We start from the raw sequence: 50,664 nt of genomic DNA on the forward strand, positions 1-50,664 counted from the left end.
CGAGCCCACGAATTTTTTTTGATTTGCCGTGGTAATGAACCATCTCCTTATCCGTTAGACGCACCCGTCGACGAATCCCCTAAACCCGTCGATGAATCCACTAATATAGCGCCCCCGGATTCCGCACCCGAATCGGTTGAGGATTCCGAACCCAAGATTCTCGTTCCCCGTCTGTACACTTATGCCGAGGATTCCTCCATGGTGGCCCAGAAGGCCGCTCAGGAAAAGGCTAGTGCCGCAAGGAAGGTGGCACCTGCCATGGCTGAATCCAATGTGCGAACCACCTTGATTGTCGTTTCGGCGGTAACCACCGTGATTGGTGTCGTGGGGGCATTTTTTGCCGACTATTACGCTGCCGATGCTTACGACAAGATTCCCGATAACAAGTACCAATATCGAGACAACTTGAACGACATCCGTCTGGCACAGAACCTGCGTACGGTGGGAATCATCATGGGTGCCGTTGGCGCTGTTGGCTTGGGTTTCAGTATTTTCTTTTAGGCGGTAAAGATGAACGTTAAATTTTTTGTTTTGTGCTGCCTACTTGTTTTGCCTTTTGTCGCCTGCACGGATTATGTGGGTGATTATGAAGATTTGTACGGCCACCTGGAAAACGAGTCGTCCTCTAGCTTCGATAAAAAAAGCTTTGTGGCCGAGGGGTACAGTAGTTCCAGTTCCAGCTACAGGTATAGCTCTGGAGCGAGCAGTTCTTCCTGGTACAGCAGTTCCTCCTGGAGGTATTCTCAGGAGTCATCCGTAAGTTCCTCTTCTAGTATTTCCATACCTTCGTCCTCCAGTTTCGTTTCTGGGTTCAAGGGCTCCTATGGAGTCATGGTGGATTCTCGAGACGACAAGGTTTATAGGACCGTTTCTATTGGCGACCAAGAGTGGATGGCCGAAAATTTAAGGTATACCGGGGTGGAGCACGAGTGCCGTGATGATAAACCGTCAAATTGCGATATTTATGGGGCTTACTATTGGACAACTTCTGTACAAATTTATAAGGTATGCCCGGAAGGGTGGGATGTGCCTACTTTGGGGCAGTGGGAACTTTTGGTGAATTATGCCAAGGCGAAGAAAGGTTCAATCTATTATGATGACGCCCTGAAGAGTGATACGTTGTGGTCTTTGAAACGGCAGGCCGACGTATATAATTCCCTGGGATTTGCCGCTCTCCCGTTGGGGATGGCTGATGATTGGGGTTCCCCGATGGGTATGAAAGCTCATTTTTGGACATCTTCGGCTGTTGGGACCTACGATTTAGATGATATGGATGTCTGGATCTATACCATCGAAAATACGGTTGAAGCCATGCTTTACCGGACCAAGGATATTAGGATGCCGGTTCGTTGCATTAAGAATGATATGCGGATGGGGCAAATGTTAGACGAACGAGACAGCACCATATATAAGACCGTAAAGATAGGAAGTCAAACTTGGATGGCCGAGAATCTGAATTACGAAGATCCCGATGGGGAAAGCTACTGCCGTGATTTCAACCTTGATTCTTGCCTCGTGTATGGTCGTCTATATAGCTGGAATGCTGCCCAGAAAGCCTGCCCGACAGGCTGGCGTCTTCCCGAGAAAATGGATTTTGAATCTCTTCTCGATACCGTCAAGGCTCATGCTGGCGATTTCGGGGTAGGCGAGGGTTTGATGGCTGTTGGCAAGTGGGGACGTCTGAATGCCCGTGATTTCTACGGCTTTAACGCCATACCCGCTGGGTTCCGTAGGCACGACATTTTCAGTAAGACGGATTATGCCCTGTTCTGGGGTTCTACGAATTCTGTTGCCGACGACGGAGAGACCAGTGCCCACGTTGGCCTGTATCTGAGCAATCAAAACAAGGACGTGAATTTGGACCCGTTTGCAGATGACCTGTATGAAGCCAGTGTCCGCTGCATAATGGAATAACTGTTTTTTTTCAAAAAATCCATAAGTATTTGTTTGTGGAGGGGTGATTGAGGCTGGCGAAATTATAAAATTTCGTCACGTTTCTGTATAAAATGAAAACCCCAGCTATGCTGGGGTGTTCAAGTAAAGCCTTCTGGCGATCATGAAAAAAGAAATCCTTTGGCTAAATTGATGGTGCGGTCTGCCAACTGCATCACAATAAAACCAAAGGATTAATATGAATAATAGAAATACAACTGCACATACAACGTGGAATTGCAAATATCACATTGTGTTTGCCCCAAAATTTAGAAGGAAGGTTTTCTACGGGGAACAGTTAGGCCTATTCGGAAAGAAATAACCCGTTTACGGGTAGCCGGGTAAGGACCATCGCAGGTGGCAGACTGCGTACGCGTGTTAGCGCGTGCCGTAACATAGGGCTTTGCCCGTCTATGAAGAACCACCGGCCGGTGGGTTCCTTTTTTCTGGTTTGATTTTTTATATTTGCGTCAACCAAAATATAGGGGTTAAAATATGAAAATCAAATTGTTCTGCTGCATGGCCGCTGTGGCCATGGCATTTACAGGCTGTGCCAAGAAACCCACATTCTTCGTTGATCCGGAATGGACCGAAAAGCCCACATCCGTAACCGTTGAATTCACCAAGCCCATGGTCGAAAATCAGGATGACGTGAAGGACGACCTGGAAGAATACGCCGACAATTTCAGCGCCTGGTTCAAGGCTGAATTGACCAAGGACTTGAATCTGGTCACCAAGAACTCTGTGCCTCTTGAAGTTCGCGAAGTGGGTGCCGACGAACTGGTCCACGAAAAGGATAGCATCCAGACCGTTGAATTCAATATGATGAAGCCCATGGCCATGGATGGTGACGGCTACTATCTGGTTTTCTCCAATGTGAACTTCAGCCGTCGCGAAGATTCCTACGAAAACTGGGCATACATCCAGAATGTCTCTCAAAATGGTTACGGTGCTCCTGCTAACAACAGCATGGCAACCGCAGGCCCCACCATCGCGGATAACGGTCTGTGGCTTTACGCCGACTACGCTTATTATAGCGCCAAGACTGGTAACCGTGTCGCCTTTGGACATTGGAATATCAAGAGCAAGTTTGCCTACGCCATGACCAGGGGTGATTGGGAAAAATGCGTGTTGGCTCTCGTGAAAAAGACTCTTGCAAGAACTCCGGTGCTGAAGAAGTAATAGAATTTGCGGCGCAGTTTTAGTACTGCACGTGTTATTGAAAAAGACTTGTTCTGTATTGAACAAGTCTTTTCCTTACTTTGCGGCGGGATAAGTTAGCGGCGTGTTTTCAAGGATTTCTTCTATAGAAGTCTGGATTAATCGTTTCCAGCTGTCGCGCCCTAAGTTGCGGACATATTCTTCGTTGGTGTTGAATTCGCCGTAGCCAAGGATCTTTTGGGTTCCCGTGTCGTAGAAGGCGTATCGGCCTGACATGGATATGAAGTAATTGGTGGACGATGTTGTTGGGGTGCCCGCCGCCATATTATGGGTATAGTACGAGGTCCTTTGAGTTCGTCCAAACCAGAGATTGTTCAGAACGACGTAGATTTCGGCGTCGCTGTTAAATGTCTTGGGCTTGCCGACCGTGACGGGATTTTTCCCTAAGGTCACTTTTTCTTCTAGCATTTCTTCCTTAGAAATTCTTTCGGCAGTGAAGTCAACATGGTTGGAATAGAACTTCACATTTTCTTCGAGCTGCCTTGCAAACCATACCGTGAAGTTTTCATCTTCCACAAGGACATCATCTAGATCCTCTTGATTTTCTACAACTCCGGTAGAAAAAATAAATTTTGCTTTTGCCGGTTTATTGGTCCATTGGGAATCAACAAAAAAACGGGGGCCGGAACAGCCAACGAATAAAAATGCAGCTATGGCTGCACCCAGTAAAATCTTTAAGTTCATCTTCTTAACCCTTAAAAATGAAGCTCACATGAGCGGCGAGAAAGGTAGTAAATGCTTATGCATGTGAAGGTTGGGACAGATTTACATTAGCAATGATTTTGTCATTTGCTCTACGTAAGGGATGTTCAGGGGAAGATCTGTCGTCTCGGTGGTGGCGATAAAGTTTATTCCTGGAATGTAGCCAGCGGCAGCGTAGCTTCGTTGTTTTTCTATAGCGTTTCTGGCGTAATTGGGATTGTCCATCATGCCAAAATGTTCCCAGATGAATTCCTGACGGGTGCGCTTGTTTAAGCAAGTGAAGTCGGGATAGAATGTGACTGCCTTGCTTTGCATGAGGTCGGCGTCTTGATTGAGGGTGCGTCGGCGAATGTTGTTCGTCGGTGTTTCGGCGGTTATGCTTGACGTATCCCCGATGATTAATTCCAGCGGGGCTTCGTAACGAAACGGAATGTTGTGGCGGGCGAGGCATTCGGCGATAATCACCTCAGATTTGGAACGGACCCGTAATCCGCTATTAGTGAAATGTTCTGGAGTATCCTTTGCGAAAAATTTTCCACTGTATGGCTTGGCTTGCCATTGCGCTGCAAATTCCTCGTCGGTTAGGAGCAAAGGCGTTACGAATCTCCTTTTGGCTTCCGTAAGGTTTGTATGAACCGCAATGATGTCTTCGGGATGAAAATCCTTTAGGAATCGGGCTAGCGCCTTTTGTTGCCTTTCAATAATACGGTTGCATTTTTCGAGGTACTCTTTTTGCGCAAGTGATGAAATCAGCTTGGAGTCAGACTTTGGAATGTATTTTCCGTTAGTATCTCCTTTCGTTGTGATGTGATAGTATTGAGGAGTGCCCTTGTTGATGGCGATGCGTAAGGATCCTTGCTGTTTTTTGGCCTTGCTTCGGAAAATTCGCTGAGAAAGAGCGGATAGTTGAACAACGACATCTTCCAGGATGTTGCGAATTTGGGTAATTGGTGTTTTGACAAGATGATTTTGCATTTTTTACCTATAAATTGGAATGTATTTGGTGTATTATGGGTATAATTTGGGTCGGAACCTGGTTATTTGTAAAGATGTTTTTTTTGAATTACCTATAACAGACTTGAATACTGGTTTTGTTATAGGTAGTGTAGGGCTTTTTTTCCTGATTTGGTTAAATTTTGTGTTAGTTTGTTTATAATTTTACCTATAAGAATTGAAAAGGATCATTTTTTATGGGTATAAATTCTGTTTAGTATCTTTTTTTCGTTGTAGAGAACCTCCTGAAACAAAAAAGGATCCACCCCGAGGGGCGAATCCTTAATAAATTATGTGTACTGCGCTTTTTAGAGGGGGCGACCCATGCAGGCTCACTTTGCAAGCTTTTGACGCCTTTGGCGTCCGCTGCTGCGTTCGGTCATGCCGACAAATTTGCTTGTCGGCGCGACTCTCACTTTGCAAGCTTCTCAGTTGCAGCAGCGACGCTGAGCAGGTCGGCTTCCTGGAAGGGCTTGCCGATCCACTGCAGGCCAACGGGCAGGCCGCCAGCCATACCGCAAGGAACGCTTACGCCGGGGAGACCGGCCAGGTTCAGGCTAACGGTGTAGATGTCGCTCAAGTAAACTGCCATGGGGTCGCTTTCGTTCATGCCACACTTCAGCGGGAGACCCGGCATGGTGGGGCTGGCGATTACGTCGCATTCTTCGAAAGCCTTGTTGAAGTCGTCGGTAATGAGGCGACGGACCTTCTGAGCCTGAACGTAGTAGGCATCGTAGAAGCCTGCGGAAAGCACATAGCTACCCAGGAGGATACGGCGCTGCACTTCCTTACCGAAAGCTTCGCTGCGGCTCATGGAGTACAGGTCGATCAGCTTGCGGGCATCCTTGCTGCGGTAACCGTAGCGAACGCCGTCGTAGCGGGAAAGGTTGGAGCTAGCTTCTGCAGTTGCAATGATGTAGTAACTGGAAACTGCGTTGCCGATGTTGGGGAGGCTTACTTCCTTGATGGTGGCACCTTCGGCTTCCAGCTTCTTCAGCATGGCTTCGATGGCTGCCTTGCATTCAGGATCAAGACCTTCGGCGAAGTATTCCTTAGGAACGCCAATGACCTTGCCTTTCACGCCAGCGTCCAGCTTTGCTGTAAAGTCTTCTGCGGGGCGGGTGCTGGTGGTGTTGTCATGGGGGTCAACGCCAACAATAGCGTTCATCAAGATTGCTGCGTCCTTGACAGTAGAACCGAAGGGGCCGATCTGGTCCAGGGAGCTGGCGTAGGCCAACAGACCGTAACGGGAAACGCGGCCGTAGGTGGGCTTCAGACCCACGACGCCAGTGCAGGCGGCGGGCTGACGGATAGATCCACCAGTGTCGGAACCAAGTGCGCAGGCGACGGTACCGCTGGCAACAGCTACGGCAGAACCACCGGAGGAACCACCCGGAACGCGGGTTTCATCCAGAGGGTTCTTAACAGGACCGAAATAAGAGGTTTCATTGGAAGAACCCATGGCGAATTCGTCCATGTTGGTCTTACCGATGATGATGGCGCCTGCAGCTTCCAGCTTTTCGACAGCGGTAGCGGTGTAGGGGGCCACGAAATTTTCAAGAATTTTGGAAGCGGCGGTGGTGCGGGTTCCGACCAGGCACATATTGTCCTTGATGGCGACGGGGATGCCGTCAAGAGCACCCAGGGTCTTGCCTTCGGCGCGACGCTTGTCGGATTCAGCAGCCTTTTCCAAAGCACGTTCGTTGAGAACGGAAATGTAGGCGTTCAAATTCTTAGTAGCTTCGACCTTAGCCAGAGCTTCTTCAGTGAGCTTCACAGAAGTTGTGGCGCCGCTAGCCAATTGAGCTTGCAATTCTTCAATAGTAATCATTACCTTTCTCCGGACCATTTCATAATGTAGATGCCGACAACCATGCCGATGATGCTGGCGAAGTTAATCTTGAAGCCAACGCCAAAGGCAATCTTGATCATGTACAAGTCAAGAACCACGGGTTCCGGCTTGTCGGGAAAACCGATATTAAAGGGAAAAGCTGTAACAAACACGTTGTGAACGATATTGTTGTAACCACCCGCATTCATCAATTCACCGAGTTGACCGAACAGCACTCCCAGGCATTCTCCCAGGACACCGCCGATAATCAAGCCCAGTACAATAAAAAGCACGAGACGTGCAAATGTATTCTTATGACTCATGAGCTCAAATATAAAAAAAGGGGAGAGATAAGGGCAGCGAACAATGAAGAGTGAACAGTGAATAATTACGAATTACAAGATATGATATAACGTTAGGCGTCGTTGGCACGATAAAAAAACTCCCATCTACCTACTGTCTACTTCCTACTACTCAATCGACCAGTCAATGGGCTCCAGCCCTTTACTTTGCAGGTAGGCGTTTGCCTTGCTGAAGTGCTTACAACCAAAGAAACCGCGGTAGGCCGAAAGGGGGCTGGGGTGGGGTGCGGTCAAGATCAGATGCCCGCGGCCGGGAGCCACCAACTCCTGCTTCTTGATGGCGAAACTGCCCCACAAAAGGAACACCAGGTTTTCGCGGGTGGCCGAAAGCCTCTTGATGATGGTGTCAGTAAATTGCTGCCAACCGATTCCCGCGTGGCTTGCGGCCTGGTGGGCGCGAACTGTCAGGGATGCATTCAAAAGCAAGATCCCCTGCTGAGCCCAGGATTCCAGATTGCCATGGGGCGGCGGGTTGATTCCCAGGTCGTCGTGCAGTTCCTTGAAAATGTTGATCAGCGAAGGGGGCGGCTCGATTCCCATGGGTACAGAAAAGCAGAGGCCATGGGCCTGACCCGGGTTGTGGTACGGGTCCTGTCCGATGATAACGGCCTTGACCTTGTCTACAGGGCAGAAGTCCAGCGCTGCGAAAATTTTAGAGGCCGGCGGATACACCACATGCTGTTTGGCGCGTTCGTCTAAAAGCGTATTCTTAATTTGTTTGAAATAATCCTGCTCAAATTGGTCGCTGAGCAGGTTCAGCCAGGATTCTTCGAGTTTTACAGCCATAACTACTTGTGGAAATTAACGTTAAACCAGCCGGTCTTTCCGTCTGAGGATTTTGCGATGCCGCAGGCGACGGAACTGTACTTGGTACTGCTCATGTTGAGATAATGACCGATGTAGGAGTAGTCTTCCGATTTGTTGGGGTCGCGCTGGCCGCTTTCCACCAACTTCTTTTCGTTCCACATCATTTCTAGGTAGTAGTCCACGATTTTCTCTTCGGTTCCCATCCAGGAAAGTGAGATGTTGGGGCCGGAGTTCTGGGCAAATTCACCGCAGTCCCCGAAATGACCATGGGCCGAGTTTGCCTTAAGGTCGGCTGCGGCCTGTTCTTCGACACAAGTCTGCTTTGCTTCGGGGGCAAGAACTAGGGACGTCAGACCTTCTGTGGCGCGGTACTTGTTAATTACGTCTAGGCAGTAACTGCGCCAATCCGATGCTTCTGCAGTTTCACTGCTTGCCGGAACGGTCGTTGACTCGCTGCTTGCCGGGGTTGCGGAAGATCCGTTGTTGGATGAACTGCTTGCGCTAATATTTCCGTCTTCTTTTGGGGAACTGGAGGATGTTTCCGCAGACTGATAATTAGAACAGGATGAGGTTTCGTCTTGGACAGAAACGCTGGAGGAATCGTCACCGCAGGCAACGAACATCAATGCTGCAGAAACTGTAAAGATAGGGAAAAGCTTGAACATACAAGAAAAAATAATATAAGAACGCCGGAATGTCACAACAAACCTTCTCGCCGTGGGTCGTTCTGAACTTGTTTCAGAATCCCATGGCCGCACGAGACCCTGTGCTCCCTCTGGGTGACATTAGGCGTCATCGGCGCGATAATAAAAACTCATATCTGATATCTCATATCTTGTATCTGATACCTAGCCATGAAAACATGGAAATGTTTTGTATAAAATGTAAAATCGGAGTTTTTTTTTGTGACCATCGATAATTAAATATGGCTTTTCGGCCTATCCGACGGGTTTCTATAAAAGTTATGGAAACATTTTCACGGGGAATGGCGATTCGCTAAAAAATAAGCCTCCGAAGTTCAAAACTCCGGAGGTCTTTTTTAAACTCGTTCTGCCAGGATTGCGATTTTCTCGCCTTTGTGACGGGTGTAGAAAAGTATGGCTTCTTTCTTGCCCTTGGGCTTTAGCCTCTTGATTTCTTCGGTGGGGTCTACCTTTACACCGCGAAGCTTTAGGGTCAGCTTGCCGATGTTATGTCGCTTGAGCATATCGCGGACGGCGCTGGTGGCGATTTCACAGTTGTCAAGAATCTTGAAGTTGGCAAAGGCGGGGGAGGGGAGCGGACTTTCGCTTGCCACGTAGGCGATGCCTTCTGAAATCAGGTGGGCGTCTGAGTTTGCGGCCTGGGCCACGCTTCCAAAAAGGTGGCTGCGGATCAGCAGTGCCGTCGGTTCTGCCAGGTATTCCGAAACTTCGCCGACGGGCAAGTCGCTTTCGCTGGTGGCGTTGCGGAAACTTCTTTCGCAGCCGGGCAGATCGTGTTCGGCGTCCTTGTTGGAGGCTGCCTGTATCTCGGTTAGCGTTCCCTGCCAGATTGCATCCGTACCATCTGCGGCTTTTACAACCTCGCCGTTTTTATCCACCATGATGGCCCGAACTTTTCCGGGGTTCTTTGCCAATGCGCCAAACAGCGCCAGCAATTCGCGGCAGTCGGCGTGGCTTCCTAGGTAAACCAGTTCTGCATCCTGGGGAATTTCGTTGGTGGGGTAGCCGGGAGGAAGTTTTGCCATGCCGCCCTTGTAGTGCCTTGAAATTTCAAGAACCTCTTCGAAGGTGGGGGTGAGATTGCGGAGGTCACGCTGGTTTTCGCCTTCTACGGCACGGCGGGCAGGGTCGATGGTAAAGAAGTCTGCTTTTTCTTGTGCGGGGGAGTCGCCATTTTTGCGGGCGATTTCTCGAACGTCCCCGGAGATCGTCGAACTGGATTCGCCGCGGAAATTTTCTGTGTTGTAGGCGTACATCTGCAGACGGTCGGGGTCCAGGTCTACGCCAGTCACTTTGAAATTCTGGGGAATAAAGAAACTGTCGCCGCCCATGCCGCAGCAGAGGTCGTGTACCCGCGGGCTTTCGCCAATGTTTTCGGCTCCCGCTTGCCACAGGTTTGCCTTGTAACGGCCGATATCCTGGGCGGTACTCTGTTCCAAAGCTAGGCGGTCGCATAGCAAAAAGGCGTCGCTGCCTGATTTCTTGCCGGCTTCGCCAAAAAACTTTTCACGAAATTTGGGGACCAACATCATGTAGTCCATGATGGCGGCCCGTTCTTCATTGCTGTATCCGGCCTTGTTCAGTGCTGTAGAAATTTGCAGGGCATCCATCTTCTTCTTGATGGCGCTGAGGATGAATTCTTGTACGGCAGGGGATATGAGCAGGTCGGAATAAAGCATTGTTGCAAATTTAGCTTTTGTTGAAAGGGATTTGTGCTAGAAAAATGTTTTTAAAAGTAATCTAAAAGTATTGAAAAGTTGTTGATATGTAGTAAAAAAGTAATCGTTGACACCCTCGCAACGAATGTTAAGATTTTTTATCTTTGTCGCCAGATTTGATTCAGTGGGATTGGTGAGTCAAATTTATTGTTTTGGTAGTTGGATTCCCAATCTTAGGTAAGTGTATGAATGTACATGAGAAAATGAAAGCATTTGATGCTTTTCAGTTTTTCGGCCAGTTCACCTTTAACCGATTCTTTAAACAAGATAAGGCTAACAGGTTTAATGATCAATACAAAGCCGTCGTTGCCCCCCAGGGGCGCGATGGAGGTTCCAGTCGGTATCGCTTTGATGCTTTCTGGGGATCTCGCCCTTACGATATGGGCGTTGTCTCTAGGGATATCGATGGAAACCTGGTTGCTCCGACGTGTGTTACTTTGTCGGAAAGTGGCGCCAGCCTAAGATATATGCAGCTTGATAACGGATCTGTAGACGTAAGGCTTTACCCTGCAAGAACGGATACCGATCGGGCCGATTCCGTACAGTTTATCCGATTGGGCTTGTATAAGAATCCCAGAATGCTTTTGAACAGTACAATCCTGCGCAAACATTGGAATGCCATGTACACGGTCATGGAAAACACGTCTATCTTGGGCAGCCCTTCCTTGGTATCTCAGGCAAAGATGTTCTGGTTGCTCCATGGCAAGGTATACTACAAGGATGGTTCCCTCCGTGCGCCCAGGGATCTTGTTTATCTCAAGAAGGTCCTTAACTACGTTTCGACGATTGTGTTTTGCGCCATGACGTTGAAAGTGGTTCTGTAAAACGATAAACTGCTGACTTTTTACCAACAGTTAACGAATGTTGCCCCGTAAAAAGGGTAAATTTAACTGTATGGGAAAGATTAAGGGTATTATTGGGTTTGCTGCACTGGCTTTGATCGGGTGCGGCGGCAGTTCCACTGAGGCGTTGCCTGATGAATTGGGCAATGAACCTTTGCCGGAAAGTTCTTTTGAGGTTCTTCCAGAAAGTTCAGCTGACGATTTTTTGACCAGTAGTTTTGTTGACGTGTCCGTCAGCAGTTCTGCCGACGAAATTCCTCTGAGTTACTCGGATGAACCTTCTGTAAGCAGTTCTTCAGACGGACCCATCTGCAGTTCCGCAGACGAACCTATCAGCAGTTCTTTGGATGAACCTACCAGCAGTTCTTTGGACGAACCGCTTCCCGGTTCTTCTTCCAGTTTGCGTTCTCATCCCGAGTATTCCAAAATCCTTGGTGCCGATGTTTCCCAGATGCAGGAATATGAAGCCAAGGGTATCCGTGTTTTGGATGTGGATGGATCGCCCAAGGATATTTTTGATTTGCTCTGGGATCACGGTTTCAATTATATCCGCCTAAAGACTTTTGTGGGCCCCAGCGCCAGGTATGGCTATGCCGCTCCGGGTTGCAATCAGGGGACTGGTGAATTCCCCCAAAATGTGGAAGCGTTTGGCGACAAGGATCATGTGGTGGCTTACGCAAAGCGGGCCAAGGCGGCGGGTTTCAAGCTGCTGCTGGATTTCCATTATAGCGACAACTGGGCCGATCCGGGCAAGCAGATTATTCCGGAACGTTGGCGTGGTGTAAGAACTTCTGACGCCATGGCCGATTCCGTTTATGCTTACACCAAGGATGTTCTGTTGGCTTTGCAGGCTGCAGGTGCCTTGCCCGAAATGGTGCAGGTGGGTAACGAAATTACCAACGGCATGCTCCGCGAAATTCCCAAGAGCAATACGGATTGCTGGGGCAATAACGTTCAGGCGGCCGATGGGGCCGTTAGCGGTGTCATGAGCAATGCAACAGGAATCGCCAATACGGCGAAATATCTGGCCGCAGGTTCCCGGGCTGTCAAGGAGATTTCGAACAACATAAAAGTTGTATTCCATATCGAAAGTCCCCACAAGACAAATACCGTAGATTGGTGGATGTCTTCGATCATCAAGAATTCCAAGGTGTCGCCGGATGTAATGGCTTTCTCCGCCTACTCCGCTTACGAGCATGGCAATCCCGATTCCTGGAAAAACTTGATGACCAACTTGGGCAAGACTTACACGAATCTGGAATTTCTTATTGCCGAATACAATGGTTCCTCAACGCCTGATAATTACGGCTTTGACGGATCCCGTGTAAAGACCCATCAGGTGATGGAACAGGTGCCCCGCGCTCTGGGCGCATTCATCTGGGAGCCGGAACGTTCCGGTGCCTGGGGCACTGCGTTGTTTGACTGGGTGGGCGGCGATTTGAAGGCCAACAAGCGGGCTTTTGACGAATACGAAGTTCTTTTTTAGAGCGGTCTCCTCTTGATTACACCAAATATTCAAGGGGAGATTTTCTACATTCTTCTATATGAAGATTGAAGATTGGCGTAATCGTATTGATGAATTGAACGGAGAGCTGATTGCTCTTCTGAATAAGCGTGCCACCTATGCAACCGAGATTGGCAAACTGAAAAAGGAATTGGGCTTGCCCGTTCTGGATGCTTCTCGTGAACAGGCCGTTTTGGACCGTGTGGGCTCTATGACCGAAGGCCCCCTTTCTTCTGATTCCATCAAGAGAATCTTCCAGGTGATTATGGAAGAGACCCGCAAGGTTGAGGACTAAAAAATGCAACGCATTACTCTCGTTGGTTTTGGTTTGCTGGCCAGTTCCGTTGCCGCAGCCATTAAGCAGGCGAAGTTGCCCACTATCGTTCGTGCCGTCAGTTCCCCCTCTACTTTGGAACGCGCCCGCGAAGTAAAGTTGGCCGATGAATTTTTCGGTTACGATGATACCGCATCCTGGGCCGAAGGCTCTGACTTGATTTTGCTGTGCAGCCCCATTCTTCACATTCTGAAGACTATCGACGCTCTTTCTAAGGTGCAGTTGCCGGCCGGCCATAAGAAGATTCTGGTCAGCGACATTGGCAGCACCAAGGTTGAAATTTGCAAGGCGGGTGCCAAGCTGCCTGAACCTTTCTGTTTTGTGGGAAGTCACCCCATGGCCGGTTCCGAGAAGCGCACCATGGAATATAATGATCCCAGCATTTTCGAGAACGCATACTGGTTTGTGTGTCCGCCCGATGGTGTCGAAGAATCCGCCTATGCCGACTTGCTTCAGCTGATTTCTTTTGTGGGTGCCCATTCCGTTGTGTTCCCGCCGGAACATCACGACCGTACCATGGCCTGGGTTAGCCATATGCCCCAGATGCTCAGCTCCACATTGGCTGCCAGCATGCCGGAACGTCTGCTCAAGTACAACTACCAGCATTACGCCGGACGCGCCTTTAGGGACATGACCCGCATTGCGGCCAGCGGCTGGAACATGTGGCATGACATCGCCGTTACCAACCGCAACGAAACGGCGCTTGCCCTCCGCGAAGTCCGCGACGGCCTCGACAAGACTATCGCCGCCATGGATAGCTTGCAGGTGGTTTCTGACGGAACTCCCGCCGCTGCCGACTGCTCCGAAAATCTGGAGTCCATCTTTAAGGCCGGAAACGATGGTCGCGCCAGCCTGTTTGCTCCTGGCCGCAATGCTGCCGCCGCCTTCTCCGAAATTACGGTTCCCCTGAAGGATGAACCCGGTGCCTTGCTCAGCGTGCTGAAGCCCTTGGCCGAATGGGGGCTGAATATCCGCGATATCGAACTGATGAAAGTCCGCGAAAACGTGGCCGGTACTTTGCTTCTGGCTTTCAAGACGCCCGACGAAGCCCGCCGCGCTATTCAAATTCTTACCGCCTTGGATTACGACGTTAAGGAACGCTAATGGAATTTTTGCTGAACCCCGACCGCGAGCGCATGGAGCTCACTCTGGTGATGGCCCTCTTGGTAAATGGCCGTACCGTTCTGGAAGACTTCGCCTGGGCCGCAGGCTCCGAAAAATTTGCACAAGCCCTTAAGGAATTCGGACTGAACTACGAACAGCAGGGCCACCAGCTGGTTCTTGAAGGCAAGGGCTTTCAGTACAGTCTGCCCTCCATGCTGCCTATGGATTTTGCCGAAGACGCCAACGTTCTTCTTTGGACGTTAGCTTCTAAGGATGCAGAACAGATTTACACCTTTGCTGCCGAAGCTGACGAGGCCGGTATTGCCCAGGTGGCTTCTGCCAAGGAAACGCTGCAGAAGTATTTCAAGGTAAAGCCCGTTACCGATGAACCCGCCAAGTTCGTATTCACCTTCTGCGCCGACGAAATTGTAGCCAAGAAGGATTCCCTGGGGAATTTTACTTACCCCATGCGCAACCGCTTGCTGCTTCGCGCCTTGATCCGCAACGACTATACCACTTTCGAAGAAAAGGGTTCGGTTCACGATCAGTGGACCAAGATGCTCATGTACTTTGGCGTGAACCTGAAGTACGAAACCCGCGGCATGGAACAGCTGACCGAACTGGAACGTCGTATGATGATGGCCCGCGGTCAGAAGATTGAACGCACCCAGTTTACGGAACTTTCCGAGACCAAGGTGATTACGGGTCGCGATTATTTTGTGCCCGGCGATTCCACCGAGGCCATTGCCTTTATTTTGCTGGCGACTATTGGTACGCTCCCCAAGAACACGCAAATTGTTTTGAAGAACGTGGAATTGAATTCGTCTCGCGCCGGGGCATTGACCTGCCTGAAACGCATGGGCGCAAGCTACGAAGTGACCAGCCGTCGCGAACGTTATGGTGACGTGTACGGTGACATCGAAATCTTTACGCTGGCTTCTGGCAAGCGCTTGCAGGGACGTCGTTTTTCTGAAGATGTGATTGCCACGGGGCTTGAGGAATTTCCCTTCTTGGCGGTGGCGGCTTGCTATGCCGAAGGCGAAACCATTTTGCGTCTGCCTAAGGAAGTCCGCAAGCAGATGCGCCCCGTTAACGAAAAGCTGGCTGAAAACCTCCGTAAGACCGGTGCCGAAGTTGGCGTCTACGATGACGGCCTGGTAATCCGCGGTCTAGAAACCATCGTGAACGGTTCTGACTTTGACGGCGGAGACGTTCCTCAGAATGGCTTGGCCTTGAGCGTTCTTTCGCTGGCCTTGCAGAACGATGAACCGGTGGCTAATAGCGACGTGATTGAAACGGCTTATCCTGGCGTTCTCGAAAAGTTGAACCGCGTTATCGAAGAAGCTAACAAGAAGCCTGAGGCAGAAACCAAGTAAGGTGTTTTATGTTCAAGACTATCGGCATTATCGCTTGGAAAGAAAAGAGTACGGACCTGGCTCTTGCGCTGAAGCAGATTCACGCATGGGGGAGTGAACACCCCGAAGTCAAGTTCCTGGCTCTTGAAAACCTGAAGGAACTGGTTCGCGCTCCTGTAAAGGTTGTTTCTGAAAAGGCCTTGCTGAAGTCCGACTTGCTTTTGGCCATTGGCGGTGACGGTACCGTGCTTTCGGCGGCCCATATGGCTCTTGGTCATAACATTCCCATTCTGGGTGTGAACGCTGGCCGCGTCGGGTTCCTTGCCGAGACCCGCGTCAAATGCCTTTCCCAGACCCTGGATGACTTGCTGGCCGGGGTGTATTCTACCCGCGACCGCATGATGATCGACGCTTCTGTGTATCACGGTAAGAAGTGCATTGCCAAGCAGACCGTCTTGAACGAAGTCCATTTCCGCGCCCACGCTCCCGAACGTATGGTGAATGTGAACGTGGAATACAATGGTACCGACTATACGGAATACTGGGCCGACTCCCTGCTGGTTTCGACTCCCACGGGCTCCACTGCATACAACCTTGCGGCAGGTGGCCCCATTATCCATCCGGCCACATATGCCGTGGTGCTGACTCCTGTGGCTCCCGGTAGCCTTTCGGTACGTCCGCTGGTCATGTCTCTTACAGATAAAAAACTGGTGCTGCGTCCGGCCGCAGGCAAGACCCTGGACTTGGTTTTCGATGGCCGCACCTGTATTCCCCTGGAACCGGATGATTATGTCGTTCTGACTCAGAGCAAATCCTTTACCACCTTCCTCCGCATGCGTCATACGGGTTTCGTGGGCGCTCTCCGCGAAAAGCTGGGCTGGACAGGCTCTCCCAAGAAAGCCTAAGGTTTTTCTAGATAAATAAAATTTTCCTACCGCTTTTCTATATTTATGCATATGAGTGAATCTTTGCATAATGGTAGTCTTTGCCCGGTTGTTCCCCAGACTTTTAACAAGGATTATGGGGATCAAGGTTTTTTGCTTGAGAATGGCAAGACTCTTCCTGCTTTGGAAATTCGTTACGAAACTTACGGCAAGTTGAATGCCGAAAAGAATAATACCGTTTGGGTCACCTCTCCGCTGACCGCCGATGCCCACGTGGCCGGTTATTATTCCCCCGAAGATAAGAAGCCCGGTTGGTGGGATGCTCTCATTGGCCCGGGTAAGCCTGTGGATACGGATCGTTTCTTTGTGGTGTGCAGCAACATTCTGGGTGGCTGCAAGGGCTCCACTGGCCCCGCAAGTATCAATCCTCGCACCGGCAAGCCCTACGGCAGCACTTTCCCCACCATCACCATCGGCGACATGGTCCACGCCCAGAAGGAACTGGCTGACTATTTGGGAGTCAAGGAACTTTACTGCGTCATTGGCGGTTCCATGGGTGGCTTCCAGGCCATGAAGTGGGCGATCTACTATCCTGAACTGGTAAAGCGTTGTGTTCTGATTGCAACGTCTCCCCGTTTTAGCAGCCAGGCTCTCGGTTTTGAAATTGTGGCCCGCGACGTGATTACCCAGGACCCCAATTACAACAATGGCGATTATTATGAATCCGCTCACCCGGACGTCGGACTTTCCAATGCCCGCAAGCTGGCTCACATTACCTACCTCAGTGCCGTAGGAATGGAAAAGAAGTTCAAGCGCGCCCAGGATCATGAGCACAAGAATCACGCCATTACTTACAGCACTCCCTTTGACCTGGATCTGCCGCTGGAAAGCTACCTGCGCTACCAGGGTGCGAAGTTTGTGGACCGCTTCGATGCCAACAGCTACCTGCATATTGCCCATGCAACCGATAGCTTCGACCTGGAAACGGAATACGGTTCCCTGGAAAAGGCTTTTGAGAATGTGCAGGCCGAAGTGCTGAACGTGAACCTTTCTACGGACTGGTTGTTCCCGCCCCACGAATCCCGCCGTATTACGAGCGCCTTGCTGAACGATCGCAAGGTCGTGACTAGCCTTGAATTGGATACGCTGTTCGGTCACGATGGCTTCCTCATCGAAGATGAAGATCTGGGTAAGGCGGTAGGCCGATTCCTGGATAGCAAGTATGGAGCCTTGACTGGCAAGCAGACCATTCCTGTTTTCCACGACCAGAAGGATTTTGAACTGCTGGGTTCCATGGTCAAGGAAAATAGCCGCGTGCTGGACCTTGGTTGCGGTAGCGGCGACTTGATCGATTACCTCCGCCGTACCAAGAATGTGATTGGCCTTGGTATCGAAAAGCGCATGAAGGACATTATGGACTGTCTGGAAAACGACGTCCCCGTGGTCCAGCGCGATTTGGATGAACGCGGTATTTCTGATATTGAAAGCGACAGCTATGACTACGCCATTATCAACCGCACCATCCAGGAAATTCGCGACCCGGTGGCCTTGCTCAGCGAAATCCTCCGCGTGGCCAAGCGCGTTATCGTGACTTTCCCCAATTTCGGTCATTGGTCTGCCCGCGGTTCCCTGATGCTCCACGGTCGTATGCCCAAGTCCAAGGAACTGCCTTACGAATGGTACAACACACCCAACATTCGTTTGCTCACCGTTAAGGATTTCTACACCCTTTGCGAAAAGGAAGGCCTTAAGATCGAGAAGATGGCGTTCCAGAATGAACAGTGCCTTAGCAAGTTCCTGACCGCCGTTGGCCTCAAGAACTTCGGCGCCGAACACGTAATTGCAATGGTAAGTAAGCAGTGAGTTGTGAGGCGTGAGTTCTGAGCTGGAGAATGGCGCCGTAGGCGCAAAATTATAAAAACGCGTAAGCGTCAATTGTTTAACCTCAAAGCGAGCTGTGCGAGCGACCTCTTTCCTGAAAGTGCGAAGCACGAGCTCGGTACTAATTATGGCTATTTTATCGATGACTGGTTTTGGCAAGAGTGAGTCCATGTTCCAGGGCGCACCTTGTGTGATTGAAGTTCGTAGCGTGAATAACCGTTTTTTGGACATCAGCTGCAAGCTTCCCAAGAACCTGGCTTATCTTGAAAATTCCTTCAAGAATCAGATCAAGGAAAAGCTGGTTCGCGGTTCTGTGATCTTTAGCGTTACTCTTGGTGCAGGCACTGGCGGTAATGTTCCCGTTTCCTACAACGAACAGGCCATTGCGAAGTTTGTGGAAATCACAAAGGCAATGCAGACCAAATTTGGAATTGCCGGTGATATCAAACTGGAAAACATCATGGCCCTGCCTGAAGTTCTGCAGTTTACCGACAGCGGTGCCGATACCGAAGCTCTTGAAAAGCACTTGGCCGACGAACTGAACAAGGCCCTGGAGAAGGTGAACGAAATGCGTGCCAAGGAAGGTGCTAACCTGGCAGCCGACTTGACAAACCGCGTGGACCATCTGAATGCCGTTCTCGAAAAGGTTGAAGTGCTGGATCCCAAGCGCATCGAAAACTGGAAGGTCAAGTTCCGCGACCGCATCAACGTGCTTCTGAAGGATTCCGAAATCGACGAAGTCCGTCTGCTGCAGGAAGCCTGCATCATGGCAGACAAGTTGGACATCAAGGAAGAAATCACCCGCTTCAAGAGTCATAACAAGTTGTTCCTGAACGCCCTCAAGGAAGGTGGCGCCCAGGGAAAGAACCTTGGCTTTATCCTTCAGGAAATGGGCCGCGAAGCAAACACTTTGGGGACCAAGTGCCAGGATGCTGAAATTGCCGCTCTCGCTATTGAACTGAAGAACGAAGTGGAATGCATCCGCGAACAGTCTCTCAATATCGCCTAAGCAGAACATTTTTTTTGAGCAAAATAAAGCTTCAGGAGTGATCCTGAAGTTTTTTTTACTATAAATTATGGGAAATTTGCGGGTTATCTTCCCCAAAATTGAATTCCTGTTCTATATTTAAGAACGAAGAAGGAACAAGTTGCGTCGTATGACGTTTTTAGACTAAGTTCAAAAGATTTTTTGCTAAATGATTGCATTAAAGAGCTCCTCCTAACCCCCCTGGGTTGGATACCGTAAGGTGTCCAACCCTTTTTTGTTTGCGGTACTTACTGCTTTTTACACACTTTATTTTTTTATTTGGATTCAACTCTGTAATTTTTTAGTAATAAGAATTAAATTTTATCCGAGTTTTGGTTTTATGCACCGTCAAATTCATGAGGATTCTGTGAAATACATCCCCACGATTCGTTCTGCGTTGACCGCCGGCGCGTTCTCTCTGGCCGCAATGCTTTTTTCCGCCTGCCTTGATACAACAGAAGTTGTTGAAACGGTGGATCCCGAAACCATTCCCGTTTCTCGAGTGGACACCTTGGTCATCAGGGACACCCTTGTTGTCAAGGAAATGCCTGGCGAAACCTTGAAAGATACGTTGGTCGTCAAGGACACTTTAGTTGTAAATGATACCTTAGTCGTTAAGGACACTCTTGTTGTAAAGGATACCCTTGTCAATAACGATACTCTGGTGGTTGCATCCGACACATTGGTGGTTTACGACACCTTGGTTCGGCTGGATTCCGTTTTCCATGTGGATACCCTTTATCAGCTGGATACCTTGGTGGTTCTGGATTCCATTTTTAGCAAGGATACCATCTATTCCATTGACACTGTTGTCCAGAAGGATACACTTTATGTAAAGGCTCAGGCTCCCATGGCGTATTTTGTTCGCGTCGAGGACGTTCTTGAAAGCCTGAAGGATAATGAAAAGGCAACCTTGATCTTGCGCCACGCCGAACGAGGCAATGACTATTCTGCGTCGGGTGGTCTGAACGATAACGGCATGAATCAGTCTCGAGAATTTGGTCAAAAACTGAAGAACTTTACGGACGTCCATTTCTATAATACCGAGATCAAACGTTCCTATGAAACTTGTGCCTACATTGCTGAGGGGATGGGCTTGTCTTCCTTCGAAAACGACACCTTGGCTGAATTGAAGGATTCCTGGCTGATCAAGGATGAGGAACTGTATGTGCAGAAGAAAGGCGATGTCAGCAGTTGGATTGTCTTCTCTCGCTGGGCCTATTCCGGGGGCTACACGGGCGTGTTCTACGATCTCAACGAAAAGATGGTGGAACTGCAGAATTTGCTGGCCGGGGATTACGATAGCATGAGCAAGCTGAACGTGGCCATTTCCCATGACCTGCTGGTGGTTCCTCTGGTGGCATGGGCTACAGATCGACAGCTGAATTTGCGTTTTTATGAAACCCAAAGCAATAAGCAGTGGATTAATTACCTGGCTGGTGTCGCCTTTATAGTCAACGACAAGAATGAGGTCCGCATTATTCCCGTTTGCGGCAGGAGCAAGGGGACCATGGAATAGCTGGTTTCTTTTGTGAACAAAATTACTTGATGAAATTGCCCTTTTCTTTAAAGAAAAGGGTATTTTTTATAAAAACTTTAACAGGGATCGGGTCCTAATGGAAAATTTCAACTTTTATAGTCCTACGGAATTTGTATTTGGCCGCGACCGCGAAAATGAATGCGGTGCATTGGTAAAAAAGCATGGCGGTTCCAAGGTCTTGCTTCATTTCGGTGGCGGTTCTGCCGTTCGTTCCGGATTGATTGACCGCGTTAAGGCAAGCCTCGATGCCGCAGGCGTTCCTTTCGTAGAACTGGGTGGAGTTCACCCTAATCCGCTGGATACCAAGGTCTACGAAGGCATTGAAATTTGCCGCAAGGAAGGAATTGACTTTATTCTCGCTGTAGGTGGCGGATCTTCTATCGATAGCGCCAAGGCTATTGCCATGGGCGTTCCCTACGAAAGGGACTTCTGGGATTTCTATTGCGGAAAGGCCGCTCCGGCTGTTGCCTTGCCGGTGGGTACAGTGCTGACCATTGCCGCTGCAGGTTCCGAAGGTTCCGGCGACTCCGTCATAACCAAGGAAGATGGCATGCTGAAGCGCGGTGCCGGTGGCGATTGCATCCGTCCCCGTTTTTCTGTGCTGAACCCGGCTCTCACTTGCACATTGTCGGCCTATCAGACTGCCTGCGGTGCAACCGATATCATGGCTCACGTTTTTGAACGTTACTTCACCAACACTACCGAAGTGGAAGTTACCGACCGTCTTTGCGAAGCGGTTCTCATGACCATGGTGAAGGAAACTCCCCGCGTTATTGCTGACCCCAACAACTACGAAGCCCGCGCCAACATCATGTGGGCAGGCATGGTGGCTCATAACAATATCGTCGGTGTTGGCCGCGGTCAGGACTGGAACAGCCACGCCATCGAACATGAACTTTCTGGCATGTATGACTGCGCCCACGGTGCAGGTCTTGCTGTCATTATGCCCTCCTGGATGGAATACGTCATGGACCACAATGTGATGCGTTTCTGCCAGATGGCTACTCGTGTATTCGGCTGCGCCATGAATTTCGAAAAGCCCGAAGAAACGGCTCGCGCAGGTATTCGCGCATTCCGCAGCTTCCTCAAGAGCATCGGCATGCCCATCAACTTTGCTGAACTTGGCGCCAAGGAAGAAGACATTCCCGAAATGGTGCGTAAGCTGAATCCGGGTAATGGCTGGGGCTTTAAGCCGCTGAATGCCGACGACGTGACTAAGGTTTATCAGATTGCCGCCAAGGCAACAGTTTAATTTAGCTGTGAGGTATGAGGTCGGCACTTCGTGCCTAGAGGTATGAGGCAAATTTTCTCCATAGATACCTCATACCCCAAAGCGCCCCTGTAAGGGGAGCAACCTCACACCTGAACTTTAACAAACTCATATTATGCGCGCATTATTTATCGGTGGAACAGGAACCATCAGCATGGCCATTACTCGCCTGGCTGTAGAACTGGGATGGGAAATCTATTTGCTGAATCGCGGAAATAGAAACGCCGCGGATTTGCCTATGGCTGTGTTGGCGGACGGAACTCCCGCAATAAAGCAGATTACCGCTGACATTTACGATGAAGCTGAAGTGGCTTCTAAAATTGCGGACTTGCAGTTCGATGTGGTTTGCGATTTTATTGCCTTCCATTACAGCGCCCTGGAACGTGACTACCGACTGTTCAAGAACAAGACCAAGCAGTTCATGTACATCAGTTCCGCCAGTGCCTACCAGAAGCCTCTTTCTGACTACCGAATTAACGAGGGAACTCCTTTGGCTAACCCTTACTGGGAATACTCCCGTAACAAGATTGCGGGGGAGGAGTACCTGATGAAAATGTACCGCGAAGAAGGTTTCCCCATTACCATCGTGCGCCCCAGCCATACCTACGACGAACGCAAGATTCCTCTGGGCGTTCACGGCAAGAAGGGAAGCTGGCAGGTGGCCAAGCGCATACTTGAAGGTAAACCTGTAATTATTCACGGAGACGGAACCAGCCTCTGGACCATGACCCACAACAGCGATTTCGCCAAGGGCTTCGTGGGACTGATGGGAAACATTCACGCCATCGGCGAAAGCTTCCAGATTACCAGCGATGAAACCGTCACTTGGAATCAGGTATACCAGAGCATTGCCAATGTGCTGGGCGTAGAACTGAAGGCGGTCCATGTGGCATCTGAGTTCCTGGCCGCTGTGGGGGACCCGTTTGGCTATGACTTTACGGGAAGCCTCCTTGGTGACAAGGCCAATTCCGTGGTTTTCGACAATTCCAAACTGAAGAAGGCTGTGCCTGGTTTCTGCGCCACCACACGCTTTGATCAGGGAATCCGCAAGACCATCGAGAATGTACTGACCCATCCGGAATTGCAGGAAGAGGACCCGGAATTCGACGAATGGTGCGACAAGGTAATTGAGGCCGTGGAACGGACGAAGAAAAGCATATTGCAAAGCAAGTCCTAGCCGCGCCAAGGGTTGGCATGCCCGTTTAAGCGAATATTTTACTATATTTGAGATACCTTGAGAGGAGGTCTTCAACTCTCTGGGTCCCCCAACGGGGGTGCTTTCTGTCCTTTGGACAGTAGCACCTGCGGCTCGGTCATGAAAATGAACAAGTTCATTTTCGCGACACTCACCTGGGGGTGCTTTGGTTTCGACAGGGTTACTGAAGTGTTAGTTGCAAGCCGGGGTCTCAGACGAGGGCACCCGTAAAAAAGTCTGAAAAAAAATAAGTGCTGAAGAAAACTACGCACTCGCAGCCTAATTAGCGGCTACGCCGGGCCTCGACCCACTCCCATTGGGTAGTACGTCCGGACGCAATATGGGATGGGGGACTGTAATGCCTGGGTGCAGTTCCCGAGATTTACTAGGCTGGTCAAAGTTCGCGCCGACCTTCTTGGGCGTGGATTAGACGAGATCTCAAATGCGAAGGGAAAGCTTGTAGGAATGGACAGGGATGAAATCTTGGACAGGGGTTCGACTCCCCTCACCTCCACTAAAAAAGGCCTCGCTTTAAAAGCGAGGTCTTTTTCATATACAAACAGCGCTAGGTGATTTGCAGATTACAGCTCGGGCTGCTTGCCGGTTGCATAATGAATCGGTTATGGGGTTCTCTCTTGACATCTTTTTTTAGATGTGTATATTGCTGCTGGAATGTGAAGCCCGACGTAAGGAATGGTATTCCTGGATTCTCGTTGATTTCACTGTTATTATATGTTTTAACAGTTTTTTAGGGGAAAAGGAATTTACTCATGAGTCAACTCTCTGTTGATTGTGTTTTGCCGGCTGTTGAAAAACGTTTGGCGGAATTGAATTTGTATGCGGAACGTCTTCGTAAAAAGTTAAAGAGGGCCCCCGCGGGAAGGCTTCGTCTTGGGAAAAGCAATGGAGCTGTTCAATATTTTTGGGTGAAATCAAATAAAAAATTGGAAGGCGAGTACATCTCAAAGGAGAAACTTGCTCAGGTGAGGTCTCTTGCGCAGAAACGCTATGATGAGCAAATGTTGAAGGAGATTTTGGATGAAATCAAGGTCCTTGAACTTGTTCGGAAACGGTATCATCCATCGACTTTGGAAAAAATCTATTCATCGATGGGCCATGATAGGATGTCGCTTGTGGAACCGGCTGTGTTGCAAGAGGATGCTTTTGCAGAGCGTTGGCTTTCGGTCCCTTATGAGGGGAAGGCGTTTTTGGAAGATTCGGCTGAACAGGTGACTTCTTCGGGAATTCGGGTTCGGTCAAAGTCCGAAGCGATTATTGCAGAGACTTTGAATCGTCTTGGAGTTCCGTTTCGCTACGAATGTCCGCTAAATATGGGGGCGGAATCTTGCTGGTATCCTGATTTTACTTGCTTGAATATGCGAACCCGTGAGGAATTTTTGTGGGAACATTTCGGCTTGATGGACAAACCTGATTATGTGCAGGGATTTGTTTCCAAGGTTGTCAAACTTAGTTCCAAAGGGTTTGATGTGGGGCGAAACTTGATTATTTCGGTGGAAAATTTAAACCATCCAATGACTCCGGCTTATGCGGAACGGTTAATCAAGCGCTTTTTACTTTGAAAAAGGGGGCTTTTACTAACTAAGTTGGCGAAATAGCCTGGTTTGATTAGTAAAAATCCGTTTTTTTGGAGTGTGCTGAGTGCCGGTGAAAATAAAACTACTAACCAAAAAGAATGGAAATCAATTTTGGTTAGTATCTTTCCCTGACTGGATATAAAAACCTTTACGAATAAACTAAAATACTACTAACCAAATCTATGGGGAGGGAGTGTTTGGTAAGTAGGCGTTTGGGATACTACCTACCAAATGTGCAAAAAACTCAATTTGGTTAGTAAAATTATCGTTGGCCCAAGGTTTAATCCGTGTCCCCGTCAAAAAAGAAAAAGACCTGTCGTGACAGATCTTTTTCATAAGTCAATGCCGATTGGTTTCGGCCTGACTTCTGGAATTACAGTTCCGGCTGCTTGCCAGTGAGACGTACGTGTCATCCCGGACTTGATCCGGGATCGTCCTGTTGATTTTTCAACAGGACAAATTTTTGTTAGAGTTCGGGCTGTTTTCCTGTGAGTCTAACAAAAATTTCGATGTACTTGTCGAGAGTGTTCTTCACGACGTCTGCCGGAATTTCGGGACCCGGATAGCACTTGCCCCAGTCCAGAGTTTCCAGCCAGTCACGGATATACTGCTTGTCGAAGCTTTCCTGGTTCTTGCCGACCTGGTACTTGTCTGCAGGCCAGTAGCGGCTGGAGTCCGGAGTCAGAACTTCGTCGATAAGAACGGTTTCGCCGTCGATTTCGCCAAATTCGAACTTGGTGTCTGCCAGGATGATGCCCTTGGATGCGGCGTAGTCGCGAGCCTTGGTGTAGATGTCGAGAGACATGTTCTTCAGGTCGGTTGCAACCTTTTCGCCAACGATTTCGAAGGTCTGTTCGAAGCTGATGTTTTCGTCGTGGCCTACATCCGGCTTGGTGCTGGGGGTGTAGAGAGCGTTTTCAAGCTTGTCGCAGAGCTGCAGGTTGGAGGGGAGCACATGACCGCAAATGCGACCAGTCTTCTGATAATCCTTCCAGCCGGAACCCACGATGTAACCGCGGACGATGCATTCCACGGAATGACGGTGAGCCTTCTTCACGATCATGGAGCGACCGCGGAGGTAGTCGGCGTGCTTCTTCAGCACTTCCGGATATTCGTCCACGTTTGCAGTGATCAGGTGGTTCTTCATGCCAAGCTGCTTGAACCAGAACAGAGAGAGCTGGTTCAGGATCTTGCCCTTACCCGGAATGGGGGTGGGGAGAACCACGTCAAAGGCGGAAAGACGGTCGCTAGCAACCATCAGGAAGCTGTCGCCCAGGTCGTACATATCACGTACCTTACCCTGGTGGAACAGCGGGACTTCAGTAATCGGGGTTTCGAATTTTAAGCTCATAGTAGCCATAATTTAGTAAAACGGCCGGTTTTTGTTTAGTGATTAAAATCTTAAGTTGCTCCTTAAAATTGAAATGTCTTAAGACAAACCATGGATGTTGTTTGACAAGATTGCGGAAAAAACTAATTTTGGGCCATCAAGTACTACCGTAAGGTTTTTGTATGAACAAGAAAAGTATATTGGCTGTGTCTACTCTGGCTTTTTTGGGCCTGCTAGGTTTAAACGCCTGTTCTGATGACGGTAGCTCCTCCACCGGGGCTGAAAATGGCGAAGAAACCATCGTTTCCAGCGAATCATCTGACGAAAAACCTGCTAGTTCCGACGTTGCAAAAAATTCATCAAGTTCCTCTGTTGGTAATCAGCAGAAGAAATCTTCCTCCAGCGCAAAGGAAGAATCTCCCAAAAGTTCTGCAAAGGAAATAGAATCTTCTGTAAGCGAAACTGAAAATGCTAAAAGTTCCGCAGAAGAACAGTCTTCTAGCTCTGCCGAGGTCAAGGAATCGTCTAGTTCCAGCACTCCCGCTGTGGAACACTCCCCGGCATTCAAGGAAGACTTCCGTAGTGAATGCACCATTGGTGAAATTCCCACTTCCCTGAAAAACGCTAAATTGCCTGACCCGTTTAAGACTTTGGCTGGTACACGAATTTCCACCAAGGCTGAATGGACCTGCCGCCGCGAAGAAATCGGCGCCATGTACGAAAAGATCATGTACGGTGACAAGCCTCGTAACCCTGAAAAGGTGGAAGGCAAACTTGCAGGAAGCACATTTTACGTGACCGTAACCGACAAGGGAAATACAGCTTCCTTTGCTGTAAACATCAGTGGTGCAGGAACCAAGGATAATCCGAAGCCCGCCATGATTGGCTTTGGCGGTGGCTTTATGGGCAATACCTGTGGAAGTCTGGGAGAATCACTCGATGGACTTGATATTGCCCAGATTATTTTTAACCCCGATAACGTGGCTCCCGAAAGTAATCGTGGAAGCGGCAAGTTCTACGACATTTACGGATCCAATGCCAGCGCCGGTACCATCATGGCCTGGGCATGGGGCGTTAGCCGTTTGATCGATGCTCTTGAAAAATATCCGGAAGCCGGTATCGATGTCAAGCGTCTTGGTATTACCGGTTGTTCTCGCTGGGGTAAGGGGGCTTTGGCCGTTGGCGCCTTCGATACCCGTATCGCCCTCACCATTCCCCAGGAATCCGGTTCCGGTGGCGCCTCCCTCTGGCGCGTTGGCGCACAGGTCAATAAGCAGAAGGGTAAGCAGTTTGTTCAGGGCCTGAACAGTGCCGGTTCCGAAGGCAACTGGATGAAGACCACCTTCAAGAACTACGACGGTCGCGAAAACACTCTGCCCTTCGACCAGCACATGCTTGTGGCTATGGTGGCTCCTCGTCCCTTGCTGATCATTGACAATGCCGGCCAGGAATGGCTTGGCGAAGTTCCCTCCAACTATTGTGGCCAGGCTTCCAAGGAAGTGTACGACGCTCTTGGCGCAAGCGACAACTATACCTATAGTCAGGAAGGCGGCCACGCTCACTGTGCACTGCCTAATGGACAGTTTGACGAAGTCAAGGACTTCATCAACAAGTTCCTGGTTGGTAAGGAAGGTATCAAGACCGGTAAGATCGACTACACCAAGAATTCTGAGTTGATCAAGTGGAATAAGTCCGAGTGGATCGACTGGGAAACTCCAGACTTGAATTAGCTTGGATGTGGATGCAATTTGTATATTGTATTCCATGAAGTTTGTACAAGTAGCATTTTTTTCCCTATTGGCCGTTTCTCTAGTTTTTGGTCAGAAGGCTCCGACGAAAGCCGCTCCTATTGACCCCAAGGCGTCTGCGCCCACTCCTGCGACGACCATGCCCGCTTTTGAAATTACCGAAGAGGATATGGCCATGATCCGTATGCTCTTGAATAACGAAATGTTCAAGAATTCCTTTGCGGAACAGTGTACGGCAGAATCCGCAACACTTCTCGGGGCGGAACAGGCTGCCAAGTCCTGCAATTGCGCCTATGACGGACTGATCAAGAATGACAAGCTGCTTTATGCCTTGGCCACCACCGACAACGACGATGGCTTTGACAAGTGGGGCTTCGACGTGATTGCGCCCTGCCTGCCCGAAAAGTTTACAGCCGAAATGGGAAAGGCTTTCGTGAACCAGTGCGTCGCCGAAAGTGGTGAGGCCGCCCGCAGCGTCTGTGAATGTACCTACAAGGAAATTACCAAAAAGTATACTGTAAAATCCCTGGTGAAGTCCGCTTTCGAAAAACCCGAAAAAATGCAGATGGATCTGGTGATGATCGCTGGCGGGTGCGCCTTGAAATAATATTTTTTTTCAGCAAATTGGGAACGTTATATTTTTAATTAAAAAAGGTTGGGTGATTCATGTCTCAAAAATTTTCATATCTGGTTATTGTGGCCTTGGCTGTCCTGTGTTTCATTCTTGTGAACCAGAAGAGTGCTGCCGATAATACAGTCCCTGTTGCGGTGCCGGGAAATGCTCCTGTCAACACTCAGATGGTAACGCCGTCCATCGAAGTGAATGCCACGGAATTCAAGAAATTCCAGGCGAATCAGTTTGTGGTTTACGCCTCCATTCAGATGGCCAACAGAGACAAGAGCGTTCTTTCTCAGCAGATGGGGGAACGTCGCAATAAGATTTTTGCCATTGCGAAAGAACTGGAAATTCCCGAGAGTGACGTTCAGCAGAACAGCGTTGAACTCCGTAAGGAATGGTCCTATCGCGAAGGCGTTCGCAAGTTTGTTCAATATAACGGCACTCAGAATTTTTCCATTACCGTAGACGATAAGCAGAACGCTGCTAACCTGGTGGAAGCCTTGTCTATCGAGTTTGATATTGATGTGGGCCGTACCATCGCCACGCTGAAGAATACGGATTCTCTGCAGAAGTCCATCGTCGATGCCGCCGGCAAGAAGGCCATGGAAAAGGCTGCTATGTATGCAGGCAGCGTTGGTGCCAAGCTGGGCAAGATCATCAATATCGGTACCGGCTATAGTGACGGTGTGGTTATGCATGATGCCGGCGATGTGATGCTTTTGTCTAACGGTCCCATGATGAAGGGCGCCCGCTTAAACCGTTCCGCCGACATGAACGCCATTGCTGATTCCGTAACGCTTTCCGCAGAAATCAGGTTGGTGGTAGAAATCAAGCAGTAGCTTATTTCGGCTCTTGTCTTTTTTAACTCCTCTGCGTTTGCGGGGGAGTTTTTTTATAACGCAAAAAAGTGACCCGCCGGCGGTTCTTCATATACGGGCGTAGCCCTACGATACTAGCGGCGTGCAAGGGCACGCACGGTAAACTGCCACCTGCAAGGGTCCTTACTAGGCCGCCCGTAAACGGGCACTAACCGCCAAACATTGACTGTTGTTTGCCCAGTTTGTCGTCCTCCAACTGTTGCTGAATATACGCCTTGATACGATCTGCGTTTTTACCAGCCGTATCAACGTAGTAACCACGGCACCAAAAGACCCTGTTTCGGTACTTATTCTTCAGTTCCGGGATGATGTCAAACAATTCAATACTGCTCTTTCCTTTCAAATATCCCATAAAACTCGCAACAGAGAGTTTCGGCGGTATGGCAACCAGCATGTGGACGTGGTCTGGACAGACTTCGGCCTCAATTATCTCAACATCATTCCATTCGCACAATTTTCTAAGGATTTTTCCGACGATCTCTCGTTTCTGATTGTAGAGAATCTTCCTTCTGTACTTAGGCGCGAACACAATATGGTACTTGCAATTCCATGTGGTATGAGCAGTCGATTTATTTCTATCATTCATTTTATATCCTTTGATTTTATTGTGATGCAGCTTGCAGACCGCATTTCAATATTAATCAAAGGATTTCTTTCTCCCATGACCGCCAGAAGGCTTTTACGGAACTACCGGCCTAGCCGGTAGTTTTCTTTATACAAAAAAGAAGCGCCTGAAACCAGACGCTTCTTGAATTTCCTTTAGGAAAAATGGGCTTACTCTTACTTGTACAGCAGAGCGAAAACCATGCCCGGACGGAAGTACTTACCGGCGGTGTACTTCAGAGCGGTGCTGTGCATGAGGGTGAACAGCTTTTCTGCGTCAACCTTTGCATCCTTGGCGATGGCGCCGTAAGCCTTGGTGAAGGCGGCCACGTTGCGGGGGAGCTTGGGGCTGATGCGAGAGTCGGCGAGGAGAGCGCCCTTAGCGAGGAGAGCCTTGTGCATCTTGTCTGCAGCGGCCTGAGACAAACCGAAGTTTGCGACCAGGGCGGCAGCGTGGAGGCGGCAAGAACCGTTAAAGCCTTCCGGTGCTGCAAAGGGAACCTTTGCTTCGTCGTAGAGGTTACGGGTCATGGAATCGCCAAGGTCAGCGGCTTCCTTCACGAGGCCGTGCATCATGCAAGCGGTCATGACGCTGTACTGAATACCGATCCAAACGTCGTGAGCCTGGAAGTTGAATTCATCCAGCGGGCTGCCATCCTTGTGAACAAGGTTTGCGGCACCGATCAGCGGGCTGTTTGCCTTGTAGTTGGTGTTGAAGACCTTCAGGAGGTTCTTCTTGGCCTTGTTTGCATCGCAGATGGGCTTCAGGTCCAGCATGCGCAGGTAGGTGTCTGCCAGGAGGGTGTCAACAAAAACGTCGTCGCAATCGTTAGCAACCTTCTTTTCCCAAGAGGCGTTGAAGGCTTCCTTGCACTGAGCGGTGAGCCATGCCTTCTTGAGGCCGCGGAGTTCGGACTTGGAAAGTTCGACGTCAGACGGAATTTCGCCAGAATTCAGCCAGGCATTGATTGCTGCAACGCCAGCCTTGGGGCATTCGGGCAGTTCAATGGATTCCTTGACAGCTTCACGAAGTTCTGCATACTTTTCGGTATTGATGTCCTTCAGTTCCATGGGGGTAACGAAGAAGTGGTAGTAACCGCCCTTTTCGTCCCACAGGGCTTCGTCGAATTCCTTGTTGGCGGCGATGGACTTTTCGTTCCACTTGGCAGCCTGTTCCTTGTCGCCCAGGAGTTCTGCGATCTTTGCTGCTGCGCGGAGGCCAGCAATCCAGAGAGAACCGCAGTAAACGGAAATACCGTGAGAGCTGAGGTTGTCGAAGGTGTCGTCGGTACCGTGGGTCAGCGGGAAGTTTTCGCCTTCATTCACCATCTTTTCAAGATATTCCATGGCGGCGTAGACAGCTTCCTTACAGTCGGCCAGGCACTGCATGTCCTGAGTCTTGTGGAAGTGACGGAGTACCATCAAAACGTACTTGGGAGCCAGATCCTTCCATTCCTTAACGTTGTGCCAGTCGTAGGCATCCGGTTCTGCATCGAAGGGGCTACCCAGGTCATGAATCACGGCGCCGCGAACAGCGCGGGGGCCTTCCAGCTTCGGATCCGGAAGATCGGCGAAGGGCAGGTTCACGTATTCGTGATGACGACGGCGGTTTTCGTTAACAGCGAGAATGGCGTCACCGAAACGCTTCATCACAACACCGTCCAGGCGGGGCATGAGAGCCAGCAGGCTGAAGCTGCCGTAGAAGTAAACGTCCAGAGAGTTGAAGAACGGATAGTCAGCACATTCGCGAACCAGGAAGCGATCGTCCTTGTCCCAAACGGTGGCTTCGGCCAGGAAGCTGAGGGTGTTGATGGCGAGACTCTTGAATTCAACCTGCTTCTTGGCTTCCTTGTAGATCTTAGCGACCTTGGCCTTGGGAACCAGAGCTTCGAATGCCTTGAGACGTGCGTCGAAAGTCTTGTCTGCTGCCAGGGCTTCTTCCAGGATAGCGCCTACGCGGCCGAATGCTTCGGGGTAGAAGGCGGTGTACTTCTTCTGGCTGGTGAGCTTTACAAGCTTGATTTCGGGGAAGTCCAGAACGGTGTTGAACTGGAAGGAAACCTTCTGCTTGGGCTTGAGAACGACGGTCACGGCGATGGCGCCTGCGATAGTTTCACGACCGCTGTAGACGTTCTTCACGAAAGTGTTGGAGAGACGACCGCTCTGGAGTGCTGCCTTAACGGTAGCGGCTGCGTCGTCCTGATAGAACATGGGCTTCACGGAAACGTTCAGGTTGTCCTTCTTGTTCCATGCCACAGAGATGCCCATGCAGCCGTTGAAATCGCTAGCGGGCTGTTGTTCTTCGTTGTAGAATTCGATACCGCGAACCTGGCGACCATCGGCAACTTCCTTGTCGAACTGAACTGCCTTGGGATTCTTGGCCATGGGAACCAGGACGAAGCTGGAGTCCTGAACACCCTGACGATCCTTACGGGCATAGTAGCCGCAGAGGCTGTCCTGCACCTGGACCAAAGTCACTTCACGAGTTTCCTTGGTGGTGTTTTCCAGAGTGAACACGGTTGCGCTAACCGGCAGGCTGGAGAGGCGTTCATCACCCGGAGTCACGTAGCTAGACTGGGTCTTGGTAATCTGGACGCCCTTGCCTTCGTACTTGGTTTCGCTAACGGGGTAGAGTGCGGTGTACTGCATCTTGGATGCATCGTAACCTTCCTGACCCAGGAAAGTGGTATCGTCTGCCCATGCGGCAGTCAATGCGCCCTGACGAGCGATCTTTTCGCCAACAACGCCATCGAAGAAATCAATGACAACGGCACGGTTTACTTCTTCAACCTTTGCGCCCTTCTTGGAAAGAATTGCAGCGGTGCGGTCGCTCCATTGGATGTGCCAGCGTTCGAAAGCGGCGGAGTTGTTGTTCAGGAATTCCTTGTCAGAAAGAATCTTGTTCAGCTTGGATTCAGCCTTCTTCTGGTCGGCCAGGTCGGCTGCGGTGAAGAGGGCTGCACCCTTGGCGTCAACCAGGGCGAACTTGCCCAGGTAGGTGGTGAATGCTGCAAAGTTGTGGATGGCCAGAGCAGCCTTGTCGCTGATGACTGCTTCACGGAAGAAGAAGTTGTTGAAGCGGAGGTCGGAAGCCTTTTCGGTGCGAACCTGAACACCCGGCATCACGTTCATTACGGGAGTGGTGCCTGCGGGAGTTGCAGTAAAGGTGGAACCAATGCCGCCCACTGCGATACCGGTGGTAGACGGAGTGGTAGAAAGCGGGGTATACCAGGGCTGGATGAATTCCACGGCGAGACCCGGGGTCATAAGCTTCTGGACGGAACCGGCCATCTTGGCGCCGGCAAGGTATTCTTTAGTGCTCATATAGATTTCCATTGAATGGAGGGTTAAAATTTTTTCAAAAATAAAAATAGCATTTTTAAAACCGCAGACCATAAGGAAAGCGACGAAAGTGTTTACAACTGTTCATAGTGTTTGAACGTTTTGACTGCGAAATAAAAAAACGAACCAAAAAAAAGGCCCCTAGATTTTCTAGGAGCCTTTTCATCATGTTCTCTTTTCAGGTTAGAATGTAAAACCTGCGAACACATTATTACTGATGAAGGGCAACACACCAATGAGGATTACGGTCGCTGTCAGGGCGATGATCACCCAGCGCTGACGCTTGGTCATACGGAGGGGGCTCAGGTTATCGTCGGCTTCATCTGCCCAGGCACTCTTGATGACCTGCAGGTAGTAGAACAAAGCAAGAACGTTGTTCAAAACGGCGAACACTACAATGCCATAATGGCCGGTAGATGCACCGCTAAAGAACAGGTGGAACTTGCCGAAGAAACCTGCAAGGGGAGGAATGCCTGCCAGGCTAAACATGGCTACTGCCAGGGCTACCGCCAGGGGGGTATTCTGCTTGGAGAGACCGCGGAGGCTGTCGAAGTTTTCTTCGCGGTAGTGTCCGATGATGGCGAAAACGAAGAATGCCAGGTAGTTTGCGACGGTGTAGACAAACAGGTAGTAGATGATGGCTGTCTTTGCCAATTCTCCGTTACCCAGCAAGGCGACCATGATGTAACCGGCCTGGGCGATGGAACTGTATGCCATGAAGCGACGGAGGCGAGTCTGCTTTAGGGCTCCCAGGTTTCCTACAAACAGGGTGATTCCTGCAAGCAGGGCGATGAGGGGGGCAATCTGTTCGCGGATCGGAGCCAGGGGGCCATACACCAGCACCACCAGGAATGCGATTGCTGTTGCCTTGGAGGTTACGGAAAGCACCGCGGTAACGGGGGTGGGGGCGCCTTCGTAAACATCGGGGGCCCAGGTGTAGAAGGGGAACAGGGTCAGCTTGAAGCCGATGCCGCAGAATAGGAACAGCACGGCGATCCAAAGCAATGCGTTGGGTGTGCTTGCTGCGCTCTGGATGGCGTCAAAGCGGATGTTTCCTGCAAAACCGTACAAGTAGCTGAATCCGAAGAGTTCAAAGGCTGTTGCCACGGAACCCATCAGGATGTACTTGGTTGCGGCTTCGGATCCGAACTGGTCGCGTTTATTCCATGCGGTCAAGGCATACATGGGGATGGTTGCGATTTCGAGACCCAGGAAGAATGTGAGCAAGTCGCTGGCGGAAATAACCGTGATTCCACCGAAAGTGGCAAAGACGATGGTTCCAATGAACTCAGCCAGCTGGCGCATGGCCGGTTTGCCGTCTCCACCATGATCGAAGTAATCCTTGGAAAGCCATACCCCGAGAATGGCGCTGAGTACCAGTACTTCACGCATGAGGGTGCCGAAATCATCCACACGCCAGTTGCTGATGAAGAACTTTGCGCTTGCCAGGGGGATGGTGTTCAGCAGGATGAAAATCAGAACCAGGCCGATGTTGGCAACGCGCCAGGGAATCTTGGAATTTTCATTGACGAACAGTCTGCTACCGATGACGAGGAAGGGGAGCAGCAAAAGCAACAAGTCGGGAATAACGTAATTCGGAATGTAAGTCATGTTAACCTCCAATTCCTGCGGTGGATGCGCTAGAAGCTGCTGCAGAGATCTTTGCAAAGATGGGGGCGATGCTCTGGTCCAGCATGTTTGAAATCCAACCCGGGAAAATACCGATCAGCAGGAGGCATGCCACCAGAACGATGATAACCAGCTTTTCGCGGAAGCATCCGTCGGTAAGGGTTTCGTACTTGGCGGGCATATTGCCGTGAAGCATACGGTTTGCGGTCTGTAGAATGTACACTGCAGTGGTTGTAATGGAGAGGATTGCAAGGATGGTCACGATGCGGGTGAGGGTAGATTCCTGGGCAAAAGCTCCAATAAAGATGGTGCTTTCGGCGACAAATCCGCTAAAGCCCGGAAGGCCGAGACCTGCAAAACCGGCGATTACGAAACCCACGCCCAGGAAGGGCATCTTACGCATGATGCCGCCCATCTGGGTGATGTCGCGGGTGTGAGTGCGTTCGTAAATCATACCGATAGTGGCGAAGAACAGACCTGTCAGGAAACCATGGGAAATCATCTGGAGGGCTGCACCGCGGAGACCCACGGGAGTGATGGCGGCAAGGCCCAGGAAGATAAGACCCAGATGGCTAATGGAACTGTAGGCGGTAATGTACTTCAGATCCTTGTGGCGGAGGGCGATGAAAGGCCCAAGAACCACGTTGAAAATCAGGAAGGCAACAACCCACGGGAGCCAAATCTTGGCGGCTTCGGGCATCAGGAACATGGCGATGCGAAGGCAACCGTAGGCACCCATCTTCATCATGACGCCTGCAGCAAGCATAGAAACCGCGGTAGGTGCGCTGGCGTGGCCGTCGGGACTCCAGAAGTGGAAGGGGAACAAAGAGGAACTGACGGCGAAACCCATGAACATGAGGGGGAAGGCCCACATCTGGAAATCCATAGGAATCGTAATCTTGGAAAGTTCCATGATGCTCCAGCTATTGATTCCGCTTTCGAAGTAGAGACCGAACAGCGTTGCCAGAATCATGGAGGAACCGAATGCAAGGGTAAGGGTCAGTTTCTTACCACCGTAATCCTTGCGACCGGAACCATAACCTGCGATCATCAGATACATGCACAGGGCTTCCATTTCGTAGAACACGAAGAACAGAACCAGGTCCATGCTCATGAACACGCCGTAGACGCTGGTGGCCAGCATCTGGATCAAGGCGAAGAACACCTTCTGGTTGCCCTTGATTTCCCAGCTGACAAATACACCGGCCCATACGATGACAGCGGTGAGCAACAGCAGGAACATATTCAGACCGTCGGCGCCAACCATATAGTGGGCGTTGAAGGCTGTTATCCAGGGAATGTCCGTGAAAAACTGAAGCAGGAGCGGAGCCGTTGCTTCATTGGCGGGGGTGCCGCTCAGCATATAGAGACGATAGGTCAGATAACCCACCAGCAACAACACCAGCGTGGCGGAGGTGCCGTGGATGCCCTTGATCAGTTTTGCCTTTGCCGAAGGAATCGGAGCACAGACAAGAACTGTGAAAAGGGGAACAAGCCAAATCAGGTTAAAAAGTAAAGTATCCATGCTTAAACCTGCTTAGAAGGGGAGATTCCCGATGAAACGCCAAATGATAATGCCCACGATCAGTGTGCCCACGTAGAAAGTCAGGTTGCCGCTCTGGGCGGTACGAACCAGATTTCCCAACTTGTGTACGAACCAGACGGCGAATGCGACCAGACCTTCGATAACCACGTCCTGAATTCCACGAGCGATTTTTGCGATGCCACCAATGACGAACTGGCGGACGACGCAGTAATACATTTCGTCGAAGTAGAACTTGTGATAGATGGTCTTGTAGATTCCGCAGCGGTTGGTGTCATCCAGGGCCCGTTCAATTTTAGCCTTGGGACTTGCATAAAGGAACCAGGCAATCAACAGGGCGAGAACAGCAACGCCAATGGCGACAACAGGAATCCAATGAGCCTCGGGGAGTAAGACCAGTTGAGGAACACGGAGCTTGCCCGGCACAAAGAAATGTTCGAACAGACCCTTTGCTGCAAAACCGCTAGCCAGAGCAGGGATTGCAAGGATTGCGATAGGCAAGGTCATGGCGAAGTCTTCGTGAACGTGGCCTTCTGCAACGGAGTGGCAACGGGGCTTACCGTGGAATGCCAGGAAGAACAGGCGGAACATGTAGAAGGTGGTGAGACCGCTGGTGAGCAAGGCCAAACCGAACACTACATAATGATGACCCTGGAATGCCGCCAGAATGATTTCGTCCTTGGAGAAGAAACCGGAGAAGGGCGGAATACCGGAAATGGCCAAAATGGAAATCAGGGCGCAGATGTAGGTGATGGGCATCTTCTTGCGGAGACCACCCATGGCATCCAGATCATTGGTATGAACTTGATGAATCAAGCTACCAGCAATCAGGAACAAACTGCACTTGAAGAAGGCGTGAGTAAAGATATGGAAGGTGGAGGCTGTCCAACCGGTTACGATGACGGCATCGCCAATCTTACAGGCTCCGAGAGAGAACATCATATAGCCCAGCTGACTCAGGGTAGAGTAGGCGAGGATACGCTTGATATCCTTCTGGGTGCAGGCGATTACAGCGGCAAATACCATAGTGAATGCGCCAACCCACATAATCAAGGTAAGTGCATCGCCGCAGGCGGCGAAGAAGGGGAACAGACGTGCTACCAGATAGACACCTGCCACCACCATGGTTGCACTATGGATGATGGAGGATACCGGGGTCGGACCTTCCATGGCATTGGGCAGCCAGATGTGCATGGGGAACATGGCAGACTTGCCCCAGCCACCAGTAAAGATCATGATGGAACCAAGAATCAGGGCGTCTGCCTGGGAAATGCTCATGATGCCCAGGTTTATGACCTGCTTCTTGAATGCAATGAGGGAAATGCTGTTGATGTTGGCGAAGTCAAAGGTCTGCAGAACATAGCTGACCAACACGATGCCGAACAGGAAGAAACTGTCAGCGAAGCGGGTGAGGATGAAGGCCTGCTTGGAGGCGCTTACTGCAGAAGGCTTGTGATACCAGAAACCGATCAGAAGGTAGCTTGATACACCCACCAGTTCCCAGAAGATGAACATCTGGAATAGGTTGGTGGCGGCAACCAGGCCCAGCATGCTAAAGCTGAACAGCGAAAGCAGCGCGAAGAAACGTCCTTCGGCGCGGTCGCCACGCATATAGCCTACGCTGTAGATATTGACCATGAAGGCGATAAAGGTAACCACCACCAGCATCATGATGCTGAGAGGGTCTACCAGAAGGCCTATGTTGGCCACGAAGGTTTCTGCAAACTTCAGGAACGGAAGCTCGAAAAGAATTGCCTTCTGGGGAGCGTATCCGGAACTGAAGTAGCTTATGGCCAGGGACAGAGCCGAAGCGAACGCGATGCCGTTGCAGATAATTGCAAAGATTGCTGCACCCTTGGCTGATTTACGTCCCAGGAAGAGACCGTTTACCACAAAAGTGAGAAGCGGCATCAAGAAGATAAGATAGCTGATGGAAACGTCGTTAATCATGGAGGTCCCTCAACTGTTCAACGTCAAGACTCTTGTAGCGGCGATACATACTGACTACAATGGCAAGGGCGATTGCCATTTCGCAGGCCGTTACGGCAATGACGAAAATGCTAAACAGGGCGCCCGCCGTAGCGTCACTAGCTGTGAAATAGGCGAACGAGATAAAGTTGATGTTTGCTGCGTTGAGCATGAGTTCAATGGAAATCAGCATACCCACCAGGTGACGACGGTGCATAAGGCCCCAGACGCCAATGCCAAACAGCAAAAATGCGAGGATTAGGCAGTTCATCAAAGTCATTTTTGAACCTCCTTGTTTCCCTTCATGTCTTCCTTGCCCTTGCGAGCTATGGTGATGGAACAGATCAAGGTCATCAAAAGTAAAATGCTTACAACTTCAAAAGGTATGACGAATCCGTCTGCGCCGTAACTCAAAAGCCGTAAGGCAAAGGCGTTCAGCGAAGCGAATCCTTCGGGTGCGCTAGGCGTAGAAACTGTCAGTTCCTTAACAGGCAAGATCATCTTGACCATTACGGCAACAAAGGCGATAGCCAGTGCGAATGCCGCAAAGGTGCGAGGCATCTTAGCCTTGAAGGAATCTTCTCCCAAGTGGCTTGTAAGCAAGATGGTGAATACGACGAAAATCACCACGCCGCCCACGTAAACCATGATCTGGGCCAAGGCGATGAATTCCGCATGGAGCAACATGTAAAGGATTGCTGTACCCACAAAGGAGAAAATGAGGAATACGGCACTTTGCAGTATGTTTCGTACGGCAACAGTCAACAGTGCGGTAAACAGCATGATGGCTGCAACCACATAGAATGCAATGTCCATGCCGCCGAGGGGGAAGGCCTGAGACAGTGCAGGAAGTATCTGGGAAATGTTAGGCATTAACCTTGTCCCTCCTTCTTGTTCAAGATCATTTCCAGCGTGCTGGGGTCTGTGGTAGCCACTTCAAATTCCTGGCACATGCGGATTGCGCCAAAGGGGCAGGCTTCTACGCAGAGACCGCACTGGGTGCAGCTGGCAAAATGATAGACGTAACGGCCCAGCACTTTCTTGCCGGCGATGTTCTTCGTGGGAAGAACGTTGATGCTTGCGTTGGGGCAGGCACGTTCGCACATGCCGCAAGCGGTGCAGTGGTTGTTTCCTTCGGCGTCTTCAACCATCTGGAGACGGCCGCGGTAACGTTCGTGCATCTTCAAAGTCTTGCGGTTTTCGGGGTACTGTTCCGTAACAATACGCTTGGGGTTGAAGAAGTACTTGAGGGTAACGGACAAACCGCACATCAGACTCCAGGGACCCGTAATGCAGCGCTTCAAGTAGCGCTTGAAATACTGTTTTGCAGTTATTCTTTCAGCCATTATAAAATCCTCTTAGAACAACGCGATGTAGATTGCGCCTGCTACCAGTACCAACAAGTTTACCGGCAGCAGGAACTTCCATTCGAAACTCATCAACTGGTCTACACGGGGGCGCACAAAAGTCCAGCGGACCATCATGTAGCACCAGATCATAAAGTAGACCTTTGCAAAGAACCAGATAACACCGGGAACCATGTTCAGGTAGGTGTCTACGGCAGCGACTCCGATGCAGGGTGCGTGGAAACCACCCAGGAAGCAGGTGGTGGCCAGTGCGGAGTTGGTGACGAGGGCAATGTATTCTGCCAGGTAGAACATGGCGAAGGGGGTGCCTGTGTATTCCGTGTGGTAACCGCCGGTCAATTCCTGTTCCGCTTCGGCAATGTCAAACGGTGCGCGGTTCATTTCTGCAGTACTGGAAATGAAGAACAGGATAAAGGCGATAAAGCCAAGTACAGGAACCTTGAAAATCATCCAGTCAAGAACGGTACCGCTCTGGCTCTGGGTGATATCCATCAGGTTGGTCGATCCGGAAAACATCACCACGAAAAGCAGAATCATGGCGAAGGAAATTTCATAGCTGATCATCTGGGCGCCGCTACGGAGGGCTCCGAGCAGGGAGTACTTGTTGTTACTGGACCAGCCGCCCAGCAAGATGCCGAGAACGCCAAATCCGTTGACTGCGATAATCAGGGGAATGCCCATATCTACATCGGCAACCACCAGGGTGGGGCCAAAGGGAATAAGGGCTGCTACCATGAAAGGGGCTATCAGCACGATCAGCGGGGCCATGTAGTACATGACTTTGTCAACGCCACCGGGGTTGTACACTTCCTTAAAGAGCATCTTCAGAACGTCGGCGATGGTCTGGATGGTGCCGTGCCAGCCAAGGCGCATGGGGCCAAGACGGCATTGCACATGGGCGCAAACCTTACGTTCCATATAGATGAGGATGGGGGCGGAACCGATGTTTACGGCGCAAACTGCAATGACGCAGATGACAGCGTTTACCAGGAAGGCTACGATTGTGTTCAGTGTGTCGGACTGGATGGCTGCCGGCAGGTATTCTGCAAGCTTCGGCACCCATTCGCGAACAACATCGCCAATTGGATTTGTGATAGAGGGTACGAACATAAAAGTCAAACTCCTTATCTGTCAATTTCCGGAATCACCGGGTCCAGAGTTGCCATGATGGTTACCAAGTCGGAAACCGTGTGACCTTGCACCATCTTGTTCAATGCTGCAATATGGGGGAAGCTGGGGCCGCGGGTATGAATACGATAGGGCTTGTCGCTGGCGGTTTCTGCAACCACATAGGTGGCGTAGAGACCCTTCGCGGTTTCAACTTCGCTGTAGAAACGACCGACGGGAAGCTTCACCGGCTTTTCCTTGGAACGCCAGGGACCTTCTGTGGGGAACTTGTCGATGCACTGACGGAGGATTCGCATAGATTCGTGGATTTCAGCAATGCGAACGTTGTAGCGGTCATAGCAGTCGCCATTGGTTGTGGTGGGTACGTCAAATTCCAGCTGATTGTAGATGCTGTAGGGATTTGCCTTACGCACGTCGAAGTCAACGCCGCTGGCGCGAAGTACGGGGCCTGAACATCCGTAGGCAATTGCGTCTTCCCTTGAAAGTACGCCAATACCGATGGAACGTTCCTGCACAATGATGTTCTTGGAAAGGAAACGTTCGTAGTCCCGCATGGCACCGACCAGATGATCCAGGAATGCCTTGACGCGAGGAATGAAATTTTCGGGGACGTCGAAACGGCTTCCGCCGGGGCGGAAGTAGTTTGTGGTCAGGCGGGAACCGGTGACTTCTTCAAGAATGTCATGAATCATTTCACGTTCCTTAAAGCCGAACAGCAAGCAGGTCTGTCCGCCAAGGTCGCCGCCAAAGCAGCCGAAGAACACCAGATGACTTGCGATACGTCCAAGTTCGCAGAGCATGACGCGGATGTATTCCTGTCTTTCGGGAACGCCGATGTTCATGCCTTTTTCCAAAGCAAGAACTACGCCAAGATTGTTCTGGATGGCGGTCAGGTAGTCCTGACGGTCAGACATACCGATGTACTGCAGGTAAGTCATGGACTCAGCCTGCTTTTCCATACCGCGGTGGATGTAACCGAAGTGGGGAACGACTTCAATGATGGTTTCGCCATCCATTCGAAGGGCCAGACGCAAGGCACCGTGAGTACTGGGGTGCTGGGGGCCCATGTTCACGAAGAATTCTTCGGTGTTAGATTCTCGGGTGATCTTGAATCCCGGGGGGAGCTGTGTTACACTCATACGGGCCTCTTAATCATATCGGGGTGAGTAAAGTCCTTACGGAGGGGGTAGCCCACAAAATCCTTGTCCAGGAAGATGCGGCGAAGATCTTGATGACCTGTAAATTCTATGCCGAACATGTCGAAGACTTCACGTTCCTTGACCTCGGCGGCGGGGTACAGGTGGCTGACGGTAGGAACCTTGGCGAGCAATGCGGTGGCTCGCTTTTCTGCGGCGACATTTTCGTCCTTCTTAAGCTGTGTGCAGAAGAACAACTTGTGTCCGTGTTCCATGCTGCGGAGCATGGTAATCAAGTCAAAATGATCGCTGTAGTCGGCGGCGGTTACGTCAATTAGGTAATCCATCTTGAACGAGGCGTCTTTCTTTACGAATTCAACGGCTGCAAGGTAGTCGTTGGAATCGACTAGAACTTCCAGGGGAGTGTCTGCGGTCATATTCTGGACCGTCGTTTCCACGGAATCTTCTCCAGCGGTGCGGACGGTAATTGACGGGAATTTTTCCTGCAGTTTCTTCAACATTTCTGCCTGGGAAAGACCGCGGGTTGCAACAGGTTCACGTACAATTTCGGGGAAGGTTTCCTTTACGACGCGAACAGGCTTGAAGGCGCTCTTGTAGTCCGGATTCTCTTCCTTGAACTTGACGCGGGCTTCGGCCATTTCTTCGTCCTTGATTTTTTCAAGTTCGGCCCAGGCCTTGGCGGCTTCGCGGTAACGGTCAAAATTGGCTGTATCCTTGGTTTCACCCTCGTGCCAGGGGTCGCGGCAGGTTTCCTTGAGGATTTTTTCGCGGAGGGTCAGCAGACCATGGAAAAGTGCTTCGGGACGGGGCGGGCAACCGGGAACGAATACGTCTACGGGAATAAGGTTTTCGGCTCCGCGAACGACGGAATAGTTGTCGTACTTGAAGGGGCCTCCGCTAATAGTGCAGGCTCCCATAGCAAGCACATACTTGGGGCCCGGCATCTGTTCCCACAGCATCTGCAGGGCGGGGGCCATGCGACGGGTAATGGTTCCCGCAATAATGAACAAGTCTGCCTGACGGGGAGATGCTCGGAACACTTCGGAACCGAAACGTGCAATATCATAGCGGGCCATGGAACTGCTCATCATTTCGATGGCGCAGCAGCTGGTGCCGTAAGTCAGGGGCCAAATGGAATTGGCGCGGGCCCAGTTGACCACATAGTCAACCGCATTCACGACGTACTTGCCGCCGGGAATGGGGTCCAGAATCTTAGGAGCAAAGTTGATTATTCCCATTTGAGAAGTCCTTTTTTCCAGGCGTAGGCAAGGCCAGAAACAAGAATGGCGAGGAAGATTACCAAGTCAATTACAACAACGATGGGGGAGAGGGCTGTATGCCCTGCCATGATTTCCTTGAAGTTCGCCATGACAGGAAGCAGGAACAGCGCTTCGATGTCAAAAACAAGGAAAAGGAGGGCAAACAGATAGTAACCCACCTTGAACTGAATTCGAGCATTGCCGATGGTTTCCATACCGCATTCGTAGGGAGCCATCTTGTTTTTTGTTTTCTTGGTGCGGTAACCTAGCAATAGGCCTGTCACGGTAGCGGCCGCGGCGATAAACGCTCCCAAAAAAAGGAAAATGGATAGAATTACATATTCTGACATTTCTCGCGCCTCTTAATAGAAGTTCTGCAGTTCCTGTACGGTTCCGAAGAGTGTGTTGCCGATCTGGAATCGGTCTAGGACGTGCTTGAGCAGATCCTTGAATTCATCAATGGTGGCTGCATTCATTTCGTTCAACTTTTCTTGAATAGCGTTGACGTAACCATAACCCACCGGCTTGGTTTTCAAATCCTGCATTTCGCCTGCCCATTGTTGAAGCATCTGGTCTGTCTCGATTCTTGCAATCACGTAACGTGTCGTCGACAAGAGCTCTCGCAAAAAGTGTACCAAGAAGATTTCTTCTTGCAAAATACCCCAACGCTTGTCCTTGCTATAGAGGGAGGCGTTTTCGGCTTTGCCGTAAAAAACTGCTGCCTGGGCATATTCAAGGCACGTCACAAGACGATGCTCGAAATGCTTGGTCTCGTGACCAAGATGCTGAAACCAGATGGCATCGGCAACCGGGTTTGGTTCTTTGCGTTCGGCCACTTCGTTTGGGAACATGGCTCTGAAGGCGTAATATACTTCTTCGTAGTAACGATTGCGCATTCGGCAGTTGAATGCACGATTCTTCAATGTATAGTCGCTGTGGTGGAGGGTTGTAATCATGATTTAACCACCTGGCGTACGCCTGGAATTTTCTTGATGTTTGAAATAAGGTTGTCGACCTGTTCCTTGCGGTATGCCTTGAATACGAGACGAACCCTGCCGGAATAATTGACACCGGCAGAGGAAATCCGATCCATAAACAGATTCTCGTCTTTCAGGGCTTTCAGCACATCGTAGGTAAAGTTCTTGCGGTTGTCGTTTTCGATGGACAAGTGAACTTCGAAGGCATGGGTTGACTGCTCGCTCCACTGCACGGCGATCTGCTGACCATCGGTCAGTTTCTTTAGTTCGGGGCAATCTTCGTTGTGGACTTCGATACCGATCTGGGGGCGTAGGACACCGACAATCTTGTCACCGGGAACAGGGGCGCAACACTTGGCGAAGTGGATCATCAAACTGGTTTCGCGCCCGATCTGCAGCGGCATTTCGTCGCGGTATTCGGCCTTCTTGTCCTTGTTGAACGAGGGGAAGAACTTCAGAGCCTTTGCAGAATCGTTGCCGTTCTGGGCGCGGTCGCCGTTGAGGAATCTCTGGATGTCTACCAGGGGCAGTTCACCTTGGCCGATTCGTTCGTAGAAGTCGTCGACGCTTGTGGTCCCGAAATATTTGTTGATGGCTTCTTCTGCAGGACGTTTGTCCTTTTCAATTTTTGCAAGACGCAGTTCTCGAATCCAGATTTCCTTGCCCAAGTCCTTGGACTGTTGGATCATGCTGTTTCGCATCCAGCGACGCAGTTCCTGCTTGGCCTTTACGGTCTTGACCATTTCGAGCCATTCGGGGCTGGGTTCCTGGTGGGGGCTCTTCAAAATCTGGATGGTGGCTCCATGGGTGACCACGGTGTCAAGATTTACCACTTCATCGTTGATTTTTGCGCCAATGCAGTGGAGACCCAGTTCCGTGTGTACGGCAAAGGCGAAGTCAAGGACAATGGCACCCTGGGGCAGTTCTATGGATGTACCCTTGGGGGTGAATACGGTCATGCCGCTAGGTTTCAAGTCAACCTTCAGGAAGTCCAGGTATTCCTTGGAGTCGGAAATCTCGGACTGGAGCTTCACCATGTGGTTCAACCAGGCCAGCTCTTCACCTTCGTGCTGGGTTTCCAGTTTGTAGGCCCAGTGTGCGGCAAAACCCTTTTCTGCCGTAAGGTCCATATCCTTGGTTCGAATCTGGACTTCGACCATCTTGTTGTCGGGGCCGATAACCGTGGTATGGATACTCTGGTAAAGGTTGGGCTTGGGGGTGGCGATGTAATCCTTGAAGCGGCTCTGCAGCGGAGTCCACAGGTTATGGACGTAGCCTAGGGCCAGGTAGCATTCGGGGATGGACTCCACGATGATGCGGATTGCGAAAATGTCGAAAATATCTTCGAACTGGCAGCCGCGACTGAGCATCTTGTTGTAGATACTGTAGATGTTCTTGGTGCGTCCCTGGATGGTACAGTCGAAATCTTCCAGGGCCATCTTGATCTGGAGCGGGCCAATCACGGACTGGATGTACTGTTCGCGGGATTCCTTGTTCTCGATAAGAGCGTCTACCAGTTTTTGGTATTCGTCGGGGTTCACGTACTTGAAACTCAGGTCTTCAAGTTCGTTTTTAAGCTTGTAGAGACCGAATCTGTGGGTCAGCGGAATGTAGATGTCCAGGGTTTCCTGGGCAATCAGCTGGCGCTTTTCGGGCTTCATGTACCGCATGGTTCGCATGTTGTGGATACGGTCCGCGATCTTGATCATGATGACGCGGGGATCCTTGGCCATGGCGATAATCAGCTTTCGGTAAGTCTCTGCCTTCTGGGCAGTCTTGTTGGCTTCCTGGGCTGCTGTAATCTTTGTGACGGCGTCCACCATGAATGCGGTGTCTTCGCCGAACATTTCGGCAAGTTCTTCCAGGGAATGATCCGTATCTTCGACGACGTCGTGCAACAGGCCTGCCAAAACGGTGGGCTGGTCCTGCTTAAGGTCTGCAAGAATCTTGGCTACTTCGTAGGGGTGCTCGGTGTAGGGCATGCCGCTCTTGCGGTACTGTCCTTCGTGAGCTTGGGCGATAAAGGCAACAGCCTTAGACAGAATCCCACGATCTAGGTCGGGATTCTTTCTAATCAGCACATCAATAATGTGCTCTTGGTTAGATGAAAGATTCAGTTGATCCATTACCCTCAATTATATCTAAAAAAGGGGGTGTCGTGTTGTACAGATTGTGAAATAAGCGAAAAATAAGGGCTTTGGGGTTTTCATGCTAAAAATCCAAAAAGGAACTTTTCAAGAGACGTAAAACGTTTGACCCTAAAAAACAAATTTTGTAAAGCACGGTAGGGGCGTTTTTCCCGGGAAAAAATGTTGTAGTGTCTAACAACGTTAATCGTGGATAAAATGTGATTCTTGTCACGTTTGAGATTATATTGTATGGGCCTCGATCTCAAATGGTTGAGAAGAGGGATTGGATGGGTTTATGAAAACAAGAAAAATGCTGGCTGTTTCTGCCATAGCTGTTTTGGGGCTGTTCTCTGCGAATGGCTGTTCTGATGATAAAAGCAATGGTCTTGGACCAGAGGGTGACGTCAATGGGGTTGTTTCCAGTGAAAGCCTATTGGGGCCGGAAAGCTCCGAGTCGGTGTTGCAGGATCCCGTAGGTGGAGAGGCCCTGAGTTCTGAGCAAGAGGAAGTTCCTAATCTGGAGGGGGAAAGTAGCTCCTCCGTCAATCCGGAAAGTTCCGTTTCAGAATTGCCTTTAAGTTCTGCAGATTCCGCGGAAAGCGAGGTGCTGTCTTCCAGTTCAGAAGTCGCAGAGATTTCTAGTTCCAGCGCGATAGTGGAGGCCGCCCCTGCTTTCAAGGAAGACTACCGAGATGAGTGCTCGATTAGTGAAATTCCTACTAGCGTCAACAATGCAAAACTTCCGGACCCGTTCACCACTTTGGCTGGAACACGAATTTCTTCCAAGGACGAATGGAAGTGCCGTCGTGAAGAAATTGGCGCCATGTACGAAAAGATCATGTACGGCGATAAGCCTCGTAATCCCGAAAAAGTGGAAGGCAAACTTGCAGGAAGCACCTTTACCGTGACCGTGACCGACAAGGGTAAGTCGGCTTCCTTCGCTGTAACCATCAATGGCGCAGGCACCAAGGATAACCCGAAGCCCGCCATGATCGGCTTTGGCGGTGGCTTTATGGGTAACACTTGCGGTAGCCTGGGTGGCTCCCTCTCTGGTCTTGACATTGCTCAGATTATCTTCAACCCCGATAATGTTGCTCCTGAAAGCCAGCGTGGTAGCGGTAAGTTCTACGACATTTATGGATCCAACGCTAGCACTGGCACCATCATGGCTTGGGCATGGGGTGTGAGCCGCCTGATTGACGCTCTGGAAAAAACTCCGGAAGCTGGCATCGATGTAAAGCATCTTGGTATTACCGGTTGTTCTCGCTGGGGCAAGGGCTCTCTTGCTGTTGGCGCCTTTGATACCCGTATTGCCTTGACCATTCCCCAGGAATCCGGTTCCGGTGGCGCTTCCCTCTGGCGTGTGGGGGCTCAAGTCAATAAGCAGAAGGGCAAACAGTTTGTACAGGGCCTGAATAGTGCGGGCTCAGAAGGCAACTGGATGAAGACAACCTTCAAGAACTACGACGGAAAGGAAAACACCTTGCCCTTTGACCAGCATATGCTGGTGGCCATGGTGGCTCCTCGTCCCTTGCTGATTATCGACAACGCAGGCCAGGAATGGCTTGGTGAAGTTCCCTCCAACTACTGCGGCCAGGCTTCCAAGGAAGTCTTTGACGCATTGGGCGTAAGCGAAAATTACACCTATTCCCAGGAAGGCGGTCACGCCCACTGTTCCTTGCCCAACGGACAGTTTGACGAAGTGAAGGACTTTATCAACAAGTTCCTGCTGGGTAAGGATGGAGTTCAAACGGGAAAGATTGACTACACCAAGAATTCTGAGCAGATTAAGTGGAATAAGTCCGATTGGATCGACTGGACTACACCGACGCTCCGATAATTGATTGCGCAAATATGAAAAAGGCTGTTCCTGAAAATGGGACAGCCTTTTTTTGATATCTGTTTTTTTGAGGTTACGCCCCTGCGTCTTCCAAACGCTTGACGTGGCAGTATGCCAATTCCTTGGTCTTCTCGTCACGAAGGTGGAGGCTGGAACCTTCGCAGTAACGCCAGTACTTGCACTTCTTGCAGTCTCCAAGGCGGGCCCAGTTGCGGTCTCGCATAATCTGGTAGCGGTTCTGCCATACGTCCCAGATGTCATCCTTGTATATGTTTCCCTGGATGTAGTCGCCACGGAGGCTGGGGCATGCCGAAATATCGCCATTGGCAAGGACTGAACCTACGTTTACGCCGGCGCGGCAGAAGAACGGATAATTGCGAGCTTCCTTTTCGTAGCTGCCTAGGAATCCCTCGCAGCCGTAGTTCACGTTGATGACACCCATCCTCTTGGTTTCGCGGATAAAGTCAAAGACCTGCTTAAATTCCTTGTTGGTCAGTTGGAACAGGGGATTGTCCTTGGCGCGCCCCTTGGGGAATACGGTGGCGATTCTCCAACGCTTGACGCCAATCTTGATCAACATGTCGCGAATTTCGGGGAGCTCCGGAAGATTCTGCTTGTTGACGCAGGTCATGGTGTCAAAGGTAAGGCCTGGCGTGTGGGCTGCCATATTGATGGCGCGAATGGCATTGTCAAAGCTGTTGGGACTGCCACGGAAATGATTGTGGCTGTCGTGAAGGCCGTCTAGGCTAATGGTGAGGGAACGGAGACCTGCATTCAGCAGGTCCACGAACTTCTGGGGCGTCATGGCCAAGGCGTTGCTGACCATGCCCCAGGGGTAACCGCGCTTCTTGATTTCCTGACCGCATTCCACCAGATCCTGACGCATGAGGGGCTCGCCACCGGTAATGACCACCATGAAGTGCTTGGGGTCGATGTGGGGTGCCAAGTGGTCTAGTACTGCCATAAAGTCTTCCCGAGGCATGTCGGGAATGGCATCCTTTAGACAGTCACTTCCGCAGTGCAGGCAGTGCAAATTACAACGTAGAGTGCATTCCCAGAAGAAATAGGTCAGTGGGTGCGTCTTTATTTCATTATGGCGATAAAGACGGTAGAATTCCAGTGCAAGACGTTTCTTGAAGCCTAGCTTCATCGGGACTACTCCTTTTCCTCGGTGCTGGGAACGTCGTTACATGTCCCGTTGAAAAAGCAAGGAGGCCCGTAAACTGCGGGTTGGTCGATGAAGGCGGTGTCCTTGACGAAGGGAGGCTCGTCAATGCCCATGGAACTGCTGGAGTTTTCCTCGCTGGAATTGTTCGGATCTGTTGCGTTGCCAGGATTGCATTCTCTTGCGGCGTCTTCATCAACGCCAAAGAGATTGGAAAATTGTTCCAGAGTGTAGGAACTTCCATCACTGCAATCGCAACCTTCCGTTTTCACAATTTCAACACCGTAATCCGGGCAGATTTCGTCGTGACAAGGAGGAATCGAATAGCTTTCGACCACGGATGGCTTACAGGTCGGCTGTAGCGGCTCCTGCACTACACCATACAGCGGCTCTATCTGGGGAATGGAATTTGACGAACTGCTTGAGGGACGAATCGTATTTTCGCTGTTATTGGATGTCGGTTCCACATTGCTGCTAGAATTAGGGGTTGTCTCGTTGGAACTAGACGTTGTTGCATTGGAGCTTGATGATGGCTCTTCGTAAACGGGTTGTGTAGATGATTCGGAATCACTGCAGCTGGCCCAGAAACTGGCGAACGAGGCAATAATGAACTTTTGCCAATGCTTCTTTAATAAACTCATTTTGTGTCTCCTAACTGATGGGGTTACTTCTTGATTTTTACGGCAGTTCCGTAAACGATGATTTCTGCGGCGCCTGCCATGACGGCTGATGTCATAAAGCGAATTCCAACGATGGCGTCAGCGCCAACATTGCGGGCGTCCCGTTCCATTCGTTCTGTAGCCTGCTGCCTAGCTTCGTTCAGCATTTCTGTATAGCCTGCCAGTTCGCCACCGATAATGGATTTAAGACCTGCAAAAACATCGCGGACTACATTCTTGCTGAAGACGACGCTACCTTTGACCATGCAGATAGTTTCGATTTCCTTGCCCGAGATAAAGTCTGTGGTGAAAAGTCTCATGGGAACCTCCGTGACGTCGAAAAAAGGATAGATCTTTCCCTAAATATACAATAAAACGGCTCTTCATCAACATGTGTGGGTGGCTTCGCCACCCTTTTTTGTTGACTTTCGCCTAAATTAAACAAAAAATGGGCTATTTTCTAAAATTTAATCGCCAAAAAAAACAGAAGAAAAAGCCCATGTCAAAATTATACAAATCCAT

44 protein-coding genes, 1 other RNA gene and 2 pseudogenes (1 of these 47 running past the window's edge) are annotated in these 50,664 nt (G+C 50.4%); 21 read left to right on the top strand and 26 right to left on the bottom strand.

Features of this window, described 5'->3' with window-relative positions; all coding sequences use genetic code 11:
* The 4 genes and pseudogenes from BUB94_RS05530 to BUB94_RS05545 all read left to right on the top strand — a co-directional run.
* Positions 1-501, top strand: the 3' portion of a protein-coding gene (locus BUB94_RS05530; RefSeq protein ID WP_139259133.1) for a hypothetical protein. The gene continues 444 nt to the left of window position 1, outside the view; the window shows 501 of its 945 coding nt (coding positions 445-945); its start codon lies off the left edge, out of view; its stop codon occupies positions 499-501.
* Between the two features lie 9 nt (positions 502-510).
* On the top strand, positions 511-1,914 hold the full coding sequence (locus BUB94_RS05535; protein ID WP_083538123.1) for an FISUMP domain-containing protein: 1,404 nt from the start codon (positions 511-513) through the stop codon (positions 1,912-1,914).
* Positions 1,915-2,131: 217 nt separating this feature from the next.
* Positions 2,132-2,227 (top strand): annotated as a pseudogene (locus BUB94_RS17155) (transposase); the annotation flags it as partial.
* Positions 2,228-2,427: 200 nt separating this feature from the next.
* Complete coding sequence (locus BUB94_RS05545) at positions 2,428-3,114, top strand: hypothetical protein (RefSeq protein ID WP_073234908.1); 687 nt, start codon at positions 2,428-2,430, stop codon at positions 3,112-3,114.
* A 75-nt stretch (positions 3,115-3,189) separates the two neighbouring features.
* On the opposite strand, the gene BUB94_RS05550 is transcribed toward BUB94_RS05545, so the two are convergent.
* The 7 genes from BUB94_RS05550 to BUB94_RS05580 all read right to left on the bottom strand — a co-directional run bounded on the left by BUB94_RS05550 (position 3,190) and on the right by BUB94_RS05580 (position 10,231).
* Positions 3,190-3,837: a hypothetical protein gene (locus BUB94_RS05550; RefSeq protein ID WP_073234911.1), complete on the bottom strand. Its 648-nt coding sequence runs from the start codon at positions 3,835-3,837 to the stop codon at positions 3,190-3,192.
* An 81-nt stretch (positions 3,838-3,918) separates the two neighbouring features.
* The gene (locus BUB94_RS05555; RefSeq protein WP_073158173.1) at positions 3,919-4,830 is read right to left on the bottom strand and encodes a hypothetical protein; all 912 of its coding nucleotides are present in this window, start codon (positions 4,828-4,830) and stop codon (positions 3,919-3,921) included.
* A gap of 430 nt (positions 4,831-5,260) precedes the next feature.
* On the bottom strand, positions 5,261-6,679 hold the full coding sequence (gene gatA / locus BUB94_RS05560; RefSeq protein ID WP_073158175.1) for an Asp-tRNA(Asn)/Glu-tRNA(Gln) amidotransferase subunit GatA: 1,419 nt from the start codon (positions 6,677-6,679) through the stop codon (positions 5,261-5,263).
* Complete coding sequence (locus BUB94_RS05565; RefSeq protein ID WP_073158178.1) at positions 6,679-7,002, bottom strand: DUF4321 domain-containing protein; 324 nt, start codon at positions 7,000-7,002, stop codon at positions 6,679-6,681. The genes gatA and BUB94_RS05565 overlap by 1 nt, the downstream gene beginning before the upstream one ends.
* A 147-nt stretch (positions 7,003-7,149) precedes the next feature.
* Positions 7,150-7,827 carry a uracil-DNA glycosylase gene (ung, locus tag BUB94_RS05570; protein ID WP_073234914.1) on the bottom strand — a complete coding sequence of 226 codons (678 nt, stop codon included), beginning with the start codon at positions 7,825-7,827 and terminating at the stop codon, positions 7,150-7,152.
* 2 nt (positions 7,828-7,829) lie between these two features.
* Positions 7,830-8,513, bottom strand: coding sequence for a CAP domain-containing protein (locus tag BUB94_RS05575; RefSeq protein ID WP_073234916.1), 684 nt, complete (start codon positions 8,511-8,513; stop codon positions 7,830-7,832).
* 374 nt (positions 8,514-8,887) lie between these two features.
* Positions 8,888-10,231 (bottom strand): class I SAM-dependent methyltransferase, encoded by a 1,344-nt coding sequence (locus BUB94_RS05580; protein ID WP_073234919.1) that lies wholly within the window; start codon positions 10,229-10,231, stop codon positions 8,888-8,890.
* Between the two features lie 242 nt (positions 10,232-10,473).
* Here BUB94_RS05580 and BUB94_RS05585 point away from each other — a divergent pair, with 242 nt between their 5' ends.
* The 13 genes from BUB94_RS05585 (at position 10,474) to BUB94_RS05645 (ending at position 24,786) form a co-directional block, all read left to right on the top strand.
* Complete coding sequence (locus BUB94_RS05585; protein WP_073234922.1) at positions 10,474-11,094, top strand: hypothetical protein; 621 nt, start codon at positions 10,474-10,476, stop codon at positions 11,092-11,094.
* Between the two features lie 70 nt (positions 11,095-11,164).
* Positions 11,165-12,598, top strand: coding sequence for a glycosyl hydrolase 53 family protein (locus BUB94_RS05590; RefSeq protein ID WP_073234925.1), 1,434 nt, complete (start codon positions 11,165-11,167; stop codon positions 12,596-12,598).
* Positions 12,599-12,656: 58 nt separating this feature from the next.
* Positions 12,657-12,911 (top strand): chorismate mutase, encoded by a 255-nt coding sequence (locus BUB94_RS05595; RefSeq protein ID WP_073158195.1) that lies wholly within the window; start codon positions 12,657-12,659, stop codon positions 12,909-12,911.
* A 3-nt stretch (positions 12,912-12,914) separates the two neighbouring features.
* Positions 12,915-14,054 carry a prephenate dehydrogenase/arogenate dehydrogenase family protein gene (locus tag BUB94_RS05600; RefSeq protein WP_073234928.1) on the top strand — a complete coding sequence of 380 codons (1,140 nt, stop codon included), beginning with the start codon at positions 12,915-12,917 and terminating at the stop codon, positions 14,052-14,054.
* On the top strand, positions 14,054-15,430 hold the full coding sequence (locus BUB94_RS05605) for a 3-phosphoshikimate 1-carboxyvinyltransferase (RefSeq protein WP_073234931.1): 1,377 nt from the start codon (positions 14,054-14,056) through the stop codon (positions 15,428-15,430). Before BUB94_RS05600 ends, BUB94_RS05605 begins: the two co-directional genes overlap by 1 nt.
* 8 nt (positions 15,431-15,438) lie before the next feature.
* Positions 15,439-16,314, top strand: coding sequence for an NAD(+)/NADH kinase (locus tag BUB94_RS05610; RefSeq protein WP_073158203.1), 876 nt, complete (start codon positions 15,439-15,441; stop codon positions 16,312-16,314).
* A 51-nt stretch (positions 16,315-16,365) separates the two neighbouring features.
* A complete protein-coding gene (locus BUB94_RS05615; RefSeq protein ID WP_083538131.1) occupies positions 16,366-18,156 on the top strand; it encodes a homoserine O-acetyltransferase MetX in 1,791 nt (596 codons plus the stop codon).
* A 145-nt stretch (positions 18,157-18,301) separates the two neighbouring features.
* Positions 18,302-19,183: a YicC/YloC family endoribonuclease gene (locus BUB94_RS05620; protein WP_073234934.1), complete on the top strand. Its 882-nt coding sequence runs from the start codon at positions 18,302-18,304 to the stop codon at positions 19,181-19,183.
* A 358-nt stretch (positions 19,184-19,541) separates the two neighbouring features.
* A complete protein-coding gene (locus BUB94_RS05625) occupies positions 19,542-20,720 on the top strand; it encodes a histidine phosphatase family protein (RefSeq protein WP_073234936.1) in 1,179 nt (392 codons plus the stop codon).
* A gap of 97 nt (positions 20,721-20,817) precedes the next feature.
* Positions 20,818-21,993: an iron-containing alcohol dehydrogenase gene (locus BUB94_RS05630; protein ID WP_073234939.1), complete on the top strand. Its 1,176-nt coding sequence runs from the start codon at positions 20,818-20,820 to the stop codon at positions 21,991-21,993.
* Between the two features lie 133 nt (positions 21,994-22,126).
* Positions 22,127-23,188: an SDR family oxidoreductase gene (locus BUB94_RS05635; RefSeq protein ID WP_073234946.1), complete on the top strand. Its 1,062-nt coding sequence runs from the start codon at positions 22,127-22,129 to the stop codon at positions 23,186-23,188.
* A 175-nt stretch (positions 23,189-23,363) separates the two neighbouring features.
* Positions 23,364-23,723, top strand: a transfer-messenger RNA (tmRNA) gene (ssrA, locus tag BUB94_RS05640).
* Between the two features lie 253 nt (positions 23,724-23,976).
* A complete protein-coding gene (locus tag BUB94_RS05645; protein ID WP_073234949.1) occupies positions 23,977-24,786 on the top strand; it encodes a hypothetical protein in 810 nt (269 codons plus the stop codon).
* A 481-nt stretch (positions 24,787-25,267) separates the two neighbouring features.
* Here the strand turns inward: BUB94_RS05645 and BUB94_RS05650 are convergent, their stop codons facing one another.
* A complete protein-coding gene (locus BUB94_RS05650; protein ID WP_073234952.1) occupies positions 25,268-26,152 on the bottom strand; it encodes a phosphoribosylaminoimidazolesuccinocarboxamide synthase in 885 nt (294 codons plus the stop codon).
* A 161-nt stretch (positions 26,153-26,313) separates the two neighbouring features.
* On the opposite strand from BUB94_RS05650, the gene BUB94_RS05655 reads away from it, so the two are divergent.
* From BUB94_RS05655 to BUB94_RS05665, 3 genes are read left to right on the top strand one after another with little or no spacing between them, the layout of a single operon-like run.
* Positions 26,314-27,861, top strand: a complete 1,548-nt coding sequence (locus BUB94_RS05655; RefSeq protein ID WP_139260143.1) for a glucuronyl esterase domain-containing protein — start codon at positions 26,314-26,316, stop codon at positions 27,859-27,861.
* Between the two features lie 34 nt (positions 27,862-27,895).
* Complete coding sequence (locus BUB94_RS05660; protein WP_139260144.1) at positions 27,896-28,486, top strand: hypothetical protein; 591 nt, start codon at positions 27,896-27,898, stop codon at positions 28,484-28,486.
* 59 nt (positions 28,487-28,545) lie between these two features.
* Positions 28,546-29,337 carry an SIMPL domain-containing protein gene (locus BUB94_RS05665; RefSeq protein ID WP_073234960.1) on the top strand — a complete coding sequence of 264 codons (792 nt, stop codon included), beginning with the start codon at positions 28,546-28,548 and terminating at the stop codon, positions 29,335-29,337.
* Positions 29,338-29,524: 187 nt separating this feature from the next.
* Here the strand turns inward: BUB94_RS05665 and tnpA are convergent, their stop codons facing one another.
* The 15 genes and pseudogenes from tnpA to BUB94_RS05735 form a co-directional block, all read right to left on the bottom strand.
* Positions 29,525-29,962 (bottom strand): IS200/IS605 family transposase, encoded by a 438-nt coding sequence (gene tnpA, locus BUB94_RS05670; protein ID WP_073234963.1) that lies wholly within the window; start codon positions 29,960-29,962, stop codon positions 29,525-29,527.
* A 194-nt stretch (positions 29,963-30,156) separates the two neighbouring features.
* Complete coding sequence (locus tag BUB94_RS05675) at positions 30,157-33,303, bottom strand: GH116 family glycosyl hydrolase (protein ID WP_073235007.1); 3,147 nt, start codon at positions 33,301-33,303, stop codon at positions 30,157-30,159.
* 201 nt (positions 33,304-33,504) lie between these two features.
* The gene (locus BUB94_RS05680; RefSeq protein WP_073158233.1) at positions 33,505-34,932 is read right to left on the bottom strand and encodes an NADH-quinone oxidoreductase subunit N; all 1,428 of its coding nucleotides are present in this window, start codon (positions 34,930-34,932) and stop codon (positions 33,505-33,507) included.
* A 1-nt stretch (position 34,933) separates the two neighbouring features.
* The gene (locus BUB94_RS05685; RefSeq protein WP_073234966.1) at positions 34,934-36,475 is read right to left on the bottom strand and encodes a complex I subunit 4 family protein; all 1,542 of its coding nucleotides are present in this window, start codon (positions 36,473-36,475) and stop codon (positions 34,934-34,936) included.
* 12 nt (positions 36,476-36,487) lie between these two features.
* Positions 36,488-38,443: an NADH-quinone oxidoreductase subunit L gene (gene nuoL / locus BUB94_RS05690; RefSeq protein ID WP_073234968.1), complete on the bottom strand. Its 1,956-nt coding sequence runs from the start codon at positions 38,441-38,443 to the stop codon at positions 36,488-36,490.
* Positions 38,436-38,741 (bottom strand): NADH-quinone oxidoreductase subunit NuoK, encoded by a 306-nt coding sequence (nuoK, locus tag BUB94_RS05695; protein WP_073158242.1) that lies wholly within the window; start codon positions 38,739-38,741, stop codon positions 38,436-38,438. The genes nuoL and nuoK overlap by 8 nt, the downstream gene beginning before the upstream one ends.
* Positions 38,738-39,334: an NADH-quinone oxidoreductase subunit J family protein gene (locus tag BUB94_RS05700; RefSeq protein ID WP_083538125.1), complete on the bottom strand. Its 597-nt coding sequence runs from the start codon at positions 39,332-39,334 to the stop codon at positions 38,738-38,740. Before BUB94_RS05700 ends, nuoK begins: the two co-directional genes overlap by 4 nt.
* Positions 39,334-39,807, bottom strand: a complete 474-nt coding sequence (locus BUB94_RS05705) for a 4Fe-4S binding protein (protein ID WP_073158244.1) — start codon at positions 39,805-39,807, stop codon at positions 39,334-39,336. The genes BUB94_RS05700 and BUB94_RS05705 overlap by 1 nt, the downstream gene beginning before the upstream one ends.
* A 12-nt stretch (positions 39,808-39,819) precedes the next feature.
* On the bottom strand, positions 39,820-40,938 hold the full coding sequence (locus BUB94_RS05710) for a complex I subunit 1/NuoH family protein (RefSeq protein WP_073234971.1): 1,119 nt from the start codon (positions 40,936-40,938) through the stop codon (positions 39,820-39,822).
* Positions 40,939-40,952: 14 nt separating this feature from the next.
* Positions 40,953-42,095 (bottom strand): NADH-quinone oxidoreductase subunit D, encoded by a 1,143-nt coding sequence (locus BUB94_RS05715; RefSeq protein ID WP_073158250.1) that lies wholly within the window; start codon positions 42,093-42,095, stop codon positions 40,953-40,955.
* The gene (locus BUB94_RS17460) at positions 42,092-42,751 is read right to left on the bottom strand and encodes an NADH-quinone oxidoreductase subunit C (protein WP_346348707.1); all 660 of its coding nucleotides are present in this window, start codon (positions 42,749-42,751) and stop codon (positions 42,092-42,094) included. The genes BUB94_RS05715 and BUB94_RS17460 overlap by 4 nt, the downstream gene beginning before the upstream one ends.
* Positions 42,752-42,868: 117 nt before the next feature.
* Positions 42,869-43,351 (bottom strand): annotated as a pseudogene (locus tag BUB94_RS17465) (NADH-quinone oxidoreductase subunit B); the annotation flags it as partial.
* Positions 43,342-43,722, bottom strand: a complete 381-nt coding sequence (locus BUB94_RS05725; protein WP_073158255.1) for an NADH-quinone oxidoreductase subunit A — start codon at positions 43,720-43,722, stop codon at positions 43,342-43,344. The pseudogene BUB94_RS17465 and the gene BUB94_RS05725, both read right to left, overlap by 10 nt.
* 12 nt (positions 43,723-43,734) lie before the next feature.
* Positions 43,735-44,328 carry a hypothetical protein gene (locus tag BUB94_RS05730; protein WP_073158258.1) on the bottom strand — a complete coding sequence of 198 codons (594 nt, stop codon included), beginning with the start codon at positions 44,326-44,328 and terminating at the stop codon, positions 43,735-43,737.
* On the bottom strand, positions 44,325-46,475 hold the full coding sequence (locus tag BUB94_RS05735) for a RelA/SpoT family protein (RefSeq protein WP_073158261.1): 2,151 nt from the start codon (positions 46,473-46,475) through the stop codon (positions 44,325-44,327). Before BUB94_RS05735 ends, BUB94_RS05730 begins: the two co-directional genes overlap by 4 nt.
* A 298-nt stretch (positions 46,476-46,773) precedes the next feature.
* Between BUB94_RS05735 and BUB94_RS05740 the strand changes: the two genes are divergently transcribed.
* A complete protein-coding gene (locus BUB94_RS05740) occupies positions 46,774-48,318 on the top strand; it encodes a glucuronyl esterase domain-containing protein (protein ID WP_073234974.1) in 1,545 nt (514 codons plus the stop codon).
* 73 nt (positions 48,319-48,391) lie between these two features.
* Here BUB94_RS05740 and BUB94_RS05745 read toward each other — a convergent pair whose 3' ends face one another.
* From BUB94_RS05745 to BUB94_RS05755, 3 genes are read right to left on the bottom strand one after another with little or no spacing between them, the layout of a single operon-like run.
* Positions 48,392-49,468, bottom strand: a complete 1,077-nt coding sequence (locus BUB94_RS05745; RefSeq protein WP_073234978.1) for a TIGR04133 family radical SAM/SPASM protein — start codon at positions 49,466-49,468, stop codon at positions 48,392-48,394.
* A 5-nt stretch (positions 49,469-49,473) separates the two neighbouring features.
* The gene (locus tag BUB94_RS16380) at positions 49,474-50,124 is read right to left on the bottom strand and encodes a hypothetical protein (RefSeq protein ID WP_139260145.1); all 651 of its coding nucleotides are present in this window, start codon (positions 50,122-50,124) and stop codon (positions 49,474-49,476) included.
* A 23-nt stretch (positions 50,125-50,147) separates the two neighbouring features.
* The gene (locus tag BUB94_RS05755; protein WP_073158272.1) at positions 50,148-50,462 is read right to left on the bottom strand and encodes a YbjQ family protein; all 315 of its coding nucleotides are present in this window, start codon (positions 50,460-50,462) and stop codon (positions 50,148-50,150) included.
* Positions 50,463-50,664 lie beyond the last annotated feature (202 nt).

Source organism: Fibrobacter sp. UWH9 (genome assembly GCF_900129715.1).
Taxonomy (GTDB): Bacteria; Fibrobacterota; Fibrobacteria; order Fibrobacterales; family Fibrobacteraceae; genus Fibrobacter.

What these genes read in the sequence shown, in the direction of transcription:
- BUB94_RS17460 (WP_346348707.1), bottom strand. Translation starts at nt 42,751, where the DNA reads ATGGCCGAAGCCCGCGTCAAGTTCAAGGAAGAGAATCCGGACTACAAG.
- BUB94_RS05700 (WP_083538125.1), bottom strand. Translation starts at nt 39,334, where the DNA reads ATGCCTAACATTTCCCAGATACTTCCTGCACTGTCTCAGGCCTTCCCC.
- BUB94_RS05675 (WP_073235007.1), bottom strand. Translation starts at nt 33,303, where the DNA reads ATGAGCACTAAAGAATACCTTGCCGGCGCCAAGATGGCCGGTTCCGTC.
- BUB94_RS05630 (WP_073234939.1), top strand. Translation starts at nt 20,818, where the DNA reads ATGGAAAATTTCAACTTTTATAGTCCTACGGAATTTGTATTTGGCCGC.
- BUB94_RS16380 (WP_139260145.1), bottom strand. Translation starts at nt 50,124, where the DNA reads ATGAGTTTATTAAAGAAGCATTGGCAAAAGTTCATTATTGCCTCGTTC.
- BUB94_RS05710 (WP_073234971.1), bottom strand. Translation starts at nt 40,938, where the DNA reads ATGTTCGTACCCTCTATCACAAATCCAATTGGCGATGTTGTTCGCGAA.
- BUB94_RS05565 (WP_073158178.1), bottom strand. Translation starts at nt 7,002, where the DNA reads ATGAGTCATAAGAATACATTTGCACGTCTCGTGCTTTTTATTGTACTG.
- BUB94_RS05610 (WP_073158203.1), top strand. Translation starts at nt 15,439, where the DNA reads ATGTTCAAGACTATCGGCATTATCGCTTGGAAAGAAAAGAGTACGGAC.
- BUB94_RS05600 (WP_073234928.1), top strand. Translation starts at nt 12,915, where the DNA reads ATGCAACGCATTACTCTCGTTGGTTTTGGTTTGCTGGCCAGTTCCGTT.
- nuoK (WP_073158242.1), bottom strand. Translation starts at nt 38,741, where the DNA reads ATGACTTTGATGAACTGCCTAATCCTCGCATTTTTGCTGTTTGGCATT.
- BUB94_RS05615 (WP_083538131.1), top strand. Translation starts at nt 16,366, where the DNA reads ATGAGTGAATCTTTGCATAATGGTAGTCTTTGCCCGGTTGTTCCCCAG.
- BUB94_RS05580 (WP_073234919.1), bottom strand. Translation starts at nt 10,231, where the DNA reads ATGCTTTATTCCGACCTGCTCATATCCCCTGCCGTACAAGAATTCATC.
- BUB94_RS05590 (WP_073234925.1), top strand. Translation starts at nt 11,165, where the DNA reads ATGGGAAAGATTAAGGGTATTATTGGGTTTGCTGCACTGGCTTTGATC.
- BUB94_RS05635 (WP_073234946.1), top strand. Translation starts at nt 22,127, where the DNA reads ATGCGCGCATTATTTATCGGTGGAACAGGAACCATCAGCATGGCCATT.
- BUB94_RS05535 (WP_083538123.1), top strand. Translation starts at nt 511, where the DNA reads ATGAACGTTAAATTTTTTGTTTTGTGCTGCCTACTTGTTTTGCCTTTT.
- BUB94_RS05730 (WP_073158258.1), bottom strand. Translation starts at nt 44,328, where the DNA reads ATGATTACAACCCTCCACCACAGCGACTATACATTGAAGAATCGTGCA.
- BUB94_RS05735 (WP_073158261.1), bottom strand. Translation starts at nt 46,475, where the DNA reads ATGGATCAACTGAATCTTTCATCTAACCAAGAGCACATTATTGATGTG.
- BUB94_RS05680 (WP_073158233.1), bottom strand. Translation starts at nt 34,932, where the DNA reads ATGACTTACATTCCGAATTACGTTATTCCCGACTTGTTGCTTTTGCTG.
- nuoL (WP_073234968.1), bottom strand. Translation starts at nt 38,443, where the DNA reads ATGATTAACGACGTTTCCATCAGCTATCTTATCTTCTTGATGCCGCTT.
- BUB94_RS05625 (WP_073234936.1), top strand. Translation starts at nt 19,542, where the DNA reads ATGCACCGTCAAATTCATGAGGATTCTGTGAAATACATCCCCACGATT.
- BUB94_RS05605 (WP_073234931.1), top strand. Translation starts at nt 14,054, where the DNA reads ATGGAATTTTTGCTGAACCCCGACCGCGAGCGCATGGAGCTCACTCTG.
- BUB94_RS05660 (WP_139260144.1), top strand. Translation starts at nt 27,896, where the DNA reads ATGAAGTTTGTACAAGTAGCATTTTTTTCCCTATTGGCCGTTTCTCTA.
- BUB94_RS05585 (WP_073234922.1), top strand. Translation starts at nt 10,474, where the DNA reads ATGAAAGCATTTGATGCTTTTCAGTTTTTCGGCCAGTTCACCTTTAAC.
- BUB94_RS05665 (WP_073234960.1), top strand. Translation starts at nt 28,546, where the DNA reads ATGTCTCAAAAATTTTCATATCTGGTTATTGTGGCCTTGGCTGTCCTG.
- BUB94_RS05575 (WP_073234916.1), bottom strand. Translation starts at nt 8,513, where the DNA reads ATGTTCAAGCTTTTCCCTATCTTTACAGTTTCTGCAGCATTGATGTTC.
- BUB94_RS05740 (WP_073234974.1), top strand. Translation starts at nt 46,774, where the DNA reads ATGAAAACAAGAAAAATGCTGGCTGTTTCTGCCATAGCTGTTTTGGGG.
- BUB94_RS05545 (WP_073234908.1), top strand. Translation starts at nt 2,428, where the DNA reads ATGAAAATCAAATTGTTCTGCTGCATGGCCGCTGTGGCCATGGCATTT.
- tnpA (WP_073234963.1), bottom strand. Translation starts at nt 29,962, where the DNA reads ATGAATGATAGAAATAAATCGACTGCTCATACCACATGGAATTGCAAG.
- BUB94_RS05650 (WP_073234952.1), bottom strand. Translation starts at nt 26,152, where the DNA reads ATGAGCTTAAAATTCGAAACCCCGATTACTGAAGTCCCGCTGTTCCAC.
- BUB94_RS05595 (WP_073158195.1), top strand. Translation starts at nt 12,657, where the DNA reads ATGAAGATTGAAGATTGGCGTAATCGTATTGATGAATTGAACGGAGAG.
- BUB94_RS05655 (WP_139260143.1), top strand. Translation starts at nt 26,314, where the DNA reads ATGAACAAGAAAAGTATATTGGCTGTGTCTACTCTGGCTTTTTTGGGC.
- BUB94_RS05550 (WP_073234911.1), bottom strand. Translation starts at nt 3,837, where the DNA reads ATGAACTTAAAGATTTTACTGGGTGCAGCCATAGCTGCATTTTTATTC.
- BUB94_RS05705 (WP_073158244.1), bottom strand. Translation starts at nt 39,807, where the DNA reads ATGGCTGAAAGAATAACTGCAAAACAGTATTTCAAGCGCTACTTGAAG.
- BUB94_RS05620 (WP_073234934.1), top strand. Translation starts at nt 18,302, where the DNA reads ATGGCTATTTTATCGATGACTGGTTTTGGCAAGAGTGAGTCCATGTTC.
- BUB94_RS05725 (WP_073158255.1), bottom strand. Translation starts at nt 43,722, where the DNA reads ATGTCAGAATATGTAATTCTATCCATTTTCCTTTTTTTGGGAGCGTTT.
- gatA (WP_073158175.1), bottom strand. Translation starts at nt 6,679, where the DNA reads ATGATTACTATTGAAGAATTGCAAGCTCAATTGGCTAGCGGCGCCACA.
- ung (WP_073234914.1), bottom strand. Translation starts at nt 7,827, where the DNA reads ATGGCTGTAAAACTCGAAGAATCCTGGCTGAACCTGCTCAGCGACCAA.
- BUB94_RS05745 (WP_073234978.1), bottom strand. Translation starts at nt 49,468, where the DNA reads ATGAAGCTAGGCTTCAAGAAACGTCTTGCACTGGAATTCTACCGTCTT.
- BUB94_RS05645 (WP_073234949.1), top strand. Translation starts at nt 23,977, where the DNA reads ATGAGTCAACTCTCTGTTGATTGTGTTTTGCCGGCTGTTGAAAAACGT.
- BUB94_RS05755 (WP_073158272.1), bottom strand. Translation starts at nt 50,462, where the DNA reads ATGAGACTTTTCACCACAGACTTTATCTCGGGCAAGGAAATCGAAACT.
- BUB94_RS05685 (WP_073234966.1), bottom strand. Translation starts at nt 36,475, where the DNA reads ATGGATACTTTACTTTTTAACCTGATTTGGCTTGTTCCCCTTTTCACA.
- BUB94_RS05715 (WP_073158250.1), bottom strand. Translation starts at nt 42,095, where the DNA reads ATGAGTGTAACACAGCTCCCCCCGGGATTCAAGATCACCCGAGAATCT.
- BUB94_RS05555 (WP_073158173.1), bottom strand. Translation starts at nt 4,830, where the DNA reads ATGCAAAATCATCTTGTCAAAACACCAATTACCCAAATTCGCAACATC.